Source organism: Agrobacterium burrii (assembly GCF_017313405.1).
GTDB classification, from domain to species: domain Bacteria; phylum Pseudomonadota; class Alphaproteobacteria; order Rhizobiales; family Rhizobiaceae; genus Agrobacterium; species Agrobacterium burrii.
The window spans coordinates 1-57,671 of sequence record NZ_JAFLNA010000007.1; the positions used below are offsets into that span (position 1 = coordinate 1).

Annotated in this window: 37 protein-coding genes and 7 pseudogenes; 28 read left to right on the forward strand and 16 right to left on the reverse strand. The window is 57.1% G+C overall.

Annotated features, from left to right (window positions below):
• Window positions 1-530 precede the first annotated feature (530 nt).
• Window positions 531-1,352 (forward strand): annotated as a pseudogene (locus tag JZX89_RS14095) (DUF1206 domain-containing protein).
• 533 nt (window positions 1,353-1,885) lie between these two features.
• Here JZX89_RS14095 and JZX89_RS14100 read toward each other — a convergent pair.
• From JZX89_RS14100 to JZX89_RS14120, 5 genes are all read right to left on the reverse strand, one after another.
• Window positions 1,886-2,953 carry an alginate lyase family protein gene (locus JZX89_RS14100; RefSeq protein ID WP_207134418.1) on the reverse strand — a complete coding sequence of 356 codons (1,068 nt, stop codon included), beginning with the start codon at window positions 2,951-2,953 and terminating at the stop codon, window positions 1,886-1,888.
• Between the two features lie 678 nt (window positions 2,954-3,631).
• Window positions 3,632-4,078: a hypothetical protein gene (locus JZX89_RS14105; RefSeq protein ID WP_207134419.1), complete on the reverse strand. Its 447-nt coding sequence runs from the start codon at window positions 4,076-4,078 to the stop codon at window positions 3,632-3,634.
• Window positions 4,079-4,101: 23 nt separating this feature from the next.
• On the reverse strand, window positions 4,102-5,241 hold the full coding sequence (locus JZX89_RS14110) for a site-specific integrase (protein ID WP_207134420.1): 1,140 nt from the start codon (window positions 5,239-5,241) through the stop codon (window positions 4,102-4,104).
• The gene (locus JZX89_RS14115) at window positions 5,231-5,647 is read right to left on the reverse strand and encodes a type II toxin-antitoxin system VapC family toxin (protein WP_111838628.1); all 417 of its coding nucleotides are present in this window, start codon (window positions 5,645-5,647) and stop codon (window positions 5,231-5,233) included. The genes JZX89_RS14110 and JZX89_RS14115 overlap by 11 nt, the downstream gene beginning before the upstream one ends.
• Complete coding sequence (locus JZX89_RS14120; RefSeq protein ID WP_111838627.1) at window positions 5,647-5,886, reverse strand: type II toxin-antitoxin system Phd/YefM family antitoxin; 240 nt, start codon at window positions 5,884-5,886, stop codon at window positions 5,647-5,649. Before JZX89_RS14120 ends, JZX89_RS14115 begins: the two co-directional genes overlap by 1 nt.
• A gap of 258 nt (window positions 5,887-6,144) precedes the next feature.
• Here JZX89_RS14120 and JZX89_RS14125 point away from each other — a divergent pair, with 258 nt between their 5' ends.
• The 3 genes and pseudogenes from JZX89_RS14125 to JZX89_RS28895 all read left to right on the forward strand — a co-directional run.
• Entirely contained in the window at window positions 6,145-7,782 is a 1,638-nt protein-coding gene (locus tag JZX89_RS14125; RefSeq protein WP_207134421.1) for a TnsB C-terminal domain-containing protein, read from the forward strand.
• Window positions 7,779-8,696 carry a TniB family NTP-binding protein gene (locus tag JZX89_RS14130; protein ID WP_183902755.1) on the forward strand — a complete coding sequence of 306 codons (918 nt, stop codon included), beginning with the start codon at window positions 7,779-7,781 and terminating at the stop codon, window positions 8,694-8,696. The genes JZX89_RS14125 and JZX89_RS14130 overlap by 4 nt, the downstream gene beginning before the upstream one ends.
• Window positions 8,693-9,073 (forward strand): annotated as a pseudogene (locus JZX89_RS28895) (TniQ family protein); the annotation flags it as partial. The gene JZX89_RS14130 and the pseudogene JZX89_RS28895, both read left to right, overlap by 4 nt.
• 143 nt (window positions 9,074-9,216) lie before the next feature.
• On the opposite strand, the gene JZX89_RS28575 reads toward JZX89_RS28895, so the two are convergent.
• Window positions 9,217-9,435, reverse strand: coding sequence for a hypothetical protein (locus JZX89_RS28575; protein ID WP_246746709.1), 219 nt, complete (start codon window positions 9,433-9,435; stop codon window positions 9,217-9,219).
• A 548-nt stretch (window positions 9,436-9,983) separates the two neighbouring features.
• Between JZX89_RS28575 and blh the strand changes: the two genes are divergently transcribed.
• Genes blh through JZX89_RS14160 form a run of 5 tightly spaced genes read left to right on the forward strand, consistent with a single transcriptional unit; the run spans window position 9,984 to window position 13,234 of the window.
• Window positions 9,984-11,282, forward strand: a complete 1,299-nt coding sequence (gene blh, locus JZX89_RS14140) for a bifunctional sulfur transferase/dioxygenase Blh (protein WP_207134422.1) — start codon at window positions 9,984-9,986, stop codon at window positions 11,280-11,282.
• Entirely contained in the window at window positions 11,273-11,620 is a 348-nt protein-coding gene (gene bigR / locus JZX89_RS14145; RefSeq protein WP_183902758.1) for a sulfite-sensing transcriptional repressor BigR, read from the forward strand. The genes blh and bigR overlap by 10 nt, the downstream gene beginning before the upstream one ends.
• Window positions 11,617-12,027 carry a YeeE/YedE family protein gene (locus JZX89_RS14150; RefSeq protein ID WP_207134423.1) on the forward strand — a complete coding sequence of 137 codons (411 nt, stop codon included), beginning with the start codon at window positions 11,617-11,619 and terminating at the stop codon, window positions 12,025-12,027. The genes bigR and JZX89_RS14150 overlap by 4 nt, the downstream gene beginning before the upstream one ends.
• Complete coding sequence (locus JZX89_RS14155) at window positions 12,024-12,455, forward strand: YeeE/YedE family protein (RefSeq protein ID WP_183902760.1); 432 nt, start codon at window positions 12,024-12,026, stop codon at window positions 12,453-12,455. The genes JZX89_RS14150 and JZX89_RS14155 overlap by 4 nt, the downstream gene beginning before the upstream one ends.
• A complete protein-coding gene (locus JZX89_RS14160) occupies window positions 12,452-13,234 on the forward strand; it encodes a sulfite exporter TauE/SafE family protein (protein WP_183902761.1) in 783 nt (260 codons plus the stop codon). Before JZX89_RS14155 ends, JZX89_RS14160 begins: the two co-directional genes overlap by 4 nt.
• A 73-nt stretch (window positions 13,235-13,307) precedes the next feature.
• Here JZX89_RS14160 and JZX89_RS14165 read toward each other — a convergent pair whose 3' ends face one another.
• Window positions 13,308-14,225 carry a recombinase family protein gene (locus tag JZX89_RS14165; protein ID WP_183902762.1) on the reverse strand — a complete coding sequence of 306 codons (918 nt, stop codon included), beginning with the start codon at window positions 14,223-14,225 and terminating at the stop codon, window positions 13,308-13,310.
• Between the two features lie 517 nt (window positions 14,226-14,742).
• On the opposite strand from JZX89_RS14165, the gene JZX89_RS14170 reads away from it, so the two are divergent.
• The 9 genes and pseudogenes from JZX89_RS14170 to JZX89_RS28830 all read left to right on the forward strand — a co-directional run bounded on the left by JZX89_RS14170 (window position 14,743) and on the right by JZX89_RS28830 (window position 31,849).
• Window positions 14,743-15,915, forward strand: a complete 1,173-nt coding sequence (locus JZX89_RS14170; RefSeq protein WP_207134424.1) for an RHE_PE00001 family protein — start codon at window positions 14,743-14,745, stop codon at window positions 15,913-15,915.
• A 225-nt stretch (window positions 15,916-16,140) separates the two neighbouring features.
• Window positions 16,141-17,328, forward strand: coding sequence for an SIR2 family protein (locus tag JZX89_RS14175; protein ID WP_207134425.1), 1,188 nt, complete (start codon window positions 16,141-16,143; stop codon window positions 17,326-17,328).
• A 1-nt stretch (window position 17,329) separates the two neighbouring features.
• Entirely contained in the window at window positions 17,330-19,981 is a 2,652-nt protein-coding gene (locus JZX89_RS14180) for a hypothetical protein (RefSeq protein WP_207134426.1), read from the forward strand.
• A 321-nt stretch (window positions 19,982-20,302) separates the two neighbouring features.
• Window positions 20,303-20,511 (forward strand): annotated as a pseudogene (locus tag JZX89_RS28580) (helix-turn-helix domain-containing protein); the annotation flags it as partial.
• Window positions 20,512-20,663: 152 nt separating this feature from the next.
• Window positions 20,664-24,083 carry a DEAD/DEAH box helicase gene (locus tag JZX89_RS14190; protein WP_207134427.1) on the forward strand — a complete coding sequence of 1,140 codons (3,420 nt, stop codon included), beginning with the start codon at window positions 20,664-20,666 and terminating at the stop codon, window positions 24,081-24,083.
• Window positions 24,080-25,861, forward strand: a complete 1,782-nt coding sequence (locus JZX89_RS14195) for a phospholipase D-like domain-containing protein (protein WP_207134428.1) — start codon at window positions 24,080-24,082, stop codon at window positions 25,859-25,861. The genes JZX89_RS14190 and JZX89_RS14195 overlap by 4 nt, the downstream gene beginning before the upstream one ends.
• 116 nt (window positions 25,862-25,977) lie before the next feature.
• Window positions 25,978-28,155 carry a YecA/YgfB family protein gene (locus tag JZX89_RS14200; RefSeq protein ID WP_207134429.1) on the forward strand — a complete coding sequence of 726 codons (2,178 nt, stop codon included), beginning with the start codon at window positions 25,978-25,980 and terminating at the stop codon, window positions 28,153-28,155.
• Between the two features lie 377 nt (window positions 28,156-28,532).
• Complete coding sequence (locus tag JZX89_RS14205; protein ID WP_256438139.1) at window positions 28,533-28,997, forward strand: PAS domain-containing protein; 465 nt, start codon at window positions 28,533-28,535, stop codon at window positions 28,995-28,997.
• 551 nt (window positions 28,998-29,548) lie between these two features.
• Window positions 29,549-31,849, forward strand: a complete 2,301-nt coding sequence (locus tag JZX89_RS28830; RefSeq protein ID WP_369809555.1) for a methyl-accepting chemotaxis protein — start codon at window positions 29,549-29,551, stop codon at window positions 31,847-31,849.
• Window positions 31,850-32,166: 317 nt separating this feature from the next.
• Here JZX89_RS28830 and JZX89_RS14215 read toward each other — a convergent pair whose 3' ends face one another.
• On the reverse strand, window positions 32,167-32,673 hold the full coding sequence (locus tag JZX89_RS14215; protein WP_103660127.1) for a hypothetical protein: 507 nt from the start codon (window positions 32,671-32,673) through the stop codon (window positions 32,167-32,169).
• A 254-nt stretch (window positions 32,674-32,927) separates the two neighbouring features.
• On the opposite strand from JZX89_RS14215, the gene JZX89_RS14220 reads away from it, so the two are divergent.
• Window positions 32,928-34,835: a HAMP domain-containing methyl-accepting chemotaxis protein gene (locus JZX89_RS14220; protein WP_207134431.1), complete on the forward strand. Its 1,908-nt coding sequence runs from the start codon at window positions 32,928-32,930 to the stop codon at window positions 34,833-34,835.
• Window positions 34,836-35,074: 239 nt separating this feature from the next.
• Here the strand turns inward: JZX89_RS14220 and JZX89_RS28595 are convergent.
• Together JZX89_RS28595 and JZX89_RS14225 are read right to left on the reverse strand one after the other, a co-directional pair.
• A pseudogene (locus tag JZX89_RS28595) lies at window positions 35,075-35,198 on the reverse strand (IS5/IS1182 family transposase); the annotation flags it as partial.
• A gap of 266 nt (window positions 35,199-35,464) precedes the next feature.
• Window positions 35,465-36,826, reverse strand: a complete 1,362-nt coding sequence (locus JZX89_RS14225) for an alpha/beta hydrolase (RefSeq protein WP_207134432.1) — start codon at window positions 36,824-36,826, stop codon at window positions 35,465-35,467.
• Between the two features lie 619 nt (window positions 36,827-37,445).
• Between JZX89_RS14225 and yghX the strand changes: the two genes are divergently transcribed.
• Window positions 37,446-38,333 (forward strand): YghX family hydrolase, encoded by an 888-nt coding sequence (gene yghX / locus JZX89_RS14230; RefSeq protein ID WP_207134433.1) that lies wholly within the window; start codon window positions 37,446-37,448, stop codon window positions 38,331-38,333.
• 97 nt (window positions 38,334-38,430) lie between these two features.
• On the opposite strand, the gene JZX89_RS14235 is transcribed toward yghX, so the two are convergent.
• Complete coding sequence (locus JZX89_RS14235; RefSeq protein ID WP_207134434.1) at window positions 38,431-39,348, reverse strand: LysR family transcriptional regulator; 918 nt, start codon at window positions 39,346-39,348, stop codon at window positions 38,431-38,433.
• 192 nt (window positions 39,349-39,540) lie between these two features.
• On the opposite strand from JZX89_RS14235, the gene JZX89_RS14240 reads away from it, so the two are divergent.
• The 4 genes from JZX89_RS14240 to JZX89_RS14255 all read left to right on the forward strand — a co-directional run bounded on the left by JZX89_RS14240 (window position 39,541) and on the right by JZX89_RS14255 (window position 44,947).
• Window positions 39,541-40,821 carry an MFS transporter gene (locus JZX89_RS14240; protein WP_207134435.1) on the forward strand — a complete coding sequence of 427 codons (1,281 nt, stop codon included), beginning with the start codon at window positions 39,541-39,543 and terminating at the stop codon, window positions 40,819-40,821.
• Window positions 40,822-40,862: 41 nt separating this feature from the next.
• Complete coding sequence (locus JZX89_RS14245; RefSeq protein WP_210348474.1) at window positions 40,863-41,609, forward strand: HD domain-containing protein; 747 nt, start codon at window positions 40,863-40,865, stop codon at window positions 41,607-41,609.
• 72 nt (window positions 41,610-41,681) lie between these two features.
• The gene (locus JZX89_RS14250) at window positions 41,682-43,427 is read left to right on the forward strand and encodes a carboxylesterase/lipase family protein (RefSeq protein WP_207134436.1); all 1,746 of its coding nucleotides are present in this window, start codon (window positions 41,682-41,684) and stop codon (window positions 43,425-43,427) included.
• Between the two features lie 125 nt (window positions 43,428-43,552).
• On the forward strand, window positions 43,553-44,947 hold the full coding sequence (locus tag JZX89_RS14255) for a neutral/alkaline non-lysosomal ceramidase N-terminal domain-containing protein (protein ID WP_207134437.1): 1,395 nt from the start codon (window positions 43,553-43,555) through the stop codon (window positions 44,945-44,947).
• A 473-nt stretch (window positions 44,948-45,420) separates the two neighbouring features.
• Here the strand turns inward: JZX89_RS14255 and JZX89_RS14265 are convergent, their stop codons facing one another.
• Both JZX89_RS14265 and JZX89_RS14270 read right to left on the reverse strand, forming a co-directional pair.
• Entirely contained in the window at window positions 45,421-46,554 is a 1,134-nt protein-coding gene (locus JZX89_RS14265) for a mandelate racemase/muconate lactonizing enzyme family protein (protein ID WP_207134438.1), read from the reverse strand.
• Window positions 46,551-47,878: pseudogene (locus JZX89_RS14270) on the reverse strand (MFS transporter). The gene JZX89_RS14265 and the pseudogene JZX89_RS14270 overlap by 4 nt, the downstream one beginning before the upstream one ends.
• Before the next feature lie 99 nt (window positions 47,879-47,977).
• Between JZX89_RS14270 and JZX89_RS14275 the strand changes: the two are divergent.
• Window positions 47,978-48,883, forward strand: coding sequence for a LysR family transcriptional regulator (locus tag JZX89_RS14275; protein WP_207134439.1), 906 nt, complete (start codon window positions 47,978-47,980; stop codon window positions 48,881-48,883).
• 97 nt (window positions 48,884-48,980) lie between these two features.
• Here the strand turns inward: JZX89_RS14275 and JZX89_RS14280 are convergent, their stop codons facing one another.
• Window positions 48,981-50,618, reverse strand: a complete 1,638-nt coding sequence (locus JZX89_RS14280; protein WP_103660115.1) for a carboxylesterase/lipase family protein — start codon at window positions 50,616-50,618, stop codon at window positions 48,981-48,983.
• Window positions 50,619-51,350: 732 nt separating this feature from the next.
• On the opposite strand from JZX89_RS14280, the pseudogene JZX89_RS14285 reads away from it, so the two are divergent.
• Together JZX89_RS14285 and JZX89_RS28600 are read left to right on the forward strand one after the other, a co-directional pair.
• Window positions 51,351-52,551, forward strand: a pseudogene (locus JZX89_RS14285) (IS256 family transposase).
• Between the two features lie 267 nt (window positions 52,552-52,818).
• Window positions 52,819-53,069: pseudogene (locus tag JZX89_RS28600) on the forward strand (hypothetical protein); the annotation flags it as partial.
• Between the two features lie 290 nt (window positions 53,070-53,359).
• Here JZX89_RS28600 and JZX89_RS14290 read toward each other — a convergent pair.
• Both JZX89_RS14290 and JZX89_RS14295 read right to left on the reverse strand, forming a co-directional pair.
• A complete protein-coding gene (locus tag JZX89_RS14290; protein ID WP_103660113.1) occupies window positions 53,360-54,391 on the reverse strand; it encodes a helix-turn-helix domain-containing protein in 1,032 nt (343 codons plus the stop codon).
• Window positions 54,367-55,539, reverse strand: coding sequence for a type II toxin-antitoxin system HipA family toxin (locus JZX89_RS14295; protein WP_207134440.1), 1,173 nt, complete (start codon window positions 55,537-55,539; stop codon window positions 54,367-54,369). The genes JZX89_RS14290 and JZX89_RS14295 overlap by 25 nt, the downstream gene beginning before the upstream one ends.
• Window positions 55,540-56,266: 727 nt before the next feature.
• Between JZX89_RS14295 and JZX89_RS14300 the strand changes: the two genes are divergently transcribed.
• On the forward strand, window positions 56,267-57,415 hold the full coding sequence (locus JZX89_RS14300) for an HPP family protein (protein WP_207134441.1): 1,149 nt from the start codon (window positions 56,267-56,269) through the stop codon (window positions 57,413-57,415).
• The last annotated feature ends 256 nt before the right edge of the window (window positions 57,416-57,671 follow it).

Genomic DNA, 57,671 nt, shown 5'->3' on the forward strand with positions numbered 1-57,671 from the left:
TCCCTCCTCCCTCCCTCCCTTCCCTTCGCGCATAGACTTTGACTGACCGTTTTTGTTGCCTGCCCTGCTAAAGATATTTTTAGCCTGCTGCCACGCGGCCATGAGTTGATGCCACACATAGGCATTGAAAGAATTACGTAGGCCGCAACTTTGTATCCAGCCAGATTAAGAGCTCTGCCTGGCGATCAGTTCTAAAAAGGCTATTAAAACAGATACTTATCGATGTGGTCAGCTGACCACGAAGATTATCTACTGTCTGCTGCCTTCCATATTGAAGTTTTTAAACCTCGCGCCAAGGCTCTTTGACCGGAAGACGCAGTTATCTAGTTCTTTTTCTATGAGATCATGGTCATGGGCGAATAAATCGCAGCTCAAATCGAACGGTGCGCATTGGGTAGCACGCGTCGGACGCTAAGAAAGTCGTAAACACGGTCCGTGGGGGGTCGTCTTATAGAACGACATTGTTATCGTCAGACAACCTTTTTGCACCTTCTGCGTTTCCTTGTCAGATATAGAGTTGGGGGAAAGTAATTGCTACAAAACTTCGTTTCGAGATGCTCGCAAAGTTTGGATATGCCGCCCGAGGTGTCGTGTTCTTTCTCGTCGCGATGTTGGCACCGTTCTCAGGCGTCGGAGGTCGACGACCCGAAAGTAAATCCGCGATAACGTCAATGCTTGATCAACCATTCGGAAAGATATGGGTTGGAATGATCGGCGCCGGCCTCATCTGCTTCGTTGCTTGGCGTTTGGCTCAGGCATTGGCAGACAGTGATGGGCATGGCAGGGACGTAAAAGGATTGATTATCAGGGGAAGCTTATTCGGTAGCGCAGTGACCTATATGGGACTTGGAAGCTACGCTTTGGGGCATTCAATCTTCGCGGCTGGCGGAGGCGAGGGATTAGGTGAGAAAGGCCTCGCGGCATGGATCATCTCTCAACCCTTTGGTTCTTATTTAGCCATCGCCATTGGTATCGGCTTGTTTGTCGGTGGCATCGTTACCATCCTCAAAGGTCTGACCCGCAAATTCGAGAAATACATCAGACTCCCCAACAGTTCATCTTGGCTCACCTATGTCTGTGTCTACGGTCTAGCGGCCCGTTGAGTTGTATTCGCTGTCGTTGGCGTGTTGTTTGCCTATGCAGGCTTTCAAGTAGACCCCGATCAGGCTGGCGGGATGGCCGACGCGTTGGAGTGGATGCGTCAGTTGCCTGGTGGCGCGATCATTTTTGTTGTCATTGGGGTAGGTCTCGCTGCATTCGGCGTTTATAATCTCGTAGCAGCGCGTTATCGGATGGTTAGTGGCCCATCGGTGGCAAGCGTAAAGCGCGCGGTCCGTAGCCCCTTCAACTAAGTACGGGATCTACTCTCAACTCACGTGCTGAGCTTTCACGGAACTCGCGCCGCTCTTTTTCTGCGTTGTGTCATTCAATTGTTTTACGGCGTTGACCTAAAACGTCTTCTCGCAGCATAATCGGGTAAAAACCTGGGTCGATCGTTCGACAATCCGTAAGTGTCTTGACGGAAATGCGCGGCCCTAGAACTGGAATATCTTGCGTGTGGTAGGTGCGGGTAAAATCTGTCTTCAGCGCATGCTTGCTCGATTGCTGAAAGAGAATTAATTGTCGGGAACTCTACCTCGCAGCCGTGGCATACCGAGTGCATCTACTGCACCATCAATCCTTCGCAGTCTGCATTTCTCGATAGGCGATGCGGCCAACCAGCGCGTGGGCGAGGTCACGCGCCTCGCCCTGCGAATGATAGCTTGTCTAGAAACGGCTGCAAAAATCACCGAAGCTCTGCATCCCAATCCGTCATTTAGCGCCCGCTCTAAAAGAGAGCCCGATTTAATTCAGACCTAACTTGCGCGAATCGGCAAAAATATAGCTAATGGCGGTACAATAAAGTCTGATTTCCGCCCAAAGGGGTGGCGATGAGAGGGCGCAACTTTAAGAGCTCGCGCTCCATAGGAGCCGTCCTCGGAAAGGCTCGATGATAGATTTCGAGAAACGCCAAATCTTGGGCTAAGGGCATCCCGTTCACAAAAGGTTCCTGCGCTCTGCCAGCCGCTAAGGCCATCGCTGCTGGGTCGCGGATCGACTTCAGCGTGAAATTGACGATTTTGCGCAGGGCGCCATCGCACATATCGTAAGCCGGAATGTCATTGGCCTCGGCAAACGCCGCTACAGGCACCAGCGCGTTCAGCGCAAAGAGGTGGTATTCGACAGCTTTCTTTCCGCGCTCAAGTTCCAGCGGCAATGCGCCTTGCGCGGTCGCGCCGCAGACACCGCGCTGGTACGTTTGCACAGACCAGTCAAGGAGGGCCTTGTCATCAGCCAAAGCCGCCACACTTGCTGAAGCGAGTGCGGCCCAGTAGGCATGGTTATTCCGCGACCCCTTGAGCCGATCGCGTGTGGCATCAAAGAATGCGTTGGTGGATGTCGCCAAATCAGTCATCCATCCAACGATGGTTGGAAAGCGGGGATCATTGCGCACAGCAGGTTCGACCTGCATCAGTGCGATGCTGAGCGCGGTGAGTGTTTGTGCACGTTCAAACTCCGCATTGGGGTTATCCATCTTGGACAAAGCTTTGCCATGCGCCCATGCATCCAGCCATGACAGCGTGCATTGCGCATCGGCAATTCCACCTCGCAACGTATAGCGGTTCGCCATTTTGACGACCTGCTGGGAAAACGCTCTAATAGGCTTCATCTGCTTTTTGAAAGTGCGATCAGCCTCTGGGTCGATCGTATCTCGCTGTGGTCCATCGCTGCCATATTTGGAGGTGATGGCAAGACTGACAATCGCTTCTGGTGGCGCAGCGCAATCCGATGACATTGCAGCATCGCTGGGAACGCGTTGCGGAAATGGTGCCATAATCTCAGCAGATGCGAGCGATTGGATTGTGAGGATGGCCATAACCATTGCAACGATGCCAGAGATGGATGTGTTCATTGGCGTATCCAGTTCAGCTCTAAGACGGTCAGTTATTGGAGACCTTTGTGTCCATGATGAGGGCGTGTGCTGTCCCCGCGGCTATCGATCAGGTGGAATCCTTCAGACTGAATCAAGGCGTTGCAATAGACCAATGGTGCGCTCAGCCTCCGCACTAGAATCCTCGCGCAACGCATCTTCGATGACTGCTTCAAAGGGGGTAAGTGATGGATTGCGCTTTGGCCGTAGCAGAAGAGCAGGTGAAAGGAGCTGGAACCGTACCGAACCCGATTTCTTCCAAATGCTTTGGCGGCCAACTAACCTCACGTCGCCACTCGAACGCTTTGCGTACATCTTAGGCCAAGCCAAGAAAAGAGCCGTCCTTGTCGATGACAAGCGGCGATTCACGTCATGCATGACCTAATGTAGCCATGTCAGGGACGTGTAGTCTCCAACGAGCAGGATGCTGGCGTGGTTTTTGAGCAAGATGTAGGAAGAGAGTTATTCAGACTGTTCCTTTCCATCGACCAACAAGGGCTCATCAAGCGGTCCATGGGTCGATAATTCTATTGCTAACCGTTCGAAATCTTTGTGTTGCGCGTCGCAAGGGTCAACTGATGAGCAACGGCTGCCACGTCGCAGGATAGGAAAAATTTGCGCCAGCCGCGATGTCCGGTGTTGGCGCAAAATTGATTGGCCTCACCGAGGTGTAATGGGTTTGTTTTCAAAGCGAATTCGAAAGTTGCGACGTTGGAAATCTTCTCTGAAACAGACGAAAATCAGTTCGAGATCTTGCAAAGCGTCTTTCCGTCCCAGGAGACTTAACGAAGCTACGATGACGCCGTTATAGCCGCGTGTGATACGAAACGCTGCATTGCGCATCGCAATGGCTTCAGGATCTCCACGATCCTCTCGACGGTCATAGACAACCCAAAACCGGGCCGCTTTCCACGTCATTTCCAGCATTTCCCTCACTGTTGCGAGGAACTCTTCAGCACTCATCGAGGGTCCCCAAGGCAGAGGCGTCTCGCCGTCATCGTCGGCGACACTGAAATAGCCGTCGTATTCGCGACCGGTGTTCAGCGCTTCTTCGATCTTTGCAAACGCCTTGTCTTCCGTGATCGTCGTTTTGAAAAGAATTGTCATGTACTAAGTTCCGGGCCTTTCCGTCACAGCATTCGTGCGGCGCGACCGCTGCGCCGTGTGGCATTGTTGTAGTAGCTGGATGCCTGCTGAACGGAACGATGGCGTGATTGCTCCATAGCCTCGGGGAGGGGAATGCCACTGTTCGCTGCCTCCGTCAGATATCCGGACCGCAGGCCGTGAGCTGAAAACTCCGCAGGCTCCAGCCCAGCCAGTACCACACGCTGTTTCAGGATCGCATTGATGGCGCCCGGCTCCAGCGCATGTTTCGACAGGTTTCCCCAGCGATCGATCTTGCGGAAAATGCTTCCGCTGTCGATCCTGGCCACCGAAATCCATGCATTGAGCGCGTCCACTGGCCGGCCCGTCAAATAGACAACGTCATCGTTTTCACCTCTGGACGTTTTTGTCCGGCCGAGGTGAATCGAGAGCGAGGGGAGGGGACTGGCGCTGTCGACCACAATTGGCACCTCGACGGTCAACTGCTCCTTGCGCAGCCCAGCGATTTCGCTGCGCCGACGACCACCGGACGCAAACGCCACCATCAGGATTGCCCGGTCACGGACGTCGCGCAGGCTGTCTGACACGCAGGTCGCAAGGAGCTTTGCCAGAACATCGCCAGTCACCGCTTTTGCGCTTTTGCGTTTTCGCGGACGCGGCGTGGCCCGGACTGCCAGTCGGATCGCCTGCTTGAGGGCAGGGGAGGAAAACACCCCTTGATGACCGCGCCACTTCGTCAGCGTCGACCAACTTGCCAGTCGTCTGCGGACCGTATCGGGAGCGTGAGGGCCAACAGATTTCAGAAACCCTTGCTCCCGCAGAAGACGATCGACGTTCTGTGGCATGCCGTGATCATGATCACTGATACGCTTTTCGGGATCCCACAGATGATGAGCAACGAATTTGAGCAGAAGTGCTTCAGGTGCAGGCCAAGGTAGCGACGCACCTGTAGCCGCAATCGACCATGCCTGAAGATAGGCAAGGTCTGACGTGAGTGCCCGCAGTGTGTTGGCACCCATGCCCTGATTGACCAGATGGCGAAGTGTTTCGATATCCTGATCGGTCAGCAGTTCAGCAAGTTCATCTCGACGTTCAAGCGGCAACACGGCCGCTATGGTATCAAGTTCTTCCGCCCGCGCAGAAATCGTCTTATCATTAGTCGCCATGGGCGAAGGGTCCCAAAATCCGGACATCTTGCTTTCGAGCAGCTACAGCAAGTTTGCGGTCCAGCGTGGCGAGTGGCAAGCTTCTGTTCATGGCGAGTGCAAGATAGGCAGCGTCATAAGCACTGAGTGTATGTTTGCCCGCGAGCAGAAGCACCAGTCCATCACCGCCTATCCCCGCATCTTCCAGCGGCAGCCGTCTGATCCGCTCCATTCCAACAAGTGCATCGCCTGCCCCGATGCGACCGCGCCGCTCTGACATTGCCAGAATGTTTCTGATTTCAAACCAAAAAAGGGATGGTATAGGGCAGGGTGCTGTTATCGAGCCGATGACATCTTCAGCCTCTGTGGAAAACTCTTCGGGCAAAAGCCATGCGGCTGCCATGGACGCATCGATGATAAAACTCATCAACGACGACCTTCATCGCGCCACGATAAAATTTCGTCATGTGTCGATGGCATCGCCCGTGATCGCGCAGCGCGCACCTCGTTCATCAGCAGTTGCAAATCGCTTTCCTTACGGATCTTCGACATGCGAACGATCGGGTCGTTGCCACGCGAAATAATCACATCCTCACCGGCTTCGACACGCACCAGCAGTTCGGACAGATGTGCCTTGGCTTCAGATACTTTGACGGTGGTGCTCATGGGGCTCTCCGATGAAACGTTTCGTTTTAAAATACGGTTCTTAACCGATGTTGTCGGCATTCTTAATCGAGTGGATTCTATCTCACTGATTTCTCAGGACAAGGGGTTTTCCAATTTCGCCGGACTCGCCCTAATTCTCCGGACTCCTTCGTCACTTAAAGTGCTGTCGCGGCTCTGTTACGATCCCGCGTCATCTTAGCTGTCGATGTAGTCGGCGCAAAGCTCCACTTGAACCGTGACGGGATGGGGAGATATAGGATGAACAAAAGACCCGATAAAATGGTGGCGACTGAGGTCGCTTGGACGAAGGCGGTCACTCGCGAAGCGCTGATCCGGCCGCTGGCAGCGGCGAAGCGTATACCAGCGCTCGGCCTTGCACGAGTGTGCCGGGAACTTGGGTTGAAGCGGTCGCGTCTCTACGAACTGATAGCCCTTTATCGAGTGGCGCCGGTAGCCAGCTCGCTTCTTGATGGCGTGGCGGGTCAAGAAAAGGGAGGCCGTCGACTGCGTGACGATGTCGAAGAGACCATCGAGGTTGCAATCCGCGACACCTATCGAAGTCGCGAACGGCCGACTGCGAAGGCACTTCATGACCGCGTCCGCCAGCTGTGCCACGAGGCCGGTATCCCCACACCTTCCTTGAAAGCTGTCAGAGGTCGAGTCCATCAAGCGGACCAAAGGGGGCTTTATAGAGATAGGGAGGGAGCCACGGCCGCGCGCCAACGGTTCGCACCGGTTGTCCGGGAATATACTGCAGACTATGCATTTCAGGTCGTGCAGATCGACCATACGCTCGTAGATCTCTTTATCGTCGATTCTTTCCATCGCCGCCCTTTGCAAAGGCCGTGGCTGACACTGGCCATCGATATCGCAAGCCGGATGGTGGCCGGTTTTCATATCAGTCTGGAAAGCCCTTCATCGACATCCGTTGCCCTCGTCGTTCAACAGTCGGTCTTGCCGAAGGAACCGTGGCTCGAAGATCGGCGTATCAAGGCCGATTGGCCGGCCCATGGCCTTCCGGATATCATTCATCTCGACAACGCTCGAGAGTTTCATGGCAAAGCTCTCGTTCGCGGGGCAGCAGAACACGGAATTTCCCTTGTTCATCGTCCGGTTCGCCGTCCGCATTACGGCGCGCATATCGAACGGCTGATCGGCACCATGATGGGGGCGGTGCATATGCTGCCGGGTTCGACCTCAAGCAACGTCGCGGATCGCGGGTCTTATGACTCCGAGAAACATGCAGCGATGACCTTGGATGAGTTGGAGAGGTGGCTCACACTCGAAATCACAGGCCGCTATCATGCCGATCTTCATCGCAGCCTGGGCGTGCCTCCACGGCTGGCCTGGGATGACGGCCTTGCTGATCGGCCATACGCGTTGAGGCTTCCCCATGATCCTGGCCAGTTCCTGAAGGATTTCCTGCCGTTTGAAGAACGGTTCGTCCGTAGAGACGGGATCCATCTGTTCGGGCTTCGCTATTGGGACGATGTGCTTAGCCCATGGGCCGGCCGGGGCCAGCGGGTGCGCGTCAAGTACGACCCCCGAGACCTGTCGCGCGTTCAGGTAGAAGGGGCCGACGGCTTCGTCTGGACGGTTCATTTCGCTGATCTTCGGCGCCCGCGTATCACGCTTGGTGAGCATCGTCTGGCCTTGGCTGCATTGCGAGCAAAAGGCGTCCGGGCCGTCAACGAAGAGCTGATCTTTTCGACGATTGCCGAGCAGCGGCAACTTTTGGCGGACGCTGCGGTGAAAACACGAACCGTGCGCCGGAATGCAGAGCGGAGCGAGCGCGCATTGTTCGCAAGTCGGGGTTACGACGCTCTTCCCGTCGACCAGCCCAGTCCAGAAATTTTCGAGGATCTGCCACCATTGTCCGTGGAGGAGTGGTCATGACAGCATACGAGCACCTGCAGCCGGCGTATCGCCAGTATGCCGATCTCGATACCGATGAGCGCATCGCCTGGCTGCGTGCGGATAGATGGCTTGAGACTTCGCAAGCAACGACGGTGATCAGGCGGCTAGAGGATCTTCTGTCTTACCCTCCGCGCGACCGGATGCCCTGCCTTCTCATCTATGGCGAAACCGGTATCGGCAAGACCAAGATCATTCGGAAATTCCTACGTGATCATCCGCCTCGGTTCGACCGGAGCACAGGCGTCACGACGATGCCTGTCGTTGCCATGCAGATGCCGGCCGAGCCGATCGAGCGCGATGTCTATGGTGAGCTGCTGAATGCACTGGGCGCGCCAGGTCCCCAGTACGAAGCCGCATGGCGCCTGAAGGCCATTTGCCGAAGCATGATGCGTGACATGGGCGTTCGGATGCTGATCATCGACGAGATCCACGCTGTCCTGACCGGCACATTTCGCCAGCAGCGAATATTCCTCAACGTCATCCGGTTCCTGGCTAATGATCTGAAGGTGCCTATGATCTGTGCGGGGACGGACCTTGCCCGACAAGCCCTTCTAACAGACCAACAGCTCGCCGAGCGGTTCGATGCTCTTCATCTGAACCGTTGGTCCAACGACAAAAATCTGGCCCAGCTTCTGTCGAGTCTGGCCGGAATTCTCCCCCTCAGGGAACCATCCGATATAGGCACTGCCGCAGTCCGCCAACGTGTCCTTGAGTTGACCGACGGTGTAACGGTCAGGATTTTCCGGTTGATTGAGACCGCAGCGGTCGAGGCCATCCGAAGTGGTAACGAGCGCATTGCCATCGAAAGCTTCACCGGTGGCGAGCTGGTTTTGCCCCTGATCTCGATGACGCGATACTCGGAGCGGCAACTGCAGAGACGGATTGCCCGGTGAGGACGACACCGCTTTTGCCGCTGGCACCGCGGCCATATGGCGACGAACTGATCTCATCGTGGCAGGCGCGGGTTGCGGCAAGGTATTCCCGGCAAAGTGCTGATATTGAAGCTTGGCTGGGCCTCGACAGCTCAACCGATAACGATTTCGATCCAGACCCGACAAGTGTTTGGAGATGGAGCCGCGCTTGCAGGATCCGACCTGCCGTCGTCGAGGCGCTCGCACTTTCCCGGAATGCTGCCTCACTTGGTTATGTCCGGCAGTCCAGATGGCGCGGCATATGTCCCGCCTGCCTGGAGGGCGATCGGCGAAACGGCCGCGATCAGTATCTTCGCAGACACTGGTCGCGCGCTGAGACCGTTGCTTGTAGCATCCACCGCGTTCGCCTCCGCTTCTCCTGTCTGAAATGTTTAAGGCGATGCGACTTCCGGTATGAATACCGGGACGGGTTGGCCGAGCTGATTTGCTCCGGCTGTATGAGAGCTGTGTCGCGTGCCCCACCGTCGCATTTTGAACTCCGTTACGCCGGCCTGCTGATTGCGACGATGGAGGCGATCGACGATGCGGAGAAGGGGAGGGGCGAGACAAAGCTTGCCGACATTCGAAAGGCTATCCGCTTTCTCTGGAGCGGTTCTGTGAACCACGGAAGACCCGAGATCACTTTTTTCGGCGTCCAAGACATAAAAGGGCCGGCTTCCATCCCGGTGAACGTGGATGCGCCGTTGACGTGCTTGTCCATGACATGGCGGTCCAGCACTCTCCTGACGATGGCGCAGATGCTGGATATCAGCAGCGCACAATCCGAGTTCGGCCCTCCTAGCGATTGTTTGACGTTCGCTTTCCAGCAGTTTGAGAAAAATATAACTTCGAGTCAGTCCCTGACTACTCGGTCATCTACGGGGAAAAAAAGCAGAATCGATCTTCCGCCTCGATCCAACAGTAAATATTTTAGAGCTGTCGCCGCGATTACGAAGGATCCGAGGTGGCACGCCATTTCGACGCTTAGGGGACGCCAACGCTCAATCGCGCTCTCGCGACTAGCTCGTAGTCTTTTGGATCTCCTCGAGGGGTGACGCGCTCTCTTGTAATCGCCCTGTAAAACTGCTGCTTCCGTCGTTATTCGGGGTCCGGTCGGCGCGACGCGGCGTCGAGAAAGCTCCTCTGGGGTCGGAGGGCGTCTCTCTGCTCCTGAGTGTGCTGCGACGATCAGGTCACTTGGGGGACTTGAAAGATAAACATTATACGTTATATTATAATGTATAATGTAAATGGACTAAGGAGTCAGTCATGTCCGTGATCAGGATTTCAGAGAAGCTGTCGGTCTCGCCGCAGCCAAATGCCGACGACATCAAGTCCCTTCGTCGCCAGGGTTTCGCGACGCTGATCAACAACCGCCCGGACGCCGAGGACGCCGCCCAGCCCGGCACGGACGTGGAAAGCCAGGAAGCCGAGCAGTGCGGCCTGTCCTACGCTTATGTCCCGGTCACGCTAGGTACGATCACCGAAGCCGACGTCCGTGCCTTTCAGAAGGCGGTCGATGCGTCCGAAGGCCCGGTGTTCGCCCATTGCAAGTCGGGCACGAGGTCCCTCACCCTCCATTTAATCGGCGAGGTTCTCGACGGGCGAATGGCTGCCGAAGACGTCGTTGGGTTCGGACTTGGCCGCGGCTTCGACACCAGTACCGCTAAAGCCTGGCTCAAGCAGAACGCTGAGCGGTGCCCGCAGGTGAAGGGCTTCTTCGACAAGCGTACCTGGAGCGTCCAGTATGTCGTGTCCGATCCCGCGACCGGCAAGTGCGCCATCATCGATCCGGTGTTGGATTTCGACGAGAAGGCCGGAGCCACTGGCACCATCAATGCCGACGCGATCCTCGACTATGTCCGGCAGAATGGCCTGACCGTCGAGTGGATCCTCGATACCCATCCGCATGCTGATCATTTCTCCGCGGCCCACTATCTCAAGGAGAAGACTGGTGCCAGAACCGCGATCGGCGGACGCGTCGTTGATGTTCAGAAGCTCTGGAAGAGGATCTACAATTGGCCCGAGCTTGCCACCGACGGCTCGCAGTGGGACCACCTTTTCGCACACGGCGAAATGTTCAAGGTCGGCTCCATCGACGCGAAGGTGATGTTCTCGCCCGGTCACACGCTCGCCTCGATCACCTACGTGGTCGGCGACGCGGCGTTCGTCCATGACACGCTTTTCATGCCCGAGAGCGGCACGGCGCGGGCAGACTTCCCCGGCGGAGACGCCCGCGTCCTGTGGAAATCGATCCAGGACATCCTCGCCCTCCCGGACGACACCCGAATCTTCACCGGACACGACTACCAGCCGAACGGTCGCGCTCCGCGGTGGGAAAGCACGGTGGCCGAGCAGAAGAAGTCCAACGAGCATCTTGCCGGAGTGACGGAAGAGCAGTTTGTGGAGCTCCGGAGGAGGCGTGACAAGACGCTGCCGCTGCCGAAGCTCATCCTGCATGCGCTGCAGGTAAACATCCGCGGAGGGCGTCTGCCGGAGCCTGAAGCGAACGGCAAGCGCTACCTCAAGTTCCCGCTCGATGCATTGCAGGGAGCCGCATGGGAATGAACACCGATTTAAGGAAAATGATGAAGGCACGGCTCTCTCCCGCCGAGATGGTCGGCCGGGCCGGAGAGGTCGCCGATCTCCTGAAGACGTTGTCCCACCAGTCCCGTCTCATGATCGTGTGCACGCTGGTCGAGCGCGAGTTCTCGGTCGGCGAACTCGAGGAAAAGCTCAACATCCATCAGCCGCATCTTTCGCAGCATCTGACGGTGCTGCGGAGCTCCGGAATTGTCGAAACCCGGCGGGATGGAAAGCAGATCTTCTACCGCCTGACCGAGGAGAAGGCCGCACAACTGGTCTCCGCGCTCTATGACATCTTCTGCGTAAAGGAAGAGACATGAACATCTATCTCCAGTCGCTGAGCGGCGGCATGCTGATCGGCGCATCCGCGGTCATGCTCCTGCTTCTGAACGGCCGGATCGCCGGCATCAGCGGCATCGTCGGCCGCCTTGCCCAAGGCATCGGCTTGACCACCAATCTTGCGTTCGTACTTGGCCTCCTGCTCGGGCCGCTCGTCTACCTGCTGGCGGTCGGTAACTGGCCGACCGTCGAGATCACAGCGGGCTGGCCGATGATCATCGTCGCCGGACTGCTAGTCGGCCTCGGTTCGCGGATGGGATCCGGATGCACCAGCGGCCACGGCGTGCTGGGCCTTGGCCGCCTCTCTCCACGATCCATGGCCGCCGTCGCCACCTTCTTAATCGCGGGGGTCATCGCCGTCACCATTCTACGAGGCCTCGGATTATGAATAGGACCATCTATCAATTCGGCGCCGCCCTCGCCTCTGGCATTGTCTTCGGCTTCGGCCTGTCGCTCTCCGGCATGCTGAATCCCGCTCGCGTCCAAGGCTTCCTCGACGTCTTGGGCAACTGGGACCCAAGCCTTGCCTTCGTTCTTGGCGGCGCCGTCGCTGTCGCCTTCATCGGCGTACAGGTGATGAAGAAGATGCGCCATCCTGCTTTCGACGACAGTTTCCATGTGCCCACAAACCGGACGATTGACGCGCCGCTGGTCATCGGCTCGGCCTTGTTCGGAATCGGCTGGGGGATCGGCGGCCTCTGTCCGGGGCCGGCTGTCGCTTCCCTGTCGGTCGGCTTTCCCCAGACGGTGCTGTTCGTCGTCGCCATGCTGGTCGGCATGATACTTTACGACCGGATTTGGAGCGGAAGGACATGAGCACTTCCGTTCTCGCGGCCGTCGGATCTGGCGGGATCGTCGGCTTCATGCTCGGCCTTCTCGGCGGCGGCGGATCCATTCTGGCGACGCCGCTCCTGCTTTATGTCGTCGGCGTCACGCAGCCTCATATCGCGATCGGAACCGGAGCGCTCGCGGTTTCGGTGAACGCCTTCGCCAACTTCGCGAGCCACGCTATAAAGGGCCACGTCTGGTGGCGGTGCGCAGCCGTCTTCTCCTTGCTCGGCGTCTTCGGCGCGCTTGCCGGCTCCAGCCTCGGCAAAGCGATGGACGGAGGCCGCCTGATCTTCCTGTTCGGCGTCCTGATGGTCGTCGTGGGCGCCCTGATGCTCAAGCCCAGGAAGCCGACGTCCGTAAAAAGCCGGCCGGTCGACCTCAGGATGTGCTTTGTAACCGCAGCTGTGGCGCTTGCAGCCGGAGCGGCATCGGGTTTCTTCGGGATTGGTGGCGGCTTCCTGATCGTTCCCGGCCTGATGCTGGCGACCGGGATGCCGATGATCAACGCGATCGGCACGTCGCTCCTCTCCGTCGGAGCGTTTGGGCTGGCGACCGCGTTGAACTACGCGGCGTCCGGGCTAGTGGACTGGTGGCTTGCCATGGAGTTCATTGGTGGAGGCGTAGCAGGCGGCCTTTTCGGCACGATGCTGGCAACTCGACTGAGCGCCTACAAGAACATACTCGACCGTCTGTTCGCGGCGCTCATCTTTGTCGTCGCAGGTTACATCTTCTACCGGAGCTTGGCATCTACGCCAGCAGGGTGATGCTGCACCTACATCGACACGTGGTGCTGCGTTGTGGAGCCGACGCGTTGACTTAGCACTCTTTGAGACTCCGTCAGCCCCGAAGAAGCCCGAAGCGAAACGCCTCGTCCATGAGCGCTTTTACGGACGAGGGTTGCCATTTCCGGCCGCCGCGAACCGGACGCTCTCCCATCTGATCCAACTGCGCCGCGATGTCGCGCAGTGTCAAACTCGGATCGGCGATAGCGATTGCTGCCACCAGCTTCATATGGTGATCGTCTACTGGTCTGCGAGGGGATCGCGCCAACAGTTCAGGGTCCGCGAGCTTTTCGCGAACCATGCGATGGACAGCACGGCGTAACCGCTCGACAGTCCAGTCGTGGCCCTTGCGGTTAAGGACCAGGACGACATTGTCCCAGCTATGCTGTGGGCGTAGTCGCTTCACCATCGGAAGCCAGGTCTGCGCCGAGGTGATCAGCTCGTCGAGATAAAGCTGGTTCTTCGCAGCGGCCGCAGTCCGTATCGCCTCAGGGCGTCGCTCGCGAAGGCCCGGATTGCCTGCAATCCGGCCGCGTGCCTTGGCAGCCTTCATACCCGATTTCGTTCGCTCCGCTATGAGCGCACGCTCAAGCTGGGCGACGGCGCCCAGGACCTGTAGCGAAAACATACCCTGAGGCGTCGACGTGTCGATCGGATCGCGCAGCGATCGGAAATGGACGCCACGTTCCTCAAGGTCTTCGATGACATCAAGCAGATGACTGACGGATCGTGCCAACCGGTCCAGTCGCACGACGACGAGGACGTCGCCGGTGGTCAGCTCCCTTAGCAGTCTGGCGAGAACTGGTCTGGCACGAGAGGCACCTGAGCCGTGCTCCTGATAGATCCGGTCGCAGCCCCCCGCGCGCAGTTCATCGACCTGCGCATCGTGGAGCTGGTCCTCTGTAGAAACACGCGCATAACCCATCAAGCGCCGCGGCAGGGGAGGGGCTACACGTCTCGCTGATTTTGCCATGGATATTCGGCTCGATTCTGGCATTTTGTTCAAATAAAGAATGCGTCGATAAACGGTCCTTTGCAAGCGTGTTTTATGGGTGATATGCGAGTCCGTAGACCGCGATTTATGACCATTCACTGGTGTCTGATCATCCAGTTACTCGAACGCGCGCCAGCGGCGATCTGAGGCGGAAACGCCAGGATGTAAGGCTTCTGAGCGCATAACGTTCGCTGATCGGCTCCCGGACGGACGACGCCGACCGAAATTTTCTTCGGAGCCTGCGGCGACTGCGCCTGTGGTGAGCGGGCAAAGCGCGAAGAGCGCGTTGAATCCACCGGATTAGGGCGAAATAGGCCAGAAATCGCCGGAAATGTGGGGAATCCGCTGAATCAGGATCGCCGACAGATGTGGTCAACCAGAGAGTCTGATTACCATCGATAAGAGGTACTTATCGATGGTTATAAACACGACCCAAAACCGTACCATGTGACGGACAGCAAATTGTTACTGGTGTCCGTTTAATAAATCATTTACCATGATTTCAATGGTTTACGATCTTGCAAAATTACCCCTCTCAAGCCTGTTGCGGCCGATTTCCGACGCGGCTTCCGCATTGTCCCGTCTGGACGAGCGGATCGCCCGTTCGCCGGTCGGAGACGGCTTTGTCGAACGCACGCATTTCACCGATGCCTGTGCCTCGTTGTGGATAGATGGCGAGCTCGTCCATCTCGAAGACCTCGTTCTCCATGACGCGACCAAAGACATTCGCGCCCCGACCCACGAACTCACCATCGCTCGCGACGTGTTGCGCATGCGCCGACGCATTGTCTTACAGTTGCCCGGCTGGGCGCTGTCATCCAACGGCCTCCGTAGTCTCCGCGGCCACAACGTCTTCGCCGGGGCGCCTGCAGCATCTTTGGGTGATGAGACACCGGACGCGGATGATGACGCTGTGCCCGACACTGCCAACGGAGCAGGGGAGGGGAACGAGGACAAAAATGAGAGCGCGCTTGTCGACGAATTTGCAGCCATCGACGCGTTGCTCGCCCGCTCGGACGCCGCTATCAAGGATGCCACGCGACCTGCATGCGTCGTCGGCAACCGGGCGACGGCTAGCCGTCCGGCCGAAAAAAATCCGATGATTTATGATCTCGACTGGGATGAGGATGAGCGGCTGCAGGACTGGCGCGGTGTCGTGCGGCAGGCCGAAAATTTGCCGCCGGTGCTGCAGACGATCATCGCCCTCGATGCCTGGAACACTTTGGAAGTGCTGCAGCATGCGCCCTGGCTCGGCCGGCTGTTGTCCGCCTCCATCCTGCGTCAGGCCGGCATCACGTCAGGTGCCCATCTTGCCGCGATCAATCTCGGCCTGAAAACCGTCGCCGTGGATCGCCGTCGGCATCGCGATCGGGAAACGCGACTGCTGGCAATTGCCCATGGTTTTTTGGCGGCCGCAGAGCTCGGGCTTAAAGAACATGACCGGCTGGCGCTGGCGAGAACCATGATGGAACGCAAGCTGGTCGGGAAGCGGACGTCGTCAAAACTCCCAAAAATGATCGAGCTCGTGATGGCGAAGCCGTTGGTGTCGGCCGGGATGATCGCCAAGGAACTTGCGGTTACGCAGCGGGCGGCGCTGCGGATCGTCGAGGAGTTGGGTCTGCGGGAGATGACGGGCAGGGGGAGGTTTCGGGCGTGGGGCATCTTGTGAAGGCTTGGAGGCGACAGGATGGCAGAACCGCGGGAGGGGCCCCTTCTCTCCCCGTCATGTTGGTAGGACTAGCCGCAGCTGTGCCGCTGCATGTGCCGTGGCAATCTGTCTTGGGCCGGGCTCGTCCCGAGTTGCTCCCTTCAAAAATATTTTCAATTCCCGGGAGTTGCTGCGGATTTCTCTTTAAATTAAAGAAATTAGAGGGATGGGTGGTTCGGGGGGAATATGTCGGGCGAAGTGTTACTCGGGAAAGGTCTTCCCAGTTTGCCAGAAGACTTGCTACTCGCGCGAGATCGAGGCGACGTCCTATTCATCGTAGGTGCAGGCGCATCCTATCCAGCCCCATCCTCACTGCCTGATTTCGGAGGCCTCGTTGCTGACATTTATCGGAAAGTCGATCCGACAGTCGCGGCGGCCATAGACACGATTTGGACCACTACGGGCGCGACTTGGGAAACCGCTCCCGGTATTCTTTCAGACGCACAACGCACTGAATTGAAGTTCTTCTGCCAACGCGAATACGACGTTGTTCTGGGAATGCTAGAGCGGCGTCTCGACGGCGACCCGAGCGAAGAAAGCACGATGCGACGGGCGGCGCGCGAGGTGCTGGCGCGAACGACCTCACCCAACCCGATCCACAGCGCACTCATTCACCTAGGGCAACGGTTCGGTCAAACACTTCTGGCGACGACTAACTTTGATCGCCTCTTGTCAGAGGCTGCCAAAAGCGAGCGCGTGACCGCCACGTCATTCGCGCTCGGCGAAATTCCCAATCCAAGCCGAAGGACGGACTTCGGCGGCGTCCTGCATATCCATGGAAAACTTCGATGGAAAAGCGAGAAGGGGTCAGCACTCATACTAACGGACCAGGACTTCGGGGACTTCTATCTGCGGCGGCATCAGATTACGTCCTTCCTCTATGATGCTGCACGAATCTTCCATCTGGTTCTTGTTGGTTACAGCGCGAATGACTCACCGGTCCGATATCTCCTCAATGCGATCGCCGGCGACGAACGGCATTTCAATGACCTAAAGCCTCGCTATGCATTTGTCGGATGTGAACCCTCAGACGCGCGAACACCGACGGAATGGCGGGCACGCGGAATAACCCCAATTCCATATGATCGCGCCAACGGTCATCGAGCGCTAGGGGATCTGCTCGTGCGGTGGGCCGACCTCGTGCCGGGAAAGCGCAGCCGGGCATCGGTAAACGCCTATCTAAAGGAACTCTCTCTGCTCGATCCCGAATCGCCAGACGGGTCCGCCGGGCAATCATTCCTGAAATACTACGTGCGACGCTCAACGCCGAGTGAACAAACCGATTTGGCAAAGCTCCTTTCTAAGAACGGTTGCTCACCAAGGTGGCTTGCATTGTTGAACGAGACAATCCGGGAAACTGGGAGGACACGCTGATATGCGCAGACCGAGAATATCCGACACTGGAGATCGTGTCCGCCAATCCACTTGGGCCTTCGCGGATGGCCGCCTGGAGGATCTAGCCGTTCTTGAGTGGGCGGCCGGCTTGTCGACGAACCATGAGGCGGAACGTGGTTCGCTGCGTGATCTCTTCGGTCACCGAGTGAAGGATCTTGCTGAACCCTATGCTCTCGCATGGCGTTGTGTATTCGAATACTGGCAGAGGCCTGACACTGAGAACAATCACGAGAAATATCTAATCAAGCGTGAGCTCAAACAGGGCGGGACGCAGCGGGAGATCATCCAACTCGTCGTCGAAGCCATCAGACCGTCACTCAAAATCGAGACATCCAGGCGATACCACGCCCTTTCCGGGGAGAAACCGCCTGAAAAGCCGACGCTTCTCCGGCATCTCATCTGGGCATCGATTTCTAGCGGGGACCGCCTGACACCAAACGATATCGGTCTCGAACAGATGTCCGATCGCAATTTTCTCTTCGAACTGGCCGTGGCACTCAACGCCGCCCTGCTTTCGGGACTTAATCTCGGACGTATGATCGGCTCCATATCTGAAAGTATGGATATTACTAACTGGCAGGTGCAACGCGTCTATTATGTTCCGCCTGCGCAGTATGTTGCCGGTGGCGGTGAGCCCGACAGACACCGCGACGGTTTCGCGCCTGTGACGAAGCTGATGTTCGCAGTCACGGAAAAGCTTGCATCTATCGATGCGTCAGCTGCGCGACGCATCGTGTCGTGCTGGGATACCAGCGAATGGAAGCTCTACAGGCGCCTCTGGGCGGCGGCGGCGCGCAACCCGGACCTCGTTTCGGCTGAAGACGTATCCACTTTCCTTGAAACGGTCGAAGATTCGGAATTCTGGCGACCGGGGACCTTTCCAGAGATCGCCGAGGTCCGCGCAGTGCGTTGGAGCAACCTTTCTGCAGCGAGCGCAGCCCGTCTGGAGCAACGTCTGTTGAAGGGGGAACCGCTAAAGCTCATTCCAAAGTCGGTCGACAAGGCAGACAGGGTAGGTTTTCGGCGGCACCGTATACGCATTGAGTTGCAACGTATTCAAGCGGCAGGAGGACAGCTGTCGAAAAAGGCGATCGATTGGTTGGACAAGGCAATTCAGCAGGATGGAGCGGAGCCAGAAGTTAACCTCACTTTCGGATTCAGTGAGGGCGTGCGCATGTTGCGCGGCGAACGGAGCATTCAACCGTCCTTTGACTCCGTTCCAAGCGCAAAGTTGCTTGACGAGCTTGCCGGCATGATTGGGGATGGCGGCTGGGACGACCGGACCCAGCAGGCATCAGACTACATCGCTCAACATCCGAGCGACATTCTCGCCCTGCTCGAAAAGGCACCGGATTCCGTAGTTTCGGCTAAAGTCTGGCAGGCTTTCGGCTATGGCTTCAGGCCTACCGATCTCAATACGGGGCCGGACTCGGCCTCCCCAGAAGACCAAGCAAAAATTCCGATTGCCGTACGAGCCTGCCAGGCGATCGTCAATTTAGGACCTGTCGTACTTAAACGGGCGATCGACGGGCTGGCATCGTTCACGAACGGCTGGGATAAACTACTTCAGCGCCGGGACGAATTCATTGCCGCGTGGCTTACGCTTTGGCCGATTGCCGTCACCGCGACAAACGAGAATGCCGACGTCAGCCAACCGCTAGCCGACCGAGCCTATGCATCGCCGGTCGGCCAACTTTTGTTCGCATTGAGCGGTTGGCCTACCGTAGGGGCGGGCGATCAAGCCTTGGCTGCCGGCCCATGGCCGCAGATCCTGTTCGCTATCGCTAAGGCGACTGGCGAAGCTCGCCTGGACGCACAATATTTTCTGACCCGAGACATCGGGTACTTTTATACCGCTGATCCGGCCTGGACGAGAGCGAACCTGATCGAGACCTTAAAAATGGCCGAGCCCAATGATGAGGGGGCGTTGGAGTTGTGGGGCGCGTTCGGATCTGGAGGTTTACCGGGACCGGAAGTCCTCACCGAACTTGCCGAGCCGCTCGTTGCGGCCGCGATCTCCAGTGAATTACCGGCGCAGGTGAGGGGCGAACTCACCCAACAGGTCATCCTTTCTGTTCTCTTGAGCGCCCGCGATCAGCAGCCGCCTCCCATCTCTATCAATCTTGCTCAGCAGGTGCTCAGGATGGGTGGCGACACTGTTCGTCGCGAGGCAATCAGGGCAATGCACGAATTTCTTGAAATCGGTGACGACGCGGAGATTGCCACGCGCTTCGAGTTGGTGGCGTCGGCTTTCCGTAATGTCTGGCCGAAGGAACTCACGCTCAACTCTCGCCAGGTTTCGGAGGGGTTGGCAGAGCTACCTGCGGCAGCCGGACCCTATTATGCCGAAGCAGCGGAGCTCGTGCTACCATATCTGACGCCCTTCGATTGCTGGTCAATGTACGACTACGGCGTTTTGGACAAGAATTCGGTGGACGACAAATACGCTGTAATCGATGATCGAACGAAAGCCGCATCTCTCCTTGCAATCTTGGACAAGACGATCGGCGACGAAGAGGGTGCAATTGTTCCAAATGGGCTAGAAAGCGCTCTCCTCCACATCGCTAAGCTTGCTCCGAGGCTCGAGAAGGATGTTCGATATCAGAGGCTAGTGACTCTGAGCCGTCGCTAGGATTTCGCGCCTTCCGTACTCCCCCCGACATCTACGCTCAGCACCCATTGTACTGCGAAATTTTTGAAATCCGAGGATTATTGTCGTTGATTTGGTATTGGTGCCGATCGCTATCCACGGCAACGCAAGACGCCGCCGGTTCGCGAGAATTTGTCTGAGCGCCTAGCCGGACCCTCTCGGGTGCGGAAAGACGCCAAGTCATTTCAGCGATTTCCAGCAGCATGCACCAGGACGACGATCCTCGCCCTCGACAGCACCGCCTTTGCTCGGGCCGGCTGTTTGGTACCTCGATCCTGCGTGAAGCGGACACCACCATCAACCCGCACCTTATTTGAACGGAAACTGAAGGGATGGCGGGCCTCTTCGAAATTGCCGGAGCTTGTGCAGCTCGTCTTAGCGACTGCCTCTGGTGTTGCCGGGGATGGTGGCAAGTCGCACGCTCGACGTTGCGTCGCGCGCGTCGCGGCGGATCGTTTTGGAGCCTGATCTGCGCGAGATAACGGGCAGGGAGAGTTAGGGCGTGGGGCGTATATTGTTGCGATTCTGCTCGGTTGCACTGCGTTTCCGGATATTGCAACGTCAGGTTATTCGATAAGCTATCTAGGTAGTCGAATCGATTCCCCAACACAGCTTCCCACATTTGGAGCTGCTTCTGGCTATCCTATGGGAGAAGTGTAAGCGCATGGCAGGACTGAAAGGCACGAAGAGCAAGCCTCTGGACGCGATTTACCGTTTTTCGGAGGATGGTTACGCTGGCGACCCTGCATCCTGGACGTCACACCTCCGATACGCGACAAGCATTAGCGATGGTGAGCAGTATCTGGTCCGGCTCTTTAGAAAAACCGGAACGGAGATTGATGGTGATCTCAGGCATCTACTCGACAGGGGACTTCGTCGTGTTCATCGTGTGCTGACGTCAAGGCGAGCGCGAGATGTGCTCGTGGAGGTTATCGAGCTCGTTGAGGACGAGCACGAGATTGGCGTTGTTATGCTTCGACCTGGTGATCCTCTATCAGCATCCAGTTATAGAGCCAGGATGCGAGCCCAGCAGCTTTTAACCACGGCCGGCCGTCAGATCTTTTGGCGTAACATGCAACGCATCGCCGAGGCGCTTTCATTATGTCACGATGCAGGCATAGTGCACGGTGCTATCAATCTACATACAATTTTCTCCCACAACGACGATGTCCCTGATTACCGTCTGGGCGGGTACGAGTCGTGCGTCCAAATTGCGGAAAGCGATTTTGACGCGGGACGCGAAGGACTGCGCAACACAAACATTGTGTCGTTCCGACAAGATTGGGTGGATGTCGGCAAAGCTGCCCGTTCGATCCTCGGCATGGGTGGTACGTCTGCTCCAATCTTGTCGAGCATTGAATTCAAGATGCTTGACCGGCTGGCGAACCCGCCAGTTTTCCAGCTCTTTGACGGACGGACTGTTTTACGAGAGATCAAAGACGTCATCGAAGAGCTCGATCGCGTCGGTGTTGGTAGTGAAGGTGAACTCGTTCTGTATCCCAGCCGGCAGGTTATGCTGAGCGACCTCCCATCTTTGACTTCCGGTACTATCCCCGCATCTGAAGCAGAGCGCGTTCTTCGGTTCGCAGCCGACGATCTCCTCGGTCCAGAGGTTCGAGCTGTACCGATGAGTTCTGGCTCCATAAGGCTAGTGACTGACATTGCGACCTACATTGTCCGGCCAGAAGAGGGACGGATCGGCACCATGACAGCTGCGTCGAAGCGTCGTAGTGACGACCGGGTGGCGGACGCCTTCGAAATTAAACAACGCATTCACTTGGCGTCCAACCGGGTGGGCGCCCAAGAACGCGCGAAGAGGTCGGGGCTTGCAGCGATCGGCTGGGCTGAAATTGCCAGCAAGAAAACGGCGGCAGGAATGCGCGACGACCCTCCCTCGTGGTACGCGCTGATTTTGCTGGAAGCTTATTCGCTCCTGAGGCAGCAGTTTCACATCTATCCCGTCGAGGTCGTTGCTGCGCCAGATGCCTCCACCAAGCACCTGGTCTGGGTGACGCCCCGCGAGGACGATCCGCGGGACGAACGACGTCGGCGAATGGAACTTCTTGAATGTGCCAAAGCTCTCGAGCGCGAGCTGTATCACGATCAAGGCGGAGCCGACTGGACGCTGGCTTCGTCCGATGCTCTTGCTGGAGCTCGAGAGCGACAACCGGAACTGTCGTTCGAAGCAGCCGAGACTGTTGGCGGGGCGCGGCTTTATGCTTTTACATCAAGCGAGCAGGTGCTGCCCGGTCAACACCTTTATTTGCGGCCACGCAAGGACGTTGGCCTAGAACAGGCCGTAAGACGCCGTCTCCAGAATATTGTCGCCGCACGCAGCAACGTCGAATTGCTACGAGCAATCGATGATCCCGCACAGGTCGCGATGGACGAAGCCCTTGTCGAAGTCGCCGCCCCAGGGCAGGCGCCGTCTGACATGGATGCTTCCAAAGTAAAAGCCTGGGCATCAATTGCTGCGGGAAAGTCGATCAGCGTGATCGTCGGCCCGCCGGGCGTCGGCAAAACATTCCTGATCTCGAAGCTGGTGGAGAGCATTCACCTGCCTGCAAAGCGCTCGCGTATTCTTATTGCCGCGCAGAATCACGAAACCCTCGTGAACATGGAACACGAGCTCAAGGATGTTCTGCCTCCTGACATTGCGATCGTCGTCCGTGTTGAACGTTCCAAGGGCGGAGCCGAAAGTGCCTCACTTCGGGCACGATCGATGGATGTCTTGTGCGGCATCCAAAAAACAAGCGACCTTGATATCATGGCGGCGCAGTTCCGGCAGATCGAACAGACACTGCAGCCCGCCCAAGGCGAGGGTGCTATCGCCGAACGCGTTCTTCCCGATACAGACGCCCTTCTTTTGCGCTCGTCGAATGTCACACTGGCGACGACATCGTCGCACGTCATTGAGGAGATGATTGCCAACGGTGAGCAGTTCGACTGGGTGTTCGTGGAAGAGGCCGCTCGAGCGAACGGCTCGGAGCTCATTGGAGCGCTACTTCTCGGAAACCGTAGGGTCATCATAGGCGACCATAAACAACTTTCGCCATTTGAAGCGTTGGAACGCCAGAAGCTGTACGACGCGCAGAAATCAGACGAGATGTTGAAGGACGCCCGCAAACAGCTAGAAGCTTTCGCGGATCTGCCTGCTGAAGTTGATCAGGCCCTTGAGGTTCTGGAAACTGACGAAACGCTGCGTGTCGATGTTCTTGGTATGGCTATCCGGCTAGAAGAGCCATTTTTCTCCATCGCGGCCCGTGAGGAAGAGCGTGAGCAGGCAAATGGCTACCCAAGCTCGATCGCCGCAACGCTTCTGGAACAAAGCCGAATGCATCCCGCGATATGTCGGTTGGTCTCGAACACGTTTTACCAGGGCAATCTGGTACCGACAAAGCGCGTCATAGATCGAAAATTGACGCTCGGTTCGATGGCTGGGCTTCCGACGAGCCCTGTGGTTGTCCTAAACGTTCCTGCGCTCAGCATGGTAAAAAGGCGTGCCTTCGAGGAAAATAGAAACGGTTCATATGTCAACCTTACGGAGTGCTCCGTTTTGATCGATGCAGTAAAGCGCGTCCGCCCTCAGCTGGACCACAAGGGCAATAGACCCACCTTGGTCTTTCTCGCGCCCTATTGGGCGCAGGTCAAACAATTGGAACGAATGCTGAGTTCATCGCTGAACACGCGCGATGGAACTTTGTTCGGCTTCGACAGCCCTCGAAAAGACGGGAGGTTCGTTTACACCTCCGACAGTTTCCAAGGCGGGCAGGCGGATCTTGTTGCGGCAAGCCTCGTCCGCAACAATACCCTTGTCGGTGGGCGAGCACTGGGGCATGTCAGAAGCCCTCAACGCATGAACGTCTTGTTGAGCAGAGCAAAGCAGAAGTTGATCCTCGCTACTAGTCTGACATTTCTCGGTGATGCAGCCGAGGGAACCGATCCCGACCACGTGGGTGGCCAGCTAGGCTTTGTACGCAAGATGATCGAGGAGCTGAACAAACTCGGTGAAACGCAGTTCGAAGGCGTCGGCCCGGGCGCGACGATCGTCAGCGTCGACGATGCAGGGAAGTTGGCCCTATGAAACTCCATATCGCAGCTTGGCACTACAGGGCGCGCGCAATTATTCAGCGAGTCTGGGGATGGAGCCCAGTCGAGGAGATGGTGCTTCTCCGGCTTCACACCGTCCCGGGCACGATCGAGGGTATAGCGGCGTCACTGTCATTGCCTGCCCAGATTGTGGAGGCGACAGTCGCGCGCCTCATGCAGTTCGGTCTCGCCGAGATACAGTTATCTCCCGCCCCACTATTCACAACCAGTGCCGTCGGCAAGGAACTGGTGCATACCGACCGACCGCTGCCTGAGCGAACCGAGGAACGCGAAGTCAGCATAAGTCTCGTCTATGAGAGGGCAGGCCATTCCATATTCCGCAGAAAGGACGTCAAGTTGGAGACGAACCCTGGCGGATCGTCCGTCCGGATCGTTGGTTTTCCGACCGACGATCCGCCCGAAACGGATGACACGATGGCGGGGAGGGTGCAGGCACTGGTCGCGGGACAGCTACGTCCGGGGGAATGGATGCGCGGTGTCAGGACGATCAATTCGGTTATTCAGAAGACCTTTGTCGTTTTTGACCTAGACGAAGTGAGGGACGGGCTCTTTCCGGAAGGGGCGAGCGATGACCTTCGACGCTTCTTTGGTGAGGTCCTCGAGACTGGACAAGCGCCACAATTGGCAAACATCTCGCGCGAGGTCGAGCCATCGGCCTTCGAGACGCAGTTTGAGCCGAACAATTTTATCGTCGGTTCGGATGAGCATCTCGACCGGTTCGAGAAAATTGCCGACGACGCCCGTCACGAACTTTTCGTCCTTTCAACCTTCGTCGCCGCTGCAGATGACGAGAAGTGTGACGAGAAATGCCGCGAGAACCGCGAACGGATCATTCAGGCGCTGGAGCGCGCTGTACAACGCCGGGTGCACGTCCATCTTTTCTATGGGACCACTCTCGATGAACGCTCAAAGAATGCAAACGCCATGGAAGCCCTGCGTGTCAGGCTAAATGGAAAGAATCTCACACGCGGGTATGTCCAGGTCCATCGCGATCCGGTGGCGAGCCACGCAAAGTTTCTCGCTGCTGATGACGGGCGAGGGGGCGCGGTGGTATTGCTCGGTTCCTGCAACTGGCTGTCGTCGCCCTTCAGCGCTGTCGAAGTTTCCGCTGAGGTCCGTGAGGATCTGGCCGTCGCCAATCTTCTCGATATTTTCAGAAGGATCGTTGGCCCTCTTTCGGAGGCACGCCGTTCAGTGGAGGCGCTCAATTTTATCTCGGCCGATCTCAGGCGAGGGAAGCGGAGCCTAGCAGCCGCGACAGACCCCGTACAAGCGGCGCCGGCGGTCATGACAATCCTTTTGGCCCACGAACATGAACGCGTGCTCCGATCTGCTGCACATGATGCCGAACACCGCTTCGTCTGTTGCACCAACCGCGCCGGTGCAACGATGGTACCCGGTGTGTTTAACCCAGCCTATGTCGCGGGTCAGAGAATAGGCGATGTCCGGGTCTATTACTCCCGACGCTCTGGACCAATCAAACCTCGACACATCGCGCGGCAACGTCAGCGGCTGATCGGGCTGGCAAGCATTTTTGGGGTGCGCGACCCCCAACTTCACGCAAAATTCCTGGCGTGGGGCGACGACGATGTGATTGTCACCAGTATGAACTGGGCTTCGCAGTCTGGCTTGGCGGAGAACCCGTTGGACGAGATTGGTCTTCGAATAAACGGCGAAGGATTGGCCAAGGCGTTGCTGAAGAAGTTCGAGGCCTTGTTACCTGTCGATGCTCGAGGACAACAAAGGGCATGAGCAGCCAAAATAGATGCGTGTCCGGTCCCGAAACTGCCGGATTAAAGCGTGAGCAGAGTTTAAGTGCGGCCGATGTCTCTGAGAGACGGTGAGATTGCAGAAGCGGGGCGACGCCGATGGATAAGACATTGGAAGTAGATGAGACCGTTCAGAGGACGGAAAGTGAAATCTTTGCCGAGCTCGAAATCTTGTGCGCTTCTCCGGGGTTTATTCATGCGATCGCTTACTTTTGTTTTCGGGATAATCTCATCCGATACAGCGGCCAACTCGGTGTCAGAGACATGGATTCTCACTATGAGGGCTCCAGTCTCCTGCGAAGTGAAATCTCGACATTGATTGGCCTGATGGCGCGCAGTCCATGGATGACGGATATGCCGGCGCCGGAAGCCCTGCAGACCTATATCGATCGTACCGACGAACTCATGCGAGAGCTTCATCATGCTATGGCTGCCGAGGCCTTCTTCGGCGGGAGAGATCTAGCAGGTCTGTTGGCCGGCAGAGATCCGTTTCAGGATGGAGCCGCGATGCGAGAACCCATCTTCTACGGCGGTGAATCTGCTTACAATTTCCAGTACAAAGCCCTCACCGAGCTGAAATACGGCGCCGATGAGGAGTGGCTCGAGAGGACACGCGGCTTCAGCATCACGGAGGCACTCGTGGTAGCGAAGGCGATTGCTGACAATCACCTTCATCGCCTAGGCCTTCTTCGTAAGGAAATGCGAGCACAATCCCCGGACCGATGGACGTTTCTTCCGGCCTTTACCTTTACGATCGAAGATATTGCGGCTCGCGCTGAGATCGCAATTGGAAGGGTCGAAGCGATCCTAGCTGCATTCAAGTATGGCAGCCACGAGCGCAACAGCGCATTTATCGGCTTGAGTGAATTCAATGAGACGAACACCCGGCCGATCCTAGCTTGCGGAGATGGAGCCTATATCCTCCTGCAACACTACCAACTGCAGGAAGCACTCTACGAGTCGCCGTTTTTCTGGATGATGGCGGACGACGATTATCGTTCTACCGCTACCGCCAACCGGGGCATTTTCACAGAATCCTATTCGAGTGAGCGCCTTCGCTCGGTGTTTGGTCCCTCCCGTGTCCTAACGAATATTGACATCTACCGCGGGAAGAACCGGTATGCGGAGGCCGATGCGCTCGTCCTTTTCGGGAACCAGGCGATTGTTGTTCAAGCGAAATCAAAACGCCTCACTCTGAATGCGCGCAAAGGAAACGACCTGGCGCTCAAAGACGATTTTAAAAAGGCCGTTGCGAACGCCTATGATCAAGCGCTTCTCTGCGCAGGCGCATTGCAGCGTCCGAGCGACTTTGTCTTTCGGGACAAGCAGGGACAGGAACTTAAGATTGCCGACCCAGTTGAAGTCATCTATCCGATGTGTGTCCTCGCCGATCACTATCCCGCTTTGACTTTCCAGGCGCGGCAGTTCCTCAAGGTAGGGGCGGACAAGATCGTCCGAAGTCCGCTCGTCACGGACGTGTTCACACTAGACATCATCGCGGAATTTCTGGAGACGCCGCTCCACTTTCTGAACTACCTGGATTTGCGCGCACGCTCTTACACCAAACTGCTGATCACCAACGAATTGATCCCGCTTTCGTACCACCTCAGGAACAACCTCTGGCTCGATGACAAGTACGATATGGTCAATCTTGGTGACGACTTTACGGCTCATGTGGACGTAGCCATGGCGGTCCGGCGTCAAGGCGCTTCGGGAAGCCGAGAGATCAAAGGAGTTTTGACTCGATATAGGGGCACATCGCTCGGAGCGATCGTAGCACAGATCGAGGCCAGCGCGATCCCGGAACTGACAGAACCGGGAATGTGGCTGTTGCAGCTTTCGGACAGCTCAGCAAATGGTCTTTCACGTGCTTTAGACTTGCAAAATAAAGCGGCTGTCCGCGAAGCGAAGACTAAGGATATTTCCCTTCCTTTCGACGCACAGCACGCAGGTATGACGATCCATATAAATTCGCTTCCTGACGATGTCGCGAGAGAGAAAATCTTGCAACATGCGCGAATAAAGAAGTACGAATTGAGGGCTGAACGATGGTATGGGATGGTCCTACACTCCGGTGATCTCCAAATGAGGCAGGCCGTAGTGTTGTCCGATCCATGGCAGCCGAGTTCGGTGATGGATGCAACCCTAGCAAAATTGCCTCGACGGTCACCCGCGCCACTGGATCAGGTCAGTTCGCGGGTCGGCAAAATAGGTCGCAACGAGCAATGCTCATGCGGAAGCGGCCTCAAATTCAAAAAATGTTGTCTCAATCGATGAGCGGTTGAGGAGCGTCGAATGATTGCAATTCAAGCACTTAACTGAGGTTTATCACGGGTCGCCGGTTCAGATCTCATCAAGGCGAAGGGGATGGAAACCTTGCCGGGGCATGGGTGCACAGATCGTTGATGCTCAGATCGATCTTATCCTGACCCTGTTTTGGAGCGGCTGTCAAACTGTGGATATCGTCAAGGAGAGAATGAATGACGCACCCCAAAGAACCGCAAGAATGAACGGGCCTGTGACATCGACACTTCAAATTAGCAATCCAACATGCAATTCTATGACCGGTCTGTGTCCATTTCTTTCGAAGGCTGGGAGAGATTTATGAAAGAATCATTGACGAGGGGAGTCTCAGTGTTTCGTCCCCACAGAGTATGGGATTTTACACTTGGCATGTCGCAGAGAACAAACTTTACGGTGACCCCTACTTGGCTGAACTCTATGGCATTTCCATCGAGGAGCTGGCCAAAGGAATTTCAGTTGAACAGATTTTTGCGATCATGGTGGATGACGACCGCGCTGTGATAGCCAGTGACGTCCACAGCGCGATCCTGACCGCCGAACCATCAATTGGTCGCTTCCGTGTACGGCATTCCGACGGTACGACGCGGTCCTTGGTATCATTCGGACGTTGCCTTCATGATGAGGTGGGCGTCCCAACCTTCTATGCTGGAGCCGTAATCGATGCCTCTTCACCGCATATCGCGGAGGGCAACGATCCTTTGGAGGCCCATTGTCGCGCGGCGTTATCGCTTGCGAAAAGAAGAGGTAACGATCTTGCTGCCCGTTATCTTTCTTCAGCATTGAATACGGTCTCTTCCAGCCCTGAGAGACAATAGATTTCCAGGTGACGGTTCATCTTGGTTTGGTCGACGAGAAATTTCAATTACTGCAAGCAAACCACAGCCGCGCTGTGTCAACTGCCCTGTTACCATCCAGTTAAAATAGGTTTCGCACGGAGCTAAGCGTTACGTGACCGAGTGCGCCGGGCTTCATTTCTTTGCTCCACCGGAGATGTCGTTAGGTTTGACCAAGAGGGCGCACACTTTATATTCCGAGCTCGCTATCGTCGGCGCTGGATGGCCTCTAAAACGCGCGCTTTTTCGGCAGGTAAATGAGTTGGGCATCCTTCGACGGGTGCGCTGATTTTTCGAGATGCTGATTGTTGCCTAAAACTTATGTCACGCGAGATATCCTCACTTGTATGCCTCAGATAAATCCTAGTTGACCTGACGTCAGTCCGAAATTCCAAATCGCAATAGTTGCAACTCTGCCTAGTAATTGGGCACATTGAGTTTTTCGTGTGCAAAAATAACCAAATTTCAATCGTTTATTTTTATATGACTGAAGCAGTTCCCAGCAGACACGCTTTCATCATCAGAGGCCAAAAGTGAGCATATTCGGCAATCTAAAAATCAGGACGCGCATCATTATCGTTGCCGCCATCCCCACGATCGCCTTGGTTGGCGCAGCCTTGCAAGACAATGTCAAGCGATTGCAAACTGCATCTGAGGCACGGTCGGTGGCAGAAATTGCTTCGATGGCCCCTGTCTTGGGTGCCACAATCCATGAGGTTCAAAAGGAACGTGGAGCTTCCGCCGGTTTTGTAGGTGCTCGTGGACAAGGCGAGTTCGGCCCGCTTCTTGAAAAGCAAAGGGGTGCTGCAGACGCGGCAATCCAGCGTTTCATCGCGCTTGGTCTAACAGACGAAGATAACGATATGGCACCTGCTTTGAAAGAACTTGCTGCCACCGCTCAGGCCAAACTCGATAAGCTTAAAGCAATGCGGCAGGATGTAACGTCTCTCAAGGCTGGTGTGCCCGATCTCGCTGCATATTTTGCCGATACTATCGGTAGCCTCATCAAGATCATTGAATCGATGAGTTCCCTGACGACAGACAGCACTATATCCAACAGAATTGTCGCTTACTCGGCCCTTCTGCAAGGGAAGGAAAAGGCAGGCCAAGAGCGTACGATTGGAACTGCGGCTTTTACATCCGGCAGCTTCAACCCAGAAAGCTATCAGCTTTTCGTAAGATTCGGTGCAATGCAAAATGTCTATTTCTCTGATTTCAACAGCTATGCGGGCGCAGACCAGCGCGCAGCTTTGCAAGATGCATTGAGCAGTGATGCAGGCAAACTCGTCGAAAGCCAACGCAAGATTGCGATGGCTAGTCCGTTCGGAGGACAACTGAACAGCGTAAGCGGAGAAGAATGGTACAAAGCTTCGACCAATCGTATCAATGCACTGAAAACTGTCGAAGACAAAACAGGCCTCGACTTGCGCGATTACGCCGCAGCGTCTGCTGCGCAACAGCACAACAGCCTTCTCATCTCCTTGGCAATATCCGCAGGCGTTCTTGCACTCGTCGCGGTGCTTGCAACAATCGTGACACGTTCCATTACGAACCCGGTGACCCGCATTGTGAAAACGATGCGCGAACTGGCGGATGGCCATGCGGAAGCCGAATTGAGCGTCGTTGCCGACCGCAGTGAAATTGGCGACATGGTGAAATCCGTGGCCGTGTTCAAAACCAATGCGCAGGAACGGTCGAAATTGGAAGCCGAGGCGCAGGCCAACCGCACGCTGTCTGAACGAGAACGGCTGGAGCAGCAAGAAAGAGAAGCAGCCGAAAGTGCAGAAGTTCAATTCGCGGTCGATACACTCGCTGCAGGCCTCGGCGCGATGGCCAACGGCACGTTGAACTACCGCATCAACCAGTCCTTTGCGACCCGTCTCGATAAAATCCGGGTGGATTTCAACGGTGCAATCGAGCGTCTTGAGGATGCCATCGTCAATGTGAGCGGCAATGCGCAGGCCATTTCCGCTGGATCCAACCAAATCCGCGCCTCGGCTGACGATCTTGCCAAGCGCACAGAACAACAGGCAGCATCTGTCGAAGAGACGGCCGCTGCGCTGGAACAGATTACAACAACCGTTGCCGATACCAGCCGCCGTGCTGAAGAGGCCGGTCGTCTCGTAACCAAAACGCGCGAAAATGCAGAACATTCCGGCACGGTAGTGACGAAAGCCATCAATGCGATGAATGCGATTGAGACGTCGTCCAACGAAATCTCCAACATCATCGGCGTTATCGATGAGATTGCATTCCAAACAAACCTGCTTGCCCTGAATGCGGGCGTGGAGGCGGCCAGAGCGGGCGAGGCAGGCAAGGGCTTTGCCGTGGTTGCCCAGGAAGTTCGTGAACTCGCACAACGTTCGGCCAGTGCGGCAAAAGACATCAAGGCACTGATTGCGAAATCAGGAGATCACGTCAAAAGCGGCGTCAGCCTTGTTGCACAGACAGGAGAATCGCTCGGCAAAATCGTCGAGCAGGTGAAAGAAATCAGCGTCAACGTGCTGTCTATTGTAGAAGCGTCGCGCGAGCAGACGACCGGTATCAAGGAAATCAACCAGGCTGTGTCCCAAATGGATCAGGGCACCCAACAGAATGCCGCAATGGTGGAAGAATCCACCGCGGCAAGCCATGCCCTTGCACGAGAAGCGGAAGCTTTGTTCATTCTGGTCGGAAAATTCGAGACAGACGCCAAGGCGAAATCAGGCGCTTCGTCCGCAGTAGATCGGTACCCGGATCAAAAACGGTCGCCTGCCCGGCAATTACTGAACCGGGTGAGCTCGTCATTTTCCGGCAATGCAGCTCTTAAAACCAAAAGCTGGGAAGAGTTCTAAGAAAAACCGGCTTTGACGGACTTCGATCAGGTCACCTCCCTTCGAGGAATGGAGGTGACCTGTTACCTATTCCTTGCAATCGCAATGTGGCGATCAAAGCCAAGGGTTTCCGCGCAAGACGCCTTCCGGTTCGGCAATAACTATATAGGAAATTTCTGATGAAGCTTGGCCGTAGGCAGCCATCTTTCCCCCGGTGGGAAGCTCACATCAAGTGAAAAAAAGCGAAGCCATAATCTCAAATTAATGCAGGGCTATCTTGTTGAAAGTGTTGGGACTGGGATCTTACGATTAAATGCAGAACGACAGCGCGGTAGAGATCACATATGCGCCGCAAGCTGCGCAATCTTGACGGTCGCATCGTATCCGACGCCGTTGGACATAATGGTGATGCTGTCTTTGTTCTTGAACATGTACACCGAGTAGAAATTCGTAGGATTTTCGGCGATTTTCAAGCCCCAGGCACTTTCGCCTAACGCAGGGATTTCCACGAGCTCCCCGGGCTTGTTCTCGGCCTTTATGACTTCGATACCCTGATCGAAATAAGCCCGTTCCGCTCCAGCGGGGATACCAAGGCTTTCGCCCTTGAAATACATGACCTTTACATAGGCACCTGATATGCTGCCTTTCCAAGAACAAAAGCCGTTGTTGGTCTCCCGTATACGTGCAGGAGCACCAACGAATTGCTCCATATCGGCCGCAGGCACCTTCAGGCAAGCCGGCTCGTTGGGATTGACCGACACCTCTGGTGTTTTTGATCCGTCCGCCGCTATGGCCGCCGTGGCTATGCTAAAACCCAATAATGCTAGTCCGGCATATCTGCGCATAGCTTATCTTTCGGTTCAACTTGAACTTGAATGGTGACTTTTTACTCGCGAGGGCTAATTTTTAGGCAATTCTATCCAGTTATTTATAATTCATAAACAGATTGCCCCTAGATTTAACGGGTGCGCCCATGATTGTCCAATCCGCGGCGAGTTGAGGATGGGGATCCTCAGCGAAGCATCATCCTGCCAGACAGCCCCGAACAGTTGCCGAATTATCGAGAGACGTGCGTCTCTATTGCCTGGTTGAGGATGTAATGACTATCCGTGTGAAACTACTTGCCTGCATCTCGGTGCTCACCGCTACAATTGTGATGATTGCTGCTTTTTCCTTTTACGCAATGGAAAGGGAAGCGAAAATTGCTGATTCCATCGTGGTTGATCGCGTCGAACCGATGGAGCATTTGAAAATAATTGGTGATCGCTACGCGGTCAACATAGTCGATACCGTGCATAAGGTTCGTTCCGGTGCATTGTCCCCGGTTGAGGGGACAGCAAATGTCCAGTCTGCACTGACTGATGTGAACGATCATTGGAAGGCGTACATAGCCACCACCCTTACAAGTGAAGAAAAGCAACTTGCCGATCACTTCGAAGAAGCGCGCTTGAAGGCGGACGTCCGCGTCCAGAAGCTTCTCGGTATCCTCACGTCGAAAGATGCTTCTGCGCTCGCCAGCTTCGCAGACAGAGAACTCTATCCGGCAATCGATCCTCTGGGTGGAGATATCGCCAAGCTGGTCGATGTGCAAATCCGCGTCGCCAAGGAGAAGCTGGCAGAGGGCAATGACCTGAGGGCAATGCTGACAACATTGATGATTGCGCTAACAGCCATGGCAGCCGCCGTTTCCGCTTTTTCTATCTGGATAGTCATTGCGGGTGTCATCCGTCCCGTGAACGCCATCACCGGCGCGATGGACGCGCTTGCCAAGGGTAATCTCGACGTCAACATTTATGGTGAGGGACGCCCTGACGAAATTGGAACCATGGCGTCCACTGTGGCTGTGTTTCGCGATAATGCACGTGATCGGGTTCGGCTTGAACAGGAAGCCGCAGCAAACCGTTCGCTTTCCGAGCAGGAGCGTGCTGACCGTGAACGCCTGCAGGCACAGGAGGCGTCGGAAGTTCGCTTTGCAGTCGATAGCATCGGCAGTGCGCTAGGCCGCCTCTCTGATGGCAAGTTGAACTACAGGATTACCGAAACCTTTGCAGACCGGCTTGATCAGGTCCGTCTCGACTTCAATGATGCCGTCGCAAAGCTCGAGGACGCCATGCGGCGCGTCGGCCAGAATGCGCAGGCAATTGCAGCCGGGTCCAATCAGATCCGTGCGGCGGCCGACGATCTCTCGAAGCGGACGGAACAACAGGCAGCATCGGTCGAGCAAACAGCAGCGGCGCTGGAGCAGATAACGACGACGGTCACCGACTCAAGCAGGCGCGCCGAAGAGGCCGGCAACATGGTCCAGCAGACGCGCCAATCGGCGGAGCACTCAGGTGCGGTGGTCAGCAGAGCTGTCACCGCCATGCACGAGATAGAGACTTCGTCGAATGAGATTTCCAACATCATCGGTGTCATCGATGAGATCGCCTTCCAGACCAATCTGCTCGCCCTGAATGCCGGCGTTGAAGCCGCCAGAGCTGGCGAGGCGGGCAAAGGCTTTGCCGTCGTTGCCCAGGAAGTGCGCGAACTCGCGCAGCGTTCCGCTAAAGCTGCAAAAGAGATCAAGGCGCTGATTGGCAAATCGGGTATACAGGTCAAGAACGGCGTCGAATTGGTGACGGAAACCGGCAAAGCTCTGGAACAGATCGTCGCGCAAGTTCAGGGTGTCAGCACCAATGTCACGGCGATTGTCGAAGGCGCTAAGGAGCAGGCGACTGGACTGCGGGAAATCAACACTGCCGTCAACACCATGGACCAGGGCACTCAGCAGAATGCGGCCATGGTCGAGGAATCGACGGCGGCAAGCCATTCGCTGGCCAGGGAAGCGGAGGCACTATTCCAACTGATCGCCAGTTTCGAGATTGGTTCAACCCATGCAGCAACCGGTCCTCGCAGAGATCTGGAAACACCACCAGCGCCGTCTCCGGCAAGACGTCTGATGGCACGCGTTTCCAACGCCGTGCGTGGCAACACCGCGGCAAAGGCCGATAGCTGGGAAGAGTTTTAAAAAGTCTGATCTGATACCTGTCTACAGGCCTTGTTGAATCAGCTTCCACCCAATCTTCTCTACAAGATTGGGCGGAGGGCATCAACATCATGGTCGCGCGTGTTCGACATCAACGCCCCTGATACAAAATTTATTCATTTGAGAAGAGAGGGCTTTCGCCTCATCGTAGCTCACATCAAAGGAAGCGAGGATGAGACAAAATTTGAGCCGCCGAATTCTCCCGCCGAACAGGTTATCAAAGATATCCAAAGGGTCATGCTGCCACAACGACGAAGGCCTGCCTCATACTCCACCCAGTTTGTCACCTTGAACTTCATTTTACCGATGTGATGGCGGCGAGTGGCGTTTATGTTTGTGCGGCATGCTGGACCAATCAAACGAGTTTCGATCCCTGCCGCATAGATGAAAAATGTTGAAATTTGATCCGTGCACCAATTCCACACCAACATAGTGTTTCGGCCGATCGTCAGCCCGATGCTCTGCCGTCGGCTTGGCATCCTGACACGGGCTGGCGGCACTCGTTCGCCGCCCGTCCAGAAGTTTTACACAACGTTCCGTCCGATCTGGAGCGGCGCAGTCGCGTAATTATCCCGCTTACGCGACTGCGCCGCCGTCAGGCGTTCACCCAGTCACAGCCGCCCAGGCTTTGACACCCATTCGCTGACAAAGTCGAACACCTGTTTTTTCGTGTCACCATATTCCGGCTTGCAGGGCTGGAAGAGATGGGTGGCACCTTCGACGGAGGCATAGGTTTTGTCTTTTGCGCCGAGATGATCATAGATTACCTCGCCGGGAACAACGAGATAGTGGCAACTCATGGTCAGAACCAGCGACGGCACCGTCACGCCCTCGGCATTGGATGGCGTCGAGGTGTAGGAGGAGGCCCAGTCGATCCCCTCGATGTCGTCGGTAGTAAACGCGAAATCCGGTTTTACCCGTATTGCAGAGTTGGCCAGGAAGCCGCGAACCGTTGTCGAATAGTTCATGGCTCCGAGTTCGTTCAACATGCCGAGCACCTGCTTGCCGCCGGCCGATGGACGGACCGATTTGACGATCTCCTGCGTCCGGCTTCCATCGGCATGGATCAAAGTATGGGGCTGCCTGGTATGGGCGGCAAAGCTGAGATCGGGCTGGTAGAGCCGCGCGCCAAGCGCGCGGATGCCAACACCCTTGACCAGAAAGGGCTCGTCATTGGAAAATTCGCCCTTGCCCGCCGTTATCAACTTAAGACGTTCGACCGCCTGATCGACGATCTGGTTGTTGCGGGCTGCCTGCGCGGCATAGAAACGCTTGGCAAAGTCCGGCGTATAGGTCGCTTTTTTGCCGTCGATGTCATAACCGTTTTCCCTGGCAAACATGTCGAGCGCTGCGTCGCGGCCCTTTTCGCCCGCCGCCGGATCGACCGCACTCATCTGATGGGCGGCGCCCAGTGTCGGATCCAGCAGGATGAATCCATCCGGTTTTTCCAGACCGGAGATGTGCTTACCGTTGCAGGGAACGATCTTTTCAGGGCCTTGGCAGGCGGCCGGGCCATGTTCGGCGACGTTTTCATAGAGCGTGCCCATATGGGTGCCGCCGCTGTGGGCCAGCAGGACGACCTTTTCAATGCCGGGAAGTTTGCGCAGATAGGCGATGCCCCGCGAAATACTCGGCAGGAAATCCTCCGGCGGCGCATCGGCATTGTCGCGGTCGCCCCGATAATTCACCAGCATGACCCGGTAGCCGAGGGCAGCCATGGCGGGGCCCGGCAATTCCTTGAAGTTGTCGCGATTGGGATGGGAGAAGACGAAGGCGATGCGCGCATCCGGGGCGGCAATCAACGGCTCCAACAGCAAGCCTTCGGTGTCGTCGCTCAGGCGGATATATTGCGAACGGAATTTTTCCGATTTTGCCGCCGGATCTGCCGGAACCGCTGCAAGTGCAGTGGTTGCCTGCGCCAGGGCGGGTAGCGGCACCAGGCCGAGTATGATGGCAAGGCTCGCAGCTTTCATGTGGTTTCTCCCTTTGTATGGCGTTGCTGTGGCGCGTTTCCAAAGAAAGGCGCCTTGAGCCGGTCAAGGAATTACGTTGATATTCAAATGCGAGACCGCGGCGCGTGTATCGTCGCACCCGTTGTTCCATCGGCCGCCGATGCTGCATCCATAGATACATCGACCCTCATCGCGCAAAGACTTGGCAAATCTCTTGCCTCCGACGGAACCCCCTCACATCCACTCAACTCCTCCCAAACGCCTATTTGGGTCCATTAGGAGCAGCCTGTCTAATCAGGATTTTGACAGTTTTGACATAGGTTTTATCAATGATTAGCTGGCGATATCGCCGATCCACGATCATATCGACGGTCATAGGGGGCGTACCCGCCGGGAAATCCGGGCCGGCAGCAGCAGTAGGCCACGCGGTGGACGCGCCGAATTGTGATGCAAAGCGCTAGGCTGCATCTTCAAATATAATTTATTGGACGCAAACAACTTCCACGGCGAACTTGTAGCAGCGTGCAGCAGATAGATCTGCTTTCACCAGTGCGCAGCATTGGCGGATAACAACCTAACCGATGTTTGCCTTGGATGACTGAATTTAGGCCGAACGGCCAGTGCCAAAGGAGCATTTTATATGACCCGTCTCACCGCCAAGGATTTTCATCCCGAAATTCTCGAACTTTACGATTATTACGCGCATGGTAAGATTACAAAGCGTGAGTTTTTGGACCGCGCGGCCAAATTCGCGATTGGTGGCCTGACCGCCGCGGCGATCCTGGCGTCCATGAGCCCCGATTATGCGCTGGCGCAGCAGGTGGAGTTCACCGATCCGGATATCAACGCCGAATACATTACCTATCCGTCTCCTCAGGGGAACGGCAATGTCCGCGGCTATCTGGTGCGCCCGGCAAAAACCACCGGCAAGGTGCCAGCCGTGGTGGTGGCGCACGAAAACAGAGGTTTGAATCCCTATATCGAAGACGTGGCGCGCCGCGTCGCCAAAGCCGGATTCATCGCCTTGGCGCCGGATGGCCTGAGTTCGGTCGGCGGTTACCCCGGAAATGATGAGAAAGGCCGCGAACTGCAGCAGAACGTGGACCCCGAAAAGCTGATGAACGACTTTTTCGCAGCGATCGAATTTCTGATACACCATGACCTGACCACGGGCAAGGTCGGAATCACTGGCTTTTGCTACGGCGGCGGCGTGGCCAACGCCGCCGCCGTAGCCTTTCCGGAACTGGGCGCAGCAGTTCCCTTTTATGGACGTCAGCCTCGGGCGGAAGACGTCGAACGCATCAAGGCGCCGGTGCTGCTGCAGTATGCAGAACTAGACAAGGGAATAACCGACGGTTGGCCGGCTTACGAAAAGGCGCTGAAGGCGGCGGGAAAGACTTACGAGGCCTACGTCTATCCTGGCGTCAATCACGGATTCCATAACGATTCCACGCCGCGTTACGACGATGCGGCAGCCAATCTTGCCTGGGATCGCACGATCGCTTGGTTCAAGCGCTATCTCGTGTAAAGACGATTGGCTGGAATGATGCAACAATGAAGCAGGCCATGTCACGATGTAAGTGGCCTGCTTTCGGTTCACGGAACTCGGTTCCATCGTAGGCTCGTTATTTTAAACCGCGCTCCTGAGACCGGAAATAGCCGATCTTGTCGGTAGCTTTCTCTATGCTTTTCAACAGCGCGTTTGTTCGCGACTGGTCGGCGGTGGCGCGATCGGCCACGAATACGCGGCCATCGACCAGTTGCGGGATCGATGAAAGCATGGAAATAGCACCCGCCGCCGGATAGGCTTCGATCATCTTGGTCGGAAACACCCCAAAGCCCAGGCCGGATGCCACGAGTTGCATGGCGGCGTTCAGACTGGAGCAGAGGCAGATCCGGTCCGGCGTGACCTTGGCTTCGGCAAACCAGCCGATCGTCGCGCGGTACATTGCCGTCGGTGGTGGGGTGGTGATGATCGTCTGCTGTGCCAGTTCCGCCGGCGTGCCCTTGATCTTTCCGCGGAATTTTGCGGCGGCAGCCCAACTGTTTTTCTGGACCCCCAGGGCCGACAGCCTGATATCGCGCAGACCGATGGGGTCCACCAGGATGGCGACGTCGAGTTCACTGTCGGCCAGCGCCTGTTCCAGTCCGGAACTGGTCGCCACCGTCCATTCCGGCCTCAGCAGAGGAAAGTCGGACTCCAGCGACGACAGCACGCCGGCCATGCAGGCGACGGCAAAGCCCTCGGCCAGGCCGATCCGAAGGCTGCCGGCAATATCGGTTGCCTGGGATGATTTCTCCAGCTCGCCGCAGGCATCGAGCACGATTTTCACGTGGCTGAGAAAGGTGTGGCCATCGCGCGTCAGCTTCAGTCCTCTGCCGTGGCGTTCAAATAGCGGCGACGGCAGTTTCGTCTCAAGTTGCTTTAACCGCAGCGACAAGGTCGGCTGGGTGACATGCAGACGGTCGGCCGCCTTTTGCACGCTGCCCAGTTCGGCGGTCCAGAAAAACGCTTCGAGTTCCGGTATCGACCAACGGCTCATGTCTGTGTCCCTGTCATCGGCTCACGTCAGCTTGCATGCCCAAAGTGCCACGGCCGCCTGCCATTGGCCATCCACTCATTGAATTTTCCTATTCGTTATCGCCGAAAGAACTCATTGGACAAGTTGCGCCACTGAAACAACAGTGTCGAAGTGCGGAATTGGGAGATTCCGCCGCAGTTCAGGGGAGAGTACATGCACAACCGGCGCTACTGGATCGCGCTGCTGATTTTTACAGCAGTCATCATCAACTACATGGACCGGATTGCGCTGTCAGTTGCCTCCAAGGAGATAGCAGCCGAGTTCGGCTTCTCACCGATCCAGATGGGCTATCTGTTTTCCGGCTTTCTCTGGACCTATGTCGTCTGCCTGATTCCCATCGGGCTGCTGGTGGAAAAGGTCGGGGCCAAGCGCATGGTGGGCGGCGGCATCGCCGTCTGGTCTGCCGCTACCGCAGTCACGGCCATGACAACAGGGTTCATCTCGATTTTGGCAGCCCGTCTGGTGATGGGCGCCAGCGAGGCTTCGACCTTTCCGGCCTGCGGGCGCATCATCCGCGACTGGTTTCCGGAAAAGGAACGCGGTCTGGTCACCACCCTGTTCAATGGCGGCTCCTCGGCAGGTCCTGCGATCGGCGCGATCGTCACCGCAGCCCTGGTCAGCTCGGTTGGCTGGCGCACATCCTTTGTCCTGCTCGGCATTCTCGGTTTCATCTGGCTCGCCGCGTGGATCTACTGGTATGGCGCGCCCGAGGCGGTGCGCTGGCTGTCTGCAGCGGAACGCGAAAAGATAACCGCTGAGCGCAATGGCGACAGCGCCGTGGCATCTGCGGATTATCCCGCGCCGTCCTCGCTGCGCTATCTGCTGGCACAGACGAGCATCTGGGGCCTGGTACTCACGCAGGCTTGCCTAGTCTATACGGCTTATCTGTTCCTCACCTGGCTACCGACTTTTTTGCAGTCAACCCGCGAACTCTCGACTATGAACACCGGTTACCTGACGGCAGCGCCCTATCTGCTGACGATGGTATTTGGCCTAACAATTGCCTGGTCCAGTGACAGGATCCTGTCCTCGACATCGATCCAGGCCGGCAAGCGGCGCTATTTCGTGGCCGCCATGGCCCTGTTGTCGCTGCTGATCCTTCTTGCGCCCGTGGTCGACAACCTCTGGCAGCTGCTGGCCGTGCTGACCCTGGTGCTGACCGGATCGACGACAGGGGCCGGTTTGAATTTCACCCTGGCGAGCGATCTGCTGCGCAATCCGCGCGACGTTTCCCGCGTGATCGCCATCACCGCGCTGGGTGGGAACCTGTTCGGCCTGATCGCGCCAATCATCACCGGCTATGTCGTGTCGGCGACCGGTGGCTACACCTGGGCCTTCCGGATTGCAGCATTGCTGCTGGTCTGCGGCGCGATCGCAGCATTGTCCCTCAGCCGCAAGCCGATCGAACCGGAATTCCGCAACTCTGCATCCTGAGGGGGATGTGCCAAGCGACGTTGACAGGGACTGGAACCGAGATGACCTACCACTACGCCACCCCAAGACGACCGATTACCGACGCGATACGGAAAATGGTGATCAGTGATTTTCCGGAGATCGCGCTCATCCCGGACATCGACATGCAGGACAAGGTGGTGGAGGCCTGGAGCTATGCGCTCTGCTGTTCCGATTTTTCGCGCATCACCGACATTCCGCCAGAAGGCAATCCCGGCGCGCCTGTGCTCGTTCAGGGAACGCAGGCCGATCATATCCGCGGTGTGATGCGCTACACCCGCGCTATCGCATTGGAATTCGAGCAGGCCTATCCGCAGACGCAGATCGACTGGAGCATTCTCCTGGCCGGGGCGGCCTGTCACGATGTCGGCAAGCCCTACGAATTCGATCCCGCCAACCGAAAGCGCTGGGCGGAGTGTCCCGCGCAATCCGGTGCGCCGACATTCCGGCATTCGGTGTTCGGCATGCATGTCTGTCTGATGGTCGGCCTTCCGGAAGAAGTCGCGCATATCGCGGTCGGCCATTCACTTGAGGGGCTGCACATGGGCGTGAGTGCGGAATGCACCATTGTTCGCCAGGCCGATCATGGCTGGTGGCATGTCGCGGGGGCCCTGGGCCTGATCACGCCGGAGTCGCTTGGCGCGCTCTCCGGCAACCTGCGCGCCCGTCCGCAGCGATCGGAGGATCAGGTGGGACAGAGTTCCGGCATGGATCACGTTTCGCACGGGCGCGGCAGGGGTCGCACGGGATTCGGTAACGGATCGAAATGAGAATTGGGCGGTGCCCGATCATGCAGGTGCCTCGAGTTTTCGGAGCACGGTTTTCAACAGGGAGGAGATAAAATGCAACAGGATAGAAGAGACGGCGATCGCGGCAGAACACGACCCACTTTCGCAAAGAGACTGCGCACCGGCACCGCGATTCTGGCACTCGGCGTGCTGCCGATCTTTTTGGTCCCGGCAATGAGCGCGCAAGCCAAATCCGCTATCGCCGTCGAGACGGTAAAGATCGAAGGTGGCTCGGTGCGCGGTGTTGGCACCGACGTGCCCGGCGTGCAGGTGTTTAAGGGCCTGCCCTTTGCCGGGCCGACCGGCGGCGAGAACCGCTTCCGCCCACCGCAGCCGGTTACGCCCTGGGACGGCGTGCGCACCGCCGACAGCTGGGGCGACCAGGTGCTTCAGGACGTCAACGGCAATCCGACGGGCGCCTTCTGGGGCGACGAATTCTATTACGACCCGGCCTTTATGCCGAAGGCCAGCGAAAACGGGCTCAATCTCAACGTCTGGACCCCGGCCAGGACGACCGGTGAAAAACTGCCGGTCTATGTCTGGATCCATGGCGGGGGCAATCACCACGGCTATGCCTCCGAGATTGAGTTCTATGCCTCCAAGCTCGCGGCCAAGGGGATCATCGTCGTCTCCTTGCAATACCGCACCGGCGCGCTCGGCTATCTCTCGCTTCCGGAACTTTCGGCCGAAAGCCCGAACAAGGTTTCGGGCAATTATGCGGTGCTTGACGAAATCAAGGCCTTGCAGTGGGTGCGCGACAATATTGCCGGGTTTGGCGGCGATCCGCGCAATGTCACGGTCGGTGGTCAGTCCGCCGGCGCCCGCAACACCACGATGCTCCTGCGTTCACCACTTGCCAAGAAGCTTTTTCACCGCGCGGTGATCGAAAGCGGGTCGACGGGATTCTTCCCATCGCCGATGTCGAAACTCCCCGAGCGCGAGACCGCCAATGCCAAGGGGATAGCCGAGGTGTTCGGCAAGCCGATGAGCCTTGCCGACCTCAGGGCCATTCCAACGGAGGATTTCATTGCAAAGAAGGCGACCGACGGAAAGACGCAGCTGTACGAAGCCCTGCATCAGGCAACCAACGGCACCGCGCAGCATACGATCGATGGCTATGTCTTTACCGATGCGTCCGTCGATCTGCTGAAGCCCGGAGCGCTCGAAGGCTTTGACATCATGATGGGCGGCACGTCAGACGAATACACTTCGCTTCAAGGTGGCCCCGACAGGACGATGACGGCGGCCGAACTCGGCCAGGCGATGAGGAAGATCGGCTATGACGACGGCTGGAAAAACATCTACCGCCCATCCGATCCGCGCGACGCCTATCGAAAATCCTTGCGCGCCCGGACGGACTTCAATCTGCAAGGGTTCATTCTTTCGGCCGAGATCGCCAAGGCTCGCAACAAAGACCTGAACGTCTATACCTTCTACTTCAACCACGCACCGCCGGGACGGGATTCGGAGTTCTATGGATCATTCCATTCGTCGGATCTGTGGTATTTCTTTAATTCGCTGCGCAATCAGCCGGGGCAGCGCAGCTGGACGGATGCCGACTTCCGCATGGCCGACATAATGTCGTCCTATCTCGCCAACTTCGTCAAATCCGGCGATCCGAACGGCGCCAGCCTGCCTAAATGGCCGCAAACCACCGTCAAGGACGGCGGCAGTTTTATCCGCTTCCACGACGGCTACGCCTATCCGGTGAAGGGGACACCCTATCCGGAACGTGATCGTTTCAATCGGGAGGCGGTGATGAAGGTGCAGGGTCTGAAGCCGGCTGACCTTTCAAAATAGTCGCGACATCTCGTCTTGGCAGATCGCAGCGCTTGGTCGGTGTTGCGGTTATCCGACAGCTTTCGACGAACGGGTCATCTGGCCGTTGGCTCGTCTGAATGCATCGTCAACAGAAGGATTGAATCATGAACACAACCAAATTGCTGATCGCGGCACTAGTCGCGACCACGGGTTTGTCCGGCGAGGTCCTGGCCGAGACGGCTAGCGGCAAACTGCGGGTCGGAACGGCACGCGTCGATATCACCCCGCCGGTCAATCCGGCTTACCCGCCGATGAACGAGTATGAGCACGAAAAGCTTTATATTCGTGCGATCGTCATCGACAACGGAACCACCCGGGCCGCTCTGATCGGTGCCGATCTCGGCGGCATCGAAGAGCCGGTCTGGGCCGATGCCAGCAAGCGGGTCGCGGCCAAGCTTGGCACCCCGGTTGAAAACATCATCATTTCGCCCACCCATATCCACAGCGACAGGCCTGCTGGCCCGCCGCCGACAGGATCCACGCCGCGTTACGCCAACGATTTTGCAGCCAATGTCATAGCCGATGCCGTGAAGACGGCTTTGTTGAACCTGCAACCCGCGCTGGTTGGCTACGCGACCGGAGCCGCCGACCTCAATGTCAATCGCGATGCCATCGACCCGCAGACCAGCCGCTGGACGCAGGCGGCAAACCTGAAGGCATCGTCCGACAAGACGGTCGGTGTGTTGTCCTTTGTCAAGCCGGACGGCCAGCCGATTGCGGCCTATGTCAATTATGCCATGCATCCGGTGAACGGCTATCTCAGCGGTGTCGTGACCGGCGATTTTTCCGATGCGACAAGCCGTCACGTCGAACAGGCATTCGGCGACGAGATGGTCACCGTCTTCAGCCAGGGCGCCTCCGGCGACCAGAACCCGCGCTGGCTGCGCGCCGGTACCAATGCGCTTGCTTCCGTCACCGGCGTCAAGATCACTGGCTATGAACTGACACGCGAAGCGGTCGAGGCACCGCTCCGGGACAACAAGGTTCCCTATGGAAAGCTGGACCAGAAGGTTGCCCACGACATGGCCGACTACATGCAGGCGCTGGGTATAGTCCTCGGCGAAGAGGTCATTCGCGTGATGAGCCACACCGAGGGACGGTTGGCGGACGCCGACATCTGGGGCAAGCAGACCATCCTGTCCTGCCCTGGCCGCAAACGGCTGGACAATGCTCGCGAAGGCACCGAAGGCAAATATGAGGATGGCCCGAATGTCGATATCCGGCTCGGCGTTCTGGGCATCGGCGACACGGCGCTGACGACGGCCAATGCCGAGATCTACAGCCGGATCGGCCTGCGCGTAAAACAGGAGTCGCCGCTGACCAAGACGATGTTCGTCACGCTGGCCAACGGAAAAGCTGCTTCGGGATATATTCCCGACGACGAGTCTTTTGGCCACCAGAGCTTTCAGGTGTTGGGCTCGCGGCTGAAGCCGGGTTGCGCCGAAAGCGGAATTGCCGGGGGCATTTCCGGGCTGGTCACGGACTACCTGAAGCACTGACAGAAACTGTCAAAATCGGTGGTTGAGCATCTGTTAGCCTGCGCGGTCTGCAGATAAGGCCAATGTGCGTCGCCATGCCAGTGCGAACCAAAGCCTGTATTGCTTCCACGGCGGATGAAGCGCTTTTGGAACCGACAACGAAAAGTGGCCGCAGTGTCCTGCGGCCACCCGAAGCTATTGCGATCAGAATGCCTTTAACGGCAGACGCGTTCCTTCTTGATCACGACATGGCCGTGCACCATGTGCTTGACCGCCTTGACGACGCATTTCTGCTGATGGGTCTCATGGCGGGGCTTGTGCATGTTCGCGGCCTGACTGGCCGCCGATCAACGCCATCGACGCGAATGCGATGACTGCAGTGATTTTTAGGTTGTTCATGGTTAATCTCCTCAAGGGGCAGGGTGGCGATGCGCACTGGCGCATCCGGCGTGACCGGAATTCAAAGATTTGATGCTGGACAGCTGCATTCAGCATCACTTGTGCAGGTCCTGCCTGGCAACAGTAATGCGTGCGATCAGCTTGGGATCAATTTCAATACCAAGGCCTGGTCCAGTCGGCACGGTGACGCTTCCATCTCCGTTCAAGGCTGGACGTCCGGCCAGCTCCAGCAGCGGGTTGGGTCCGACGTCATATTCGAGATAGGGAAAGGCCTGGGCCGGGCCGGCACGGTGCGGGGAAAGCGTCGCCGTCAGATGCAGCGCTGCGTGGAAATTGATGGTGCTGCCCCAGACATGCGGGATCACCGGACGATCAAAGAGCTCGCCCAGCGCTGCCACCCGGCCGACGCCGGTCAGGCCGCCGCAGATGGCAATGTCGGGCTGCAGGACATCGAGAGACCCGCGCGTCAGGAACGGCAGGAATGCCGCGGCGGAGCGAAAAGTCTCACCGCCCGCAATCGCCGGCTTGATGTGCCCGGCAACAAGGTCATAGCCGTGCAGATCCTGCGGGCTTGCCGGCTCCTCGATCCAGAGTAGGTCTGCCTCCTCCATCCGGATTGCGGTGGCAATCGCATTGCGCGGGGTGACGGACTGGTTGAAATCGATCATCAGCGCTGCGGTCTTGCCGATCTGCTGTCGCGCGGAGATGGCGGCGGCGGCATCATCGACCGGATTGAAGCCGCTGCGCAGTTTGAACGCCTGAAATCCCTGGGTGACGTAGCCGTCAATCTCACGCTTGAAGTCGCGATACGGGTGGCCTTCCGGCTTGAAGAATGGTCCGCTGGCATAGGCAGCGACGGTGTCGCGCAGGGCGCCGCCCAGCAATGTCGACAGCGGTACGCCATAAAGGCGTGCCATCAGATCGTGCAGAGCCATATCCATGGCAGCCACTGCCGCCATGCCGGCGTCGCCGCCGGCGGCCTCGCGCATCTGTTGCCAGAGACGGCCGATATGCGATGGATTCTGGCCGAGAACGCAGCCGGCGAGGTTGCTCTCGATCAGCTTTGCTGCCGCTGCAGGCGAAGCCCAGGCCTCGCCCCAGCCAGACACGCTCTCTGCAACGATCTCCACCAGAAGCGTGTCGCGGCTGGCAAAGAACATCAGGGCATTGCCGATCGGTTCCGAAAGCGGGGCAGAGAGAAGGTGAAGTTTGACATGCGTGATATTCATGAAGCTGCTCGCGTTTGGCCAAGTTCGGGTTTGGGCCGCAGCAGCTCTTTCATGCTGCGACCGAGAACCAGGATGGCGACGGCGGTGATCGCCATGGAAATCGACAGAAACAGCAGCGACCCTTGAAAACTGCCGGTGGCATCGCGCACCCAACCGATGACCGACGGGCCGAAAAACCCGCCTGTGCTGCCGACCGAATTGATCAGCGCGATGCCGGCTGCCGCGGCTGTGCCGGTGAGCAGCGTCGATGGGAAGATCCAGATATTCGGAGATGCGCCGCCAATGCCCGCAGCACCGATCGTCAGGCCAATCAGTCCGAAGATCGGATTGCTGGAAAAGGCTGCGAGCGCAAAGCCGACAGCGCTGGCGAGGAACGGTCCGGCTGCGTGCCACACCCGCTCGCCCGTCTTGTCGGCATGGCGACCGACCAGGATCATCGCCAAAACGGTGAACAGCGCCGGAATGGCGGTCACGAAGCCGGTTTGCAGATTGCTCAGGCCGAACTGCTTGATGAACTGCGGCATCCAGATAGCGATCCCCGTGGTACCCATGACCAGTCCGACGGCGATGAAGCACATCAACAGCACGCGCGGATCGAACAGCGCCTTGGCAACCGAAAAGTGCTCGACCGTTTCTTGCGCCTGGCGCTCGCCATCAAGGCGCGACACCAGCCAATCTTGCTCTTTCGGGGTCAGGAATGTCGCGGTCGTTGGTGAATCGGGCAAGCAGAACAACACGACCAGCCCATGATGATAGCCGGAAGCGCTTCGATCAAAAACATCCACTGCCAGCCGAAAAGCCCGCCGACGCCGTTTAGGTGCTCGACGATCAGGCCGGATGCCGGGGCGCCGATCATCGAGGCAAGCGGAACGGCAATGTTGAAGGTTGCAAACATCTGGGCGCGATAGGCCTTGGGAAACCAGAGCGTCATATAGAAGATCATGCCGGGGAAGAACCCGGCTTCCGCGGCGCCGAGCAGAATTCGAACAATATAGAAGCTTGACGGGCTCCACACGAAGGCCGTGGCGGCCGAAAGGATGCCCCAGCTGACCAGAATGCGCGCGATCCAACGGCGCGCACCGACGCGTGCCAGGATCAGGTTACTCGGCAGTTCGCAGAGCACGTAACCGAGAAAGAAAATACCGGCCCCGAAACCAAAGGCCGAAGCTGAAAAGCCGAGGTCCTTGTTCATCGTCAGTGCGGCAAAGCCGATATTGACGCGATCGAGAAAGGCCGCGAAGTAACACAGCATCAAGATCGGCAGGATGCGCCGCGCCGCCTTGGAAATAATGTCTTTACGCTCGTCCATCTTGCTCTCCTCCATGCGCCGGCTCCCGACCGGTCACGCTCCACATAGCGTTATGCGTTATTGACTTTGACAAACCAAATGAGTTTTCTGAGCGGAATAATATAGGAATTTCCAATGTCGCGGATAACTCTAGCGCAGATCGAAGCATTCTTCTGGACGGTCGAGCTGGGCTCTGCGCAACGGGCGGCTAATCATCTGCATCTGGCCCAGCCGTCGATCTCGCTGCGATTGAAAGATTTGCGCGACGCCGTCGGCAGCGACTTGCTGCAAAGGTCGAGCAAGGGCATGGTGCTGACAGCAGAGGGTCGGGCCTTTCTGCCGCGTGCCACCGCGATCATGGCGCAGATCAGGGCCATCCATGAGCCTGCGGCAGGCGAGGGGATTGCCGGGACGATCCGGGTCGGTCTGGCGGAGGGATTTGCGGTCAACTGCCTGGCGCCACTGCTTGCCGGCCTGCTGCAGGACCACCCGGCGCTGGTGCCGGAATGGGTCGTCTCCACCAGCACGACGCTGGAGTCGGCCCTGGTCGACGATGGGCTCGACGTCGCCGTTCTCCTCAATCCGATCGGGCACGAAAGACTGGCGCTCAAGCCGCTTGGGTCACAACCGACCAGTTGGGTCGCGCCTTCCATCTGGAAGATCGACGGCGCCGTCGCGCCAAAAGACATTTGGGACAGGGCGATCATCTGCAATCCATCGCCGTCCGCGATGTACCGGCAGATGACCTACTGGTTCGCCAATGCCGGGATGCAGCCCGCCAATGTCAGCAGTTGCACCAGTGTTGCCGTGATTGCCGAACTGGTGGCTTCAGGGCTGGGCTGTGCGGTCCTGCCGGTCAGAATGGCGGCGCGTCACGTCGGTGAAGGAACGATGCAGCTGTTGGCCTCCAACCCGCGGATTGAAAACGGCCGGCTGTTCACGGCATCCCGCCGGGGCGTGGTCGACCCGAAAATATCGGCCTTTGAAACGGTGACCGCGAAAGTCCTTGAGCGGATGGATTATCTGGTCCTCGGCATGTGAGCGTCGCTTGCGCGGTTTTGAGCCGCTTATGTCACGAGAAATTCGACGTCCGGCCGAGCGTGAAGCTGGCGCCTTGTGGGGCGCCAGCCTTTACTGATCACGACTTGTTCGGATTTCCCATCAGCTCGAGCAAGGCCTTGTCGTGCTGGCGTCCGAGAATGCTGTAGTCGTCGAACAGCATCGTTGCGCCGTTTTCCGGCGTATAGGATGTCCAGTCCGGAATCCCGGGATTCGAGGGGTTCGACGTCCGCATGAAGTTGATCCAGGAGCGGGCCATATCGAACGACATCGACCGTGCGGCCTCGCCGCCGCCAAACGACTGCGGTGTGCGATCGGCATTGTAGAGGGCCATGGGAACATCGGAGACATGCCACGCGCCGGCAATGCCATCGAGGACTGGCGGGTTCCATTTGTAGAGATAGACGAAGACAGGTGCAGCGCCCGATTTGACCTTCACGTCTGCCGCGCCCAGAACCCCGGTTCGGGTGGCATTGGCGAAGACCAGGACCCGCGACAGCGGGTCGCGTGGATAGGCAGCCTGCCAGGCGTCGGCAATGCCCTGCGCCTTGGTTCCGAATTTCTCAGTCAGCTTCGACAGCACCTGATCCTTGCTCCATTTGGTCCAGTTGTCGGCATAGAGCGCGGAGTTGTTGTTGCCGATGACCGTGGTGGTCTCCTCCATGACGTTGCCGATCATCAGGGGTTTGTCGCTGGAATATTTCTGCCAGCCCTCGGTGACGGGATCGGCCGGAATGAAGGAGCCGTCGACACTCGGACGCCAACTGATGGCCTTGCCGAGCCCGTCGGCCTCGGTCTGTTTCAGCGCTTTCATACTGGCCGCAAGCAGCGCCGGATAGGGTGTGGTTTCGATCTGCGCCACGGTTTCCGCCGTCAGTCCCAGATTTTCGAGCGTGTGCTTGGCGATGGCGGTAGAAACATCTTTCGGGTTCGCTGCACTCGATCCGGTTCCGCTCATGACGATCGCCTTGGCAAACAGATCCTTGGCATCAGCAATCCCCATCAGCGTGCGGACTTTGCCGCCGCCGCCCGACTGACCCATGATCGTGACATTGGCCGGATCGCCCCCGAACATGTTGATGTTCTGGTGTACCCATTGCAGCGCGGCAACAATGTCGCGCATGCCTGGGTTGGAGGATGCTTTGTAACGGTCACCAAAGGCGCTCAGATCGAGCGCACCCAGAACGTTCAGACGGTGGTTGAGCGTCACGACGACCGCATCACCGAGATCGGCGAAATTCCGGCCATCATAACCCTCGCCTTCGATCGACGATCCGTTGGTAAAACCGCCGCCATGCAGAAAGACCAGCACAGGACGCTTCTTTTCGCCGCTTGCCTCCGGTGTCCAGATATTCAACGACTGGCAATTTTCGCTCGCCGGCAGATACCGGTGGGGATTGAACTGCTCGTCGGTTGAGACCGCTGTCATCTCCGGTACCGGGCAGACGGCACCATAGTTGGTAGCGAGCCTGATCCCACTCCATGCATCTGGCGCCGTCGGAGCCATGAAACGCGCCGCCTTGGCGTAAGGAACGCCGCGGAAGGTATAGACGCCGCGATCGCGAAAACCCTGAAGCTCGCCCTGAGCCGTCTTGACGACGGCTTCACCGGCCGTGGCGACGTAGCTATCATCGGAAGCATGACCCAAGGCGCTGCAGCCCGCTGATAGAGCGATGCCAAGCAGCAGGGTCGATGCGTAGTCTTTTAGTGATCTCATAGTATCCTCCCGTTCCAGTGATCAGTAGTTATTGGTCAACATCAGGCGCCGAAAATTTGCTGTCCTGAACGTGTAAGATGAGGTGAAACGACCAGCTTACTCGTGCCGTCTCGCAGTTATCTGGATTCAGGCCGACAAGGGGCAGGTGTCATCGACAACAGCGCTCCTATACAATCGCGGGCCGAATGAACGAATGTCGGCCTCGCAATGCAGACAGGCCACGATCCACCAGCTGTTTAATAGCAATCTAAAAAAGATGATGTGCGACCCTCCCAAGCCGAGCACGGAAAGCCTCCATTCTTTCCATCGCCATCTTGGACGACGCGCCAATCTTGTCCAATCGGAAATGCTTGGCAAAACCCATAGGAATTTTCAATGAGAACGGTTTCGTTCGCTGTGCTAGGCGGCCGGAGCATGAAGTAGCAAATCAAAGCACGCGCAGTCCTGCACTTGTTCGTTGAAATACATCTGCAGGAAAAAGTTCTCACGGTATTCTTCCGCCTGAAAAATACCTCAAGTCCCCGAGCTCTCGACCGCCACATTACGATCTTTTAACGTGTGTTTTTCCGACGGCTGCGCCACTCATAGGTAAATCGGGCAGTAGCATGCTCGATCGCCCGCCGTTTCTCTCATCCGGATCGTGTCCCAGCGCGTGGTGTAGCTTGGTTTCATAGCCATCGGTGATTTCCGATAGGGTCGGGTTGCTTATGACCAACCTGAAGGACACCACCGATGACCAACGATATGATGAACCTGCGCTCGCTTGTTGAGAAGAGCGCCGATGCCGATTTGCTGCGCGAGATGATCGGCTTTGCCGCCGAGAAGCTCATGGCCGTGGAAGTTGGCGCTACGACTGGTGCGGGCTATGGCGAGAAGATTGCGCTTCGTCTCGCCCAGCGCAACGGCTATCGCGACCGCGATTGGGAAACGCGGGCAGGCACCGTGGAGCTGCGGATTCCAAAGCTACGGACCGGCAGTTATTTCCCAAGCTTCCTTGAGCCGCGTCGCATGGCCGAAAAAGCTCTGACGGCCGTCATCCAGGAAGCCTACATCCAAGGCATCTCGACACGTTCTGTCGATGATCTGGTCAAGGCCATGGGCATGTCTGGCATCTCGAAGAGCCAGGTGTCGCGGCTTTGCGAGGAGATCGACATCAAGGTCAAAGCCTTCCTCGATCGCCCCATCGAGGGCGAATGGCCGTACATCTGGATCGATGCCACCTACCTCAAAGTAAGGCAATGATGGCCGCATCGTATCCGTGGCGGCCATCATTGCCGTCGGTGCTAAAACGGATGGACGCCGGGAAGTGCTGGGGCTGGAAATCGGCACGTCCGAGGCCGGGCCGATCTGGACGGAATTCCTGCGCAAGCTGACCCGTCAAGGGTTGAGAGGCGTAAAGCTCGTCGTCTCGGATGCCCACGAGAGCATCAAGACGGCCGTCAGCAAGGTGCTGAATGCGACCTGGCAGCGTTGCAGGGTTCACTTCATGCGCAATGCCTTGGCGCATGCGGGAAAGAGTGGGCGGCGCGTCGTCTCCGCTTTCATTGCCACGGCGTTCGCACAGGAAACGCCGGAAGCGGCCAGCACCCAGTGGCGCAGCGTCGCCGATCAGATCAGGCCCAAGGTCCCCAAACTCGCTCATCTGATGGACAATGCCGAGAACGATGTGCTGGCCTACATGACTTTTCCCAAGCAGCATTGGGCCAAGCTCCACTCGGCCAATCCCATTGAGCGTTTGAACGGCGAGATCAAACGACGCACCGAGGTCATCGGCATCTTTCCCAACGAGGATGCCATCATCCGTCTTGTCGGCGCTCTGCTGCTCGAACAGAATGACGAATGGGCGGTCCAGCGATCCCGTTATATGACGCTGGAAACAATCGTCCAAATAAGCGATGATCCCCTCATCAGCTTGCCTGCCGTGGCCCGCTGATATTCTCTCCGGCCGAGCCGGAATAAGCCGTGGCTGGCAGAGAGCTACACCATGCCACGGGACACGATCGGATATCGTGTAGTCAATATACCCCCAACGACTTCTAGACTTGAGCCTAAGTGCCGAATGTTTCCCCACGGCCGCATTTAATGGCTTAAGGAACTGAATTATACAAGACACTAAATCAATCACAGGTAGTTTATTGAATGCCATGGGTTCAGAGCACTGAACTCGCTTGCCGGAACTGATCGAGGGGATTGCGCTTAGGCCGCACGAATGAACAGCAATTTCATCTCCGTTGACATATGTGGTGCCGTTCCGGTGTGCCAACGCAAGTACTCGTCCAAATCGCCCAGGCCGACGCCTATTCCCCAAGCCTAAGGCTTGAGCGCCGTGACACGCTATGCGTTATTAGGCCTTGCTTGATGAACCTCTACCCCCTCTTTGCTGCAGCCGCCGAACGCGAGATGGCAACGATCGCCGAGCAGCAGGAGCCGGAGGTCGCGCTCAGGCAAATGATATCAGCTGCCAGGTGCAAACGTGGAAGGCGTCAGAGCCAAAAATGACAGGCCGCAATGTCTCTTCATCTACTCGTTGACGACATCAAACAATTTCACTGAAACATACATTCCGTCCCGCCACTTTTTAGGGCTCGGCTTTTTTCCCGACCTCAAAACAGCCGATGAGTCTGCAAAGAACGCTCGATTGGGCCGCGGAATCCTATTATATTGTCCTGCGGGGCTGATTTCATACCAGCTTTGGTCGAAGAAAGAGGTCGCTCAGTGGCTATGATGCGCGGTCTCGCCGATTATGCTGGGGGCCGCCGCTCCCACCTGGTAGGGCTGTTGAGCAATCGCTGCACCTCGGAATCAACGCGGCCGTGTGAAAGCCCCGCTATGCCGAACCTGTCAAAGAGGGACGCGAGCAAGGGCAGAAGAATTTCGGCTAACCTGCCTTCGACATCGTCTGACGAGAGAGAGGTTTCCAGTACTGCCTCGTCGCTTCGTGCCGCGTAGCCTTCAATGAGCATCTCACTTAAGGGGTTTGCCCATGAGCGAAGCACCCGACCGGTTAGACCTGTGTACATCGCGCGAAAATGGATCGTGACGACGCTGTCTAGCTCCCGTTTGAGCAACGATGCCAGTCGTTCCGCGTGCAACAGAACTTCGCCCATGCGCCATAGGGGAAGCGTCGTGTCGAGGATGCTCCCGGCTGGAAACGTCTCGTTACTGTCTTCCTGATAACCCCGGATCAAAAACATGTTGCCGGCCGGGGCGGCTCGCCAAAAATCGCAATGGGCAGGATCGCTGAAGCCGCGTTCAAAATCGTTGCTTTGCGGCGCAAGCCAGCACTCGATGACCCCGTCGATTTCACGGGCTCCAAACTCTTCGCGCGTTGGCAGGAAGAATGGCGGCCATCCTGTTTTTCGGACCACTGCCTTTTCAAGAATGCGTTCGAAGGCACCCAGATCGGGGATTTTCAGGTCACCTTCGAGCCAATAGTCAATCCGATAAAAGCCATTCGGGAACCGTGCAGGTGAGTCCGTTGGAAGGGGTGTGGTCAGATGCCGCCAACGCTCTGACGCCTGACGGACAAAGCGCGACTGAGCATCCCCCTCCGCAGGCTCGTCGACAAGACCGATGACCCGCAGGATGTCGAGAGCTTTTGCCAGCGTCAGTGTCGTGTCGCCACGTTCGAAGGCCGCCATCGTCGGATAGCTTACGCCCGCAAGCGCTAAGTGGTCCTTCTGGGTGAGACCCTCGGCCTTGCGTCGACGCAAAGCTTCCTCGACGATGCGCTGCCAGGAGAGCGGCGCTATGCTTCCAGTATTCTCAAACATGCGTTGTCCACAATCTCTTTGAACCTGTTCATGAAACCATCCGGCGGCTCGGCATCGGGCGGCTGGATGATTGGTGCGGCCTTCGCAACCTGACGCTTCAACTTTTTGAACGCCTGGTTAACGGCTGATTCAGGTAAGCCGATCGCCTTGCCAAAGTTACGAAAAAGCCCCTGGTCGGCATCTTCTAATTGAACCCTCTCACCGCCAAACGATAGCGCCAAGGTCTGGTCGAATCCGTCATAAAATGCGGTATTCACAACGTCATAGGCTGGGGAAAGACGCAGGCCACTCGCAGTCTCCAGGAGCGAGAAATTCTTCAGATGTCCGTCGCAGTTACCGATGAGCGCGAACAGGACCAGACGGTTAAAAAATCGATACAGATCGATCTGCGCGCGAGATGAGTGCTGGCGAATGATTTCGGCCACATCCTCGTAAGCGGCGTCATATTTGCCGCCATAGTCCTGCCCCTTGGGTTTGACGAGAATCTGCGCGCAATCTTCAAGTCGGAGCTTCTCGCCCTTTGCCGTTCTATCGAAACGCGTAACGATAAGCCCGGTCTCATCGATAGCTGCTATATAGGACATCTGAAATGCAGTCACTTCGCTTGGGCCGAGGACGGCCGCCGTCCATCGAAGGCTAAGCGCTTCATTGCGCACAAGACTGGTGATCTTCTCGGAATTGAACTTAGCGATATATTCAGCCGAGCCTGTAGCCTTTGCCGGAACAAACTGACCCTTGGCATCCTTAGTGACGAGCAGCTTCTTTTGCACGCCGGATACCGTGCGACCGGGACTGGCCGTCGCCTCCGTTATCTCAGGAAGATCTGCGGACCCTTCAGGTGGGCTAACGCCGACGGCTCCGATGCAGTCTGCGCCGTAGCGGAGGAGCAGTCCGAGATCGTCTTCTTCGACCACGTGCGCTGAGCGAGCTTGCTCTTCGCGCAACCAGCCTTCAGGACCAAGGTGCTGGAAATAGGGATGCAGCCCCACCGCCCAGTCGTGTTCGCGCTTTGTCGAGGGCAGACTGCAGGCGATATCACCCTTTTGCCAGTCGGCATTGTAAGAAAAGCGTGTCCCTCCTGCTGCGGTCTCCGTAAGGGTGCCGGCCACCTCTTCCTTAAATAAAATGTCGGCAGTGCGGAGTGGCATTAATCAGACCTCCATGAGAGCTTGGCTTGGCGCGAAAAGGCACCAATTATCAATCTATAAATGGAATATTGAAGATTATCTAGAGAAAATCAAGTCATAGATTGTTTTCTGGAAGCTTGCGCCTAGAATTTAGTTATTTGATCATTTCGGTTGGCCAACGTAGGATTTTCGTCAAGAGAAGAAGGTATAGCTGAATTCTAAGCAAGCTAAAGTGGCCCTGTTGAGGCAAACCTCTCTACCCAAGTCATTGAGCGCTGAATACACGTGTACTTCAATCTTTAGGGTGAACACAGGTTAGCGCCACGACTGCCATCTGATTAAGGCGTACCTGGTAGCATCGTTGCTACGTTATTGTTGGCGGCTATCTGCGCTCATTGCTACCATCATCTGGACCGCTTGCGGCCCTGTCAGCCAGATGAGACAAACGACGTCCGTTGGTGAGGAATTTCAGCTCGATAGATCTCCTCTAATTGCAGGGTCGCCTGTCCGAGGCTGTTCAAGGCGCTGGCAGCGTTGTCTTTCGCGATGGCGGCCGAGAACAATCGTTTGTTCCGCATTCACGTTGTATGCTCCTCATCGGAGACATCACTGCAAGCTTGAGTGGAACACAGAACGCCGTATTTCAATGCTCTGTGGGTCAGACACCCAGGCAGGTTCACGTGACATGCAGACAGCGGATTGTTTTCTGTTAGAACGCGATTCCTGATGAGAATCGAGAACTTGCAGAATGAAACATCTGTTGCACGTGATCCTGCCAGGGGCGATGCCGGTCAGCTATAAGGAGCAGCTTCGTTCCGCGACGGGTGCATTGATTGGCATTCTCCTGACCGGTTTTCTGGGACATCTGGCGATCAGCGACAACGCGGCTCTGCCTGCATTGATAGCCCCAATGGGGGCGTCCGCCGTCCTGCTGTTTGCGGTTCCCTCCAGCCCGCTCGCACAGCCATGGTCCATTCTCTGCGGCAATATCGTCTCCGCCGTTGTCGGTGTTACAATTGCAAAGCTAGTTATGGATCCCTTCGTGGCCGCGGGGCTCGCCATTAGCATCGCCATAGCGGCCATGATGGCTCTACGCTGCCTGCATCCACCAAGCGGTGCGGTAGCTTTGACGGCAATTCTTGGCGGATCGGCGATTCACGATCTTGGCTATGGCTTCGTGCTCTGGCCGGTGACGGGCAATTCCGTAGCGCTTCTCACCGTGGCGGTCATCTTCAACAATTTGTCTGGTCGTCGCTATCCGCACGCGATGCGCATTCAGCCAACCAACCACGGCACGAAAGACCCGGCGCCAGTCCAGCGCATCGGTTTCTCGGCGGCCGATCTGGATGATGTTCTGAATGATTTCGATCAGGTGTTGGACATCGATCGCGACGATCTTGAAACGATACTGCGCCGTACTGAACTGCGCTCCTACCGCCGTCGAGCCACGCATCTGGATTGCGCCAGCATCATGTCCCGCGACGTTGTCGGCGTCGCACCGGATCATCCGTTGAAAACGGCCCATGAATTGATGCGCAACCACCATTTTAAGGCTTTACCCGTGACAAATGATAACGCGGAGGTCGTCGGCATCGTGACGCAGACCGATTTGCTCGACAAAGCAAGCTGGGCAAGCGGTCGCCCGACCATCGGCCTTCTCCAACGAGTTCGGCTGATATTCTCAGGACGCAGCGCTCCCAACGGAACGGTTAAAGACATTATGACATCTCCGGTTAAAACTGTGTCATCCGAAACGCCAGTCGAAGATGCGATCATCATTCTGGCAGAACAGGGCTTGCACTATCTGCCCGTTGTTAGCGGCAAGAACAAACTTGTAGGGATTATTTCGCAATCGGATGTGATGGTGGGTATGCTAATGGATAGGGCAGGAGAATAAGCCGAAAGACAGAGCCAGCCCGTATAGCAACGGGATTCTTTGCTGCGGTTAGCGCAAAGATGTAGAGTTTCGCGATGATTGACCCGTTGGCAGGTTGAGTGCTGAACAAGCCAATTTCTTAAATGAAACGGAAAACTTCGCGGGAATATTGCGCGGTTTCTCCGTTGCAATGCAAAACAGCGTCAGAGCTTGATGGCATTCAACAATCAAGTCGATGGATGCGGCGCAAAAAGCCGCTAGAGTGTTAGTGTTTCAG

Coding starts and splice junctions, on each gene's coding strand:
- JZX89_RS14100 (WP_207134418.1), bottom strand. CDS start 2,953: ATGAACACATCCATCTCTGGCATCGTTGCAATGGTTATGGCCATCCTC.
- JZX89_RS14105 (WP_207134419.1), bottom strand. CDS start 4,078: ATGACAATTCTTTTCAAAACGACGATCACGGAAGACAAGGCGTTTGCA.
- JZX89_RS14110 (WP_207134420.1), bottom strand. CDS start 5,241: ATGGCGACTAATGATAAGACGATTTCTGCGCGGGCGGAAGAACTTGAT.
- JZX89_RS14115 (WP_111838628.1), bottom strand. CDS start 5,647: ATGAGTTTTATCATCGATGCGTCCATGGCAGCCGCATGGCTTTTGCCC.
- JZX89_RS14120 (WP_111838627.1), bottom strand. CDS start 5,886: ATGAGCACCACCGTCAAAGTATCTGAAGCCAAGGCACATCTGTCCGAA.
- JZX89_RS14125 (WP_207134421.1), top strand. CDS start 6,145: ATGAACAAAAGACCCGATAAAATGGTGGCGACTGAGGTCGCTTGGACG.
- JZX89_RS14130 (WP_183902755.1), top strand. CDS start 7,779: ATGACAGCATACGAGCACCTGCAGCCGGCGTATCGCCAGTATGCCGAT.
- JZX89_RS28575 (WP_246746709.1), bottom strand. CDS start 9,435: ATGGACAAGCACGTCAACGGCGCATCCACGTTCACCGGGATGGAAGCC.
- blh (WP_207134422.1), top strand. CDS start 9,984: ATGTCCGTGATCAGGATTTCAGAGAAGCTGTCGGTCTCGCCGCAGCCA.
- bigR (WP_183902758.1), top strand. CDS start 11,273: ATGGGAATGAACACCGATTTAAGGAAAATGATGAAGGCACGGCTCTCT.
- JZX89_RS14150 (WP_207134423.1), top strand. CDS start 11,617: ATGAACATCTATCTCCAGTCGCTGAGCGGCGGCATGCTGATCGGCGCA.
- JZX89_RS14155 (WP_183902760.1), top strand. CDS start 12,024: ATGAATAGGACCATCTATCAATTCGGCGCCGCCCTCGCCTCTGGCATT.
- JZX89_RS14160 (WP_183902761.1), top strand. CDS start 12,452: ATGAGCACTTCCGTTCTCGCGGCCGTCGGATCTGGCGGGATCGTCGGC.
- JZX89_RS14165 (WP_183902762.1), bottom strand. CDS start 14,225: ATGGCAAAATCAGCGAGACGTGTAGCCCCTCCCCTGCCGCGGCGCTTG.
- JZX89_RS14170 (WP_207134424.1), top strand. CDS start 14,743: ATGATTTCAATGGTTTACGATCTTGCAAAATTACCCCTCTCAAGCCTG.
- JZX89_RS14175 (WP_207134425.1), top strand. CDS start 16,141: ATGTCGGGCGAAGTGTTACTCGGGAAAGGTCTTCCCAGTTTGCCAGAA.
- JZX89_RS14180 (WP_207134426.1), top strand. CDS start 17,330: ATGCGCAGACCGAGAATATCCGACACTGGAGATCGTGTCCGCCAATCC.
- JZX89_RS14190 (WP_207134427.1), top strand. CDS start 20,664: ATGGCAGGACTGAAAGGCACGAAGAGCAAGCCTCTGGACGCGATTTAC.
- JZX89_RS14195 (WP_207134428.1), top strand. CDS start 24,080: ATGAAACTCCATATCGCAGCTTGGCACTACAGGGCGCGCGCAATTATT.
- JZX89_RS14200 (WP_207134429.1), top strand. CDS start 25,978: ATGGATAAGACATTGGAAGTAGATGAGACCGTTCAGAGGACGGAAAGT.
- JZX89_RS14205 (WP_256438139.1), top strand. CDS start 28,533: ATGGGATTTTACACTTGGCATGTCGCAGAGAACAAACTTTACGGTGAC.
- JZX89_RS14215 (WP_103660127.1), bottom strand. CDS start 32,673: ATGCGCAGATATGCCGGACTAGCATTATTGGGTTTTAGCATAGCCACG.
- JZX89_RS14220 (WP_207134431.1), top strand. CDS start 32,928: ATGACTATCCGTGTGAAACTACTTGCCTGCATCTCGGTGCTCACCGCT.
- JZX89_RS14225 (WP_207134432.1), bottom strand. CDS start 36,826: ATGAAAGCTGCGAGCCTTGCCATCATACTCGGCCTGGTGCCGCTACCC.
- yghX (WP_207134433.1), top strand. CDS start 37,446: ATGACCCGTCTCACCGCCAAGGATTTTCATCCCGAAATTCTCGAACTT.
- JZX89_RS14235 (WP_207134434.1), bottom strand. CDS start 39,348: ATGAGCCGTTGGTCGATACCGGAACTCGAAGCGTTTTTCTGGACCGCC.
- JZX89_RS14240 (WP_207134435.1), top strand. CDS start 39,541: ATGCACAACCGGCGCTACTGGATCGCGCTGCTGATTTTTACAGCAGTC.
- JZX89_RS14245 (WP_210348474.1), top strand. CDS start 40,863: ATGACCTACCACTACGCCACCCCAAGACGACCGATTACCGACGCGATA.
- JZX89_RS14250 (WP_207134436.1), top strand. CDS start 41,682: ATGCAACAGGATAGAAGAGACGGCGATCGCGGCAGAACACGACCCACT.
- JZX89_RS14255 (WP_207134437.1), top strand. CDS start 43,553: ATGAACACAACCAAATTGCTGATCGCGGCACTAGTCGCGACCACGGGT.
- JZX89_RS14265 (WP_207134438.1), bottom strand. CDS start 46,554: ATGAATATCACGCATGTCAAACTTCACCTTCTCTCTGCCCCGCTTTCG.
- JZX89_RS14275 (WP_207134439.1), top strand. CDS start 47,978: ATGTCGCGGATAACTCTAGCGCAGATCGAAGCATTCTTCTGGACGGTC.
- JZX89_RS14280 (WP_103660115.1), bottom strand. CDS start 50,618: ATGAGATCACTAAAAGACTACGCATCGACCCTGCTGCTTGGCATCGCT.
- JZX89_RS14290 (WP_103660113.1), bottom strand. CDS start 54,391: ATGTTTGAGAATACTGGAAGCATAGCGCCGCTCTCCTGGCAGCGCATC.
- JZX89_RS14295 (WP_207134440.1), bottom strand. CDS start 55,539: ATGCCACTCCGCACTGCCGACATTTTATTTAAGGAAGAGGTGGCCGGC.
- JZX89_RS14300 (WP_207134441.1), top strand. CDS start 56,267: ATGAAACATCTGTTGCACGTGATCCTGCCAGGGGCGATGCCGGTCAGC.